The sequence below is a fragment of the Leisingera sp. ANG-Vp genome, from assembly GCF_000813725.1.
GTDB lineage: Bacteria > Pseudomonadota > Alphaproteobacteria > Rhodobacterales > Rhodobacteraceae > Leisingera.
In genome coordinates, this window is the sequence record NZ_JWLD01000063.1 from 1 (window position 1) to 56,460 (window position 56,460).

Annotated in this window: 54 protein-coding genes and 1 tRNA gene (1 of these 55 only partly in view); 23 read left to right on the forward strand and 32 right to left on the reverse strand. The window is 61.8% G+C overall.

Features of this window, described 5'->3' with window-relative positions; translation table 11 throughout:
* From RA20_RS18530 to RA20_RS18555, 5 genes are all read left to right on the forward strand, one after another.
* Window positions 1-621: methyl-accepting chemotaxis protein (locus RA20_RS18530; RefSeq protein WP_039132209.1), on the forward strand; the 621-nt coding region annotated here is incomplete at its 5' end.
* A gap of 307 nt (window positions 622-928) precedes the next feature.
* Window positions 929-2,020, forward strand: coding sequence for a 3-deoxy-7-phosphoheptulonate synthase (locus RA20_RS18535; RefSeq protein ID WP_039132211.1), 1,092 nt, complete (start codon window positions 929-931; stop codon window positions 2,018-2,020).
* A 328-nt stretch (window positions 2,021-2,348) separates the two neighbouring features.
* Entirely contained in the window at window positions 2,349-3,401 is a 1,053-nt protein-coding gene (locus RA20_RS18545) for a TauD/TfdA family dioxygenase (RefSeq protein ID WP_039132215.1), read from the forward strand.
* A 166-nt stretch (window positions 3,402-3,567) separates the two neighbouring features.
* Window positions 3,568-4,956, forward strand: a complete 1,389-nt coding sequence (locus RA20_RS18550) for a trypsin-like peptidase domain-containing protein (RefSeq protein ID WP_039132217.1) — start codon at window positions 3,568-3,570, stop codon at window positions 4,954-4,956.
* Window positions 4,957-5,076: 120 nt separating this feature from the next.
* Window positions 5,077-6,381: a replication-associated recombination protein A gene (locus RA20_RS18555; RefSeq protein WP_039132220.1), complete on the forward strand. Its 1,305-nt coding sequence runs from the start codon at window positions 5,077-5,079 to the stop codon at window positions 6,379-6,381.
* A 78-nt stretch (window positions 6,382-6,459) separates the two neighbouring features.
* On the opposite strand, the gene RA20_RS18560 is transcribed toward RA20_RS18555, so the two are convergent.
* Complete coding sequence (locus RA20_RS18560) at window positions 6,460-6,849, reverse strand: hypothetical protein (RefSeq protein ID WP_039132223.1); 390 nt, start codon at window positions 6,847-6,849, stop codon at window positions 6,460-6,462.
* A gap of 122 nt (window positions 6,850-6,971) precedes the next feature.
* On the opposite strand from RA20_RS18560, the gene crcB reads away from it, so the two are divergent.
* The 8 genes from crcB (at window position 6,972) to RA20_RS18600 (ending at window position 14,480) form a co-directional block, all read left to right on the forward strand.
* Window positions 6,972-7,352: a fluoride efflux transporter CrcB gene (crcB, locus tag RA20_RS18565; RefSeq protein WP_039132225.1), complete on the forward strand. Its 381-nt coding sequence runs from the start codon at window positions 6,972-6,974 to the stop codon at window positions 7,350-7,352.
* The gene (locus RA20_RS18570; protein WP_039132227.1) at window positions 7,349-8,395 is read left to right on the forward strand and encodes an RluA family pseudouridine synthase; all 1,047 of its coding nucleotides are present in this window, start codon (window positions 7,349-7,351) and stop codon (window positions 8,393-8,395) included. Before crcB ends, RA20_RS18570 begins: the two co-directional genes overlap by 4 nt.
* Complete coding sequence (locus RA20_RS18575; protein ID WP_039132230.1) at window positions 8,392-9,060, forward strand: HAD-IA family hydrolase; 669 nt, start codon at window positions 8,392-8,394, stop codon at window positions 9,058-9,060. The genes RA20_RS18570 and RA20_RS18575 overlap by 4 nt, the downstream gene beginning before the upstream one ends.
* Window positions 9,061-9,063: 3 nt before the next feature.
* The gene (locus RA20_RS18580; RefSeq protein ID WP_039132232.1) at window positions 9,064-9,768 is read left to right on the forward strand and encodes an ATP12 family chaperone protein; all 705 of its coding nucleotides are present in this window, start codon (window positions 9,064-9,066) and stop codon (window positions 9,766-9,768) included.
* Between the two features lie 231 nt (window positions 9,769-9,999).
* Complete coding sequence (locus RA20_RS18585; RefSeq protein ID WP_039132386.1) at window positions 10,000-11,016, forward strand: amino acid ABC transporter substrate-binding protein; 1,017 nt, start codon at window positions 10,000-10,002, stop codon at window positions 11,014-11,016.
* A gap of 125 nt (window positions 11,017-11,141) precedes the next feature.
* Window positions 11,142-12,374 (forward strand): amino acid ABC transporter permease, encoded by a 1,233-nt coding sequence (locus RA20_RS18590; protein ID WP_039132234.1) that lies wholly within the window; start codon window positions 11,142-11,144, stop codon window positions 12,372-12,374.
* A 3-nt stretch (window positions 12,375-12,377) separates the two neighbouring features.
* Window positions 12,378-13,676, forward strand: coding sequence for an amino acid ABC transporter permease (locus RA20_RS18595; RefSeq protein WP_039132236.1), 1,299 nt, complete (start codon window positions 12,378-12,380; stop codon window positions 13,674-13,676).
* Window positions 13,677-13,688: 12 nt separating this feature from the next.
* Window positions 13,689-14,480, forward strand: coding sequence for an amino acid ABC transporter ATP-binding protein (locus RA20_RS18600; RefSeq protein WP_039132239.1), 792 nt, complete (start codon window positions 13,689-13,691; stop codon window positions 14,478-14,480).
* A gap of 68 nt (window positions 14,481-14,548) precedes the next feature.
* Here the strand turns inward: RA20_RS18600 and RA20_RS18605 are convergent, their stop codons facing one another.
* From RA20_RS18605 to argB, 4 genes are all read right to left on the reverse strand, one after another.
* Window positions 14,549-15,046: a SixA phosphatase family protein gene (locus RA20_RS18605; protein WP_039132241.1), complete on the reverse strand. Its 498-nt coding sequence runs from the start codon at window positions 15,044-15,046 to the stop codon at window positions 14,549-14,551.
* Window positions 15,043-15,744: a hypothetical protein gene (locus RA20_RS18610; RefSeq protein ID WP_039132243.1), complete on the reverse strand. Its 702-nt coding sequence runs from the start codon at window positions 15,742-15,744 to the stop codon at window positions 15,043-15,045. Before RA20_RS18610 ends, RA20_RS18605 begins: the two co-directional genes overlap by 4 nt.
* A gap of 108 nt (window positions 15,745-15,852) precedes the next feature.
* Window positions 15,853-16,647, reverse strand: a complete 795-nt coding sequence (locus RA20_RS18615) for a sterol desaturase family protein (protein WP_039132388.1) — start codon at window positions 16,645-16,647, stop codon at window positions 15,853-15,855.
* A 131-nt stretch (window positions 16,648-16,778) separates the two neighbouring features.
* Entirely contained in the window at window positions 16,779-17,639 is an 861-nt protein-coding gene (gene argB / locus RA20_RS18620) for an acetylglutamate kinase (RefSeq protein ID WP_039132390.1), read from the reverse strand.
* Between the two features lie 136 nt (window positions 17,640-17,775).
* Here argB and RA20_RS18625 point away from each other — a divergent pair, with 136 nt between their 5' ends.
* Window positions 17,776-18,504, forward strand: a complete 729-nt coding sequence (locus RA20_RS18625; RefSeq protein WP_039132245.1) for an SDR family NAD(P)-dependent oxidoreductase — start codon at window positions 17,776-17,778, stop codon at window positions 18,502-18,504.
* Window positions 18,505-18,715: 211 nt separating this feature from the next.
* On the opposite strand, the gene RA20_RS18630 is transcribed toward RA20_RS18625, so the two are convergent.
* The 12 genes from RA20_RS18630 to rpmH form a co-directional block, all read right to left on the reverse strand.
* Window positions 18,716-20,116, reverse strand: coding sequence for a PepSY-associated TM helix domain-containing protein (locus RA20_RS18630; protein WP_039132247.1), 1,401 nt, complete (start codon window positions 20,114-20,116; stop codon window positions 18,716-18,718).
* 84 nt (window positions 20,117-20,200) lie between these two features.
* A complete protein-coding gene (locus RA20_RS18635) occupies window positions 20,201-20,572 on the reverse strand; it encodes a DUF2946 family protein (RefSeq protein ID WP_039132250.1) in 372 nt (123 codons plus the stop codon).
* Window positions 20,573-20,575: 3 nt separating this feature from the next.
* Entirely contained in the window at window positions 20,576-21,223 is a 648-nt protein-coding gene (yihA, locus tag RA20_RS18640) for a ribosome biogenesis GTP-binding protein YihA/YsxC (RefSeq protein ID WP_039132252.1), read from the reverse strand.
* Window positions 21,223-21,966: an MOSC domain-containing protein gene (locus RA20_RS18645; RefSeq protein ID WP_039132255.1), complete on the reverse strand. Its 744-nt coding sequence runs from the start codon at window positions 21,964-21,966 to the stop codon at window positions 21,223-21,225. Before RA20_RS18645 ends, yihA begins: the two co-directional genes overlap by 1 nt.
* On the reverse strand, window positions 21,966-22,718 hold the full coding sequence (locus RA20_RS18650) for an MOSC domain-containing protein (RefSeq protein WP_039132257.1): 753 nt from the start codon (window positions 22,716-22,718) through the stop codon (window positions 21,966-21,968). Before RA20_RS18650 ends, RA20_RS18645 begins: the two co-directional genes overlap by 1 nt.
* Window positions 22,718-24,520 (reverse strand): membrane protein insertase YidC, encoded by a 1,803-nt coding sequence (yidC, locus tag RA20_RS18655; RefSeq protein WP_039132260.1) that lies wholly within the window; start codon window positions 24,518-24,520, stop codon window positions 22,718-22,720. The genes RA20_RS18650 and yidC overlap by 1 nt, the downstream gene beginning before the upstream one ends.
* 143 nt (window positions 24,521-24,663) lie before the next feature.
* Window positions 24,664-26,208 carry a putative bifunctional diguanylate cyclase/phosphodiesterase gene (locus tag RA20_RS18660; RefSeq protein ID WP_039132262.1) on the reverse strand — a complete coding sequence of 515 codons (1,545 nt, stop codon included), beginning with the start codon at window positions 26,206-26,208 and terminating at the stop codon, window positions 24,664-24,666.
* A 66-nt stretch (window positions 26,209-26,274) separates the two neighbouring features.
* Complete coding sequence (ttcA, locus tag RA20_RS18665) at window positions 26,275-27,162, reverse strand: tRNA 2-thiocytidine(32) synthetase TtcA (RefSeq protein ID WP_039132265.1); 888 nt, start codon at window positions 27,160-27,162, stop codon at window positions 26,275-26,277.
* A 96-nt stretch (window positions 27,163-27,258) separates the two neighbouring features.
* Window positions 27,259-27,492, reverse strand: coding sequence for a hypothetical protein (locus RA20_RS18670; RefSeq protein ID WP_039132266.1), 234 nt, complete (start codon window positions 27,490-27,492; stop codon window positions 27,259-27,261).
* 343 nt (window positions 27,493-27,835) lie between these two features.
* Window positions 27,836-28,081, reverse strand: a complete 246-nt coding sequence (gene yidD, locus RA20_RS18675; protein ID WP_039132268.1) for a membrane protein insertion efficiency factor YidD — start codon at window positions 28,079-28,081, stop codon at window positions 27,836-27,838.
* A gap of 56 nt (window positions 28,082-28,137) precedes the next feature.
* Window positions 28,138-28,566: a ribonuclease P protein component gene (gene rnpA / locus RA20_RS18680; RefSeq protein ID WP_039132270.1), complete on the reverse strand. Its 429-nt coding sequence runs from the start codon at window positions 28,564-28,566 to the stop codon at window positions 28,138-28,140.
* 23 nt (window positions 28,567-28,589) lie between these two features.
* Entirely contained in the window at window positions 28,590-28,724 is a 135-nt protein-coding gene (rpmH, locus tag RA20_RS18685) for a 50S ribosomal protein L34 (RefSeq protein ID WP_008554144.1), read from the reverse strand.
* Window positions 28,725-29,045: 321 nt separating this feature from the next.
* On the opposite strand from rpmH, the gene RA20_RS18690 reads away from it, so the two are divergent.
* From RA20_RS18690 to RA20_RS18705, 4 genes are all read left to right on the forward strand, one after another.
* A complete protein-coding gene (locus tag RA20_RS18690) occupies window positions 29,046-29,801 on the forward strand; it encodes a TVP38/TMEM64 family protein (RefSeq protein WP_039132275.1) in 756 nt (251 codons plus the stop codon).
* A gap of 2 nt (window positions 29,802-29,803) precedes the next feature.
* Window positions 29,804-31,222, forward strand: coding sequence for a dihydrolipoyl dehydrogenase family protein (locus RA20_RS18695; protein ID WP_039132278.1), 1,419 nt, complete (start codon window positions 29,804-29,806; stop codon window positions 31,220-31,222).
* A 15-nt stretch (window positions 31,223-31,237) separates the two neighbouring features.
* On the forward strand, window positions 31,238-32,623 hold the full coding sequence (locus tag RA20_RS18700; protein ID WP_039132280.1) for a sensor histidine kinase: 1,386 nt from the start codon (window positions 31,238-31,240) through the stop codon (window positions 32,621-32,623).
* Window positions 32,624-32,734: 111 nt separating this feature from the next.
* Window positions 32,735-32,811, forward strand: a tRNA-Arg gene (locus tag RA20_RS18705).
* 273 nt (window positions 32,812-33,084) lie between these two features.
* Here RA20_RS18705 and RA20_RS18710 read toward each other — a convergent pair.
* Window positions 33,085-34,485 carry an alpha/beta fold hydrolase gene (locus RA20_RS18710; RefSeq protein ID WP_039132282.1) on the reverse strand — a complete coding sequence of 467 codons (1,401 nt, stop codon included), beginning with the start codon at window positions 34,483-34,485 and terminating at the stop codon, window positions 33,085-33,087.
* An 816-nt stretch (window positions 34,486-35,301) separates the two neighbouring features.
* Here RA20_RS18710 and RA20_RS18715 point away from each other — a divergent pair.
* Window positions 35,302-35,670 (forward strand): response regulator, encoded by a 369-nt coding sequence (locus RA20_RS18715; protein WP_039132284.1) that lies wholly within the window; start codon window positions 35,302-35,304, stop codon window positions 35,668-35,670.
* 11 nt (window positions 35,671-35,681) lie between these two features.
* Here the strand turns inward: RA20_RS18715 and RA20_RS18720 are convergent, their stop codons facing one another.
* The 9 genes from RA20_RS18720 to RA20_RS18760 all read right to left on the reverse strand — a co-directional run bounded on the left by RA20_RS18720 (window position 35,682) and on the right by RA20_RS18760 (window position 47,540).
* Window positions 35,682-37,295, reverse strand: coding sequence for an adenylate/guanylate cyclase domain-containing protein (locus tag RA20_RS18720; RefSeq protein ID WP_039132286.1), 1,614 nt, complete (start codon window positions 37,293-37,295; stop codon window positions 35,682-35,684).
* Between the two features lie 3 nt (window positions 37,296-37,298).
* Window positions 37,299-40,382: a response regulator gene (locus tag RA20_RS24780; RefSeq protein ID WP_082018056.1), complete on the reverse strand. Its 3,084-nt coding sequence runs from the start codon at window positions 40,380-40,382 to the stop codon at window positions 37,299-37,301.
* 262 nt (window positions 40,383-40,644) lie between these two features.
* A complete protein-coding gene (locus RA20_RS18730) occupies window positions 40,645-41,124 on the reverse strand; it encodes a DUF995 domain-containing protein (RefSeq protein ID WP_193748872.1) in 480 nt (159 codons plus the stop codon).
* A gap of 199 nt (window positions 41,125-41,323) precedes the next feature.
* Window positions 41,324-42,169, reverse strand: a complete 846-nt coding sequence (locus tag RA20_RS18735) for a glycosyl hydrolase (protein ID WP_241482286.1) — start codon at window positions 42,167-42,169, stop codon at window positions 41,324-41,326.
* Between the two features lie 63 nt (window positions 42,170-42,232).
* Window positions 42,233-42,484 carry a hypothetical protein gene (locus RA20_RS18740; protein ID WP_039132290.1) on the reverse strand — a complete coding sequence of 84 codons (252 nt, stop codon included), beginning with the start codon at window positions 42,482-42,484 and terminating at the stop codon, window positions 42,233-42,235.
* A 293-nt stretch (window positions 42,485-42,777) separates the two neighbouring features.
* Window positions 42,778-43,650 carry a glycoside hydrolase family 26 protein gene (locus RA20_RS18745; protein ID WP_241482287.1) on the reverse strand — a complete coding sequence of 291 codons (873 nt, stop codon included), beginning with the start codon at window positions 43,648-43,650 and terminating at the stop codon, window positions 42,778-42,780.
* Window positions 43,651-43,703: 53 nt separating this feature from the next.
* Entirely contained in the window at window positions 43,704-45,569 is a 1,866-nt protein-coding gene (locus RA20_RS18750) for a glycosyltransferase family 2 protein (protein ID WP_039132293.1), read from the reverse strand.
* Window positions 45,553-46,551 (reverse strand): UDP-glucose 4-epimerase GalE, encoded by a 999-nt coding sequence (galE, locus tag RA20_RS18755; RefSeq protein ID WP_039132295.1) that lies wholly within the window; start codon window positions 46,549-46,551, stop codon window positions 45,553-45,555. Before galE ends, RA20_RS18750 begins: the two co-directional genes overlap by 17 nt.
* Window positions 46,551-47,540 carry a UDP-glucuronic acid decarboxylase family protein gene (locus RA20_RS18760; protein WP_241482288.1) on the reverse strand — a complete coding sequence of 330 codons (990 nt, stop codon included), beginning with the start codon at window positions 47,538-47,540 and terminating at the stop codon, window positions 46,551-46,553. Before RA20_RS18760 ends, galE begins: the two co-directional genes overlap by 1 nt.
* Window positions 47,541-48,387: 847 nt before the next feature.
* Between RA20_RS18760 and RA20_RS18770 the strand changes: the two genes are divergently transcribed.
* The 3 genes from RA20_RS18770 (at window position 48,388) to RA20_RS18780 (ending at window position 50,998) form a co-directional block, all read left to right on the forward strand.
* Window positions 48,388-49,848 (forward strand): TadE/TadG family type IV pilus assembly protein, encoded by a 1,461-nt coding sequence (locus tag RA20_RS18770; RefSeq protein ID WP_039132300.1) that lies wholly within the window; start codon window positions 48,388-48,390, stop codon window positions 49,846-49,848.
* Window positions 49,849-49,916: 68 nt separating this feature from the next.
* Window positions 49,917-50,357: a TadE family protein gene (locus tag RA20_RS18775; RefSeq protein ID WP_241482289.1), complete on the forward strand. Its 441-nt coding sequence runs from the start codon at window positions 49,917-49,919 to the stop codon at window positions 50,355-50,357.
* Between the two features lie 65 nt (window positions 50,358-50,422).
* Complete coding sequence (locus RA20_RS18780) at window positions 50,423-50,998, forward strand: TadE family protein (RefSeq protein WP_241482290.1); 576 nt, start codon at window positions 50,423-50,425, stop codon at window positions 50,996-50,998.
* Window positions 50,999-51,157: 159 nt separating this feature from the next.
* On the opposite strand, the gene RA20_RS18785 is transcribed toward RA20_RS18780, so the two are convergent.
* Window positions 51,158-51,934, reverse strand: a complete 777-nt coding sequence (locus RA20_RS18785) for a MipA/OmpV family protein (RefSeq protein ID WP_052249068.1) — start codon at window positions 51,932-51,934, stop codon at window positions 51,158-51,160.
* A gap of 264 nt (window positions 51,935-52,198) precedes the next feature.
* Here RA20_RS18785 and RA20_RS18790 point away from each other — a divergent pair, with 264 nt between their 5' ends.
* Complete coding sequence (locus RA20_RS18790; protein WP_039132307.1) at window positions 52,199-53,047, forward strand: LytTR family DNA-binding domain-containing protein; 849 nt, start codon at window positions 52,199-52,201, stop codon at window positions 53,045-53,047.
* Window positions 53,048-53,146: 99 nt separating this feature from the next.
* Here RA20_RS18790 and RA20_RS18795 read toward each other — a convergent pair whose 3' ends face one another.
* From RA20_RS18795 to RA20_RS18810, 4 genes are all read right to left on the reverse strand, one after another.
* Entirely contained in the window at window positions 53,147-54,373 is a 1,227-nt protein-coding gene (locus RA20_RS18795; RefSeq protein ID WP_039132309.1) for an NADH:flavin oxidoreductase/NADH oxidase family protein, read from the reverse strand.
* Between the two features lie 72 nt (window positions 54,374-54,445).
* Window positions 54,446-55,693, reverse strand: coding sequence for an oxidoreductase (locus tag RA20_RS18800; protein WP_342586156.1), 1,248 nt, complete (start codon window positions 55,691-55,693; stop codon window positions 54,446-54,448).
* Window positions 55,694-55,754: 61 nt separating this feature from the next.
* Window positions 55,755-56,069 (reverse strand): ArsR/SmtB family transcription factor, encoded by a 315-nt coding sequence (locus RA20_RS18805; RefSeq protein WP_039132314.1) that lies wholly within the window; start codon window positions 56,067-56,069, stop codon window positions 55,755-55,757.
* Window positions 56,070-56,299: 230 nt separating this feature from the next.
* A protein-coding gene (locus tag RA20_RS18810) for an aminotransferase-like domain-containing protein (RefSeq protein ID WP_039132316.1) crosses the window boundary here: on the reverse strand, window positions 56,300-56,460 show its 3' portion. The gene runs 1,228 nt beyond the window's last position; 161 of the gene's 1,389 nt are visible here — the last part of the coding sequence; its start codon lies off the right edge, out of view; its stop codon occupies window positions 56,300-56,302.

The following is a 56,460-nucleotide window of genomic DNA, read 5'->3' on the forward strand; positions in this document are numbered from 1 at the left end:
ATCGACGACATCGCCTTCCAGACCAACCTGCTGGCGCTCAACGCCGGGGTCGAGGCGGCCCGTGCCGGCGAAGCGGGCCGCGGCTTTGCGGTGGTGGCCTCGGAAGTGCGGGCTCTGGCGCAGCGCTCCTCGGATGCGGCGATGGAGATCAAGACCCTGATCGGCGACAGTTCGCGGCAGGTCGAGCAGGGCGTCGACCTGGTCGGCCGTGCCGGCGATGCGCTGCAGTCCATCGTTGGCCGGGTCAGCCATATCTCGCAGCTGGTGTCGGAGATTGCCGAAGGCGCCGCCGAACAGTCCACTGGCCTCGCCGAGATCAACACCGGCATGACGCAGCTTGATCAGGTGACACAGCAGAACGCAGCCATGGTGGAAGAGGCCACGGCAGCGGGCCATATGCTGAACTCCGATGCGGGCAAGCTGTCGGAGCTTGTTGCCCGGTTCAAGGTTGAAGGAGGCGGCAAGGCGCATCCCGGTCCCGCCGCAGCAGCGGAGCCGGAGGTCAATGCGCAGCCCACTGCCCATGGCGGAGATGACTGGGAAGTTGCGGCCAGCCCGGCGCCTGGCGCGGTGCCGGAGGCCGACGGCAACGCTGCCCGCGAGCTGTGGCAGGACTTCTGATCTGCTGGCAAAGGCGCAAAACGGCAGGCTCTCTCCGGCGGAGGGCCTGCCCAGTGCAATTCCGCTGAAACACAGCGGGATGATTTTCCGGGGTGACAGGCCTGGGAAACTCCGTTAGCGTCCGGCCCATGACCCGTATCGTTGCCGCATTCTGGTATTTCTTCTATCCGCGCCACACGGCGGACGGAGGGGTCATCGCATTCTGAAAACCAGTCAGAAAGCACCAGGACACCAACCAGCCGCCCGCACCCGCAGGCGGCTTTTTTCATGCCTGCCGGCGAAGGGCGCCCGCCAAGAAAGCAAGGACATGACACCGCAAACCGAAAATCTCCGCATCACCGGCATGCAGGAACTGATCTCTCCCGAAGACCTCGCCCTGCAGCTGCCGGCCAACGAGGCCGCGGCTGGCACAGTGCTGGCCAGCCGCGCCGCAATCCAGAGCGTCCTGCACGGGCGCGATGACCGGCTTGCCGCGGTTGTGGGGCCCTGTTCCATCCACGACCCCAAGTCGGCGATGGACTATGCAAAACGGCTGCAGCCGCTGCGCGAACGCCTGGCCGGGCAGCTGGAGATCGTGATGCGGGTCTATTTCGAAAAGCCCCGCACCATCAGCGGCTGGAAAGGCCTGATCAACGATCCAGGGCTTGACGGTTCGTTCCGCATTAACGAGGGCCTGGGCCTGGCCCGCCGGCTGTGCCTGGACATCAACGCGCTGGGCCTGCCTGTGGGCACAGAGTTCCTGGATACAGCGGTGCCGCAGTACATCTCCGATCTGGTTGCCTGGGCCGCCATCGGCGCCCGCACCACCGAAAGCCAGATCCACCGCGAAATGGCCTCAGGGCTTTCCTGCCCGGTAGGGTTCAAGAACGGCACCCGCGGCAATGTGCAGATCGCGGTGGATGCAGTGCGCTCGGCAGCGCATCCGCATCATTTCATGGCACTGGCCAAATCGGGCCGCGCGGCGATTGCTGCCACCAGCGGCAACCCGGACTGCCACCTGATCCTGCGCGGCGGCGGCGGCACCAACTATGACGCGGCTTCGGTGGATGCGGCCTGCAAGCTGGCGGAGAAGGACGGCATCCGCGGCCACGTGATGATCGATGCCAGCCATGCCAACAGCGGCAAGGACCCCCTGAAACAGCCGGCCGTTCTGACCGATGTGGCAGAGCAGATTGCAGGCGGTGACCAGCGTATCACAGGTGTGATGATTGAAAGCCATCTGGTGGCGGGCCGCCAGGATCTGGGCAAAGGAGAGCTGACCTACGGGCAATCGGTCACCGATGGCTGCCTGGGCTGGGAGGACACGGTGGCCGAGCTGGAAAGACTGGCAGATGCGGTAGAGGCCAGGCGTGCGAAAACGGCTGCTGGCAGCCCTGCTGATGCATTGGCCGAAGTCTGAAATTTCGGAACAGGGCACGTACCCGGCGGGGCGTGCCTGCCGCAAGCGCTCTGCCATCACAGCTCTCTTACAGCGCCCGCCCTGCGGCCTTGGAGCTTGGCGGGCGTGTCTGCGGTTCAGAGAAATGGCGTTGCCGGGGCAAAAGATTCCGGCCGTGCCAGACCGGAGCAGTTCAGCCGCACGCTGGCCAGTTTCTGTTCCTGCACCGTCAGCGGGCTGGATAGGCGCGGGCAAGAGGACGGCAAACAGCTGCTTTGCTGCGGGTCCGCTTCAGGCTTTGCGGTGCCTTTGATATACCGGACCGGCATGCGCGACAGAGGACACACCGATGCAGAACCGACAATTGCCGGAACGGATTGATGGCCCTGCCGCCTGGACCGGCAGAAACATGCAGGCGCATCCTGAGCGCTGGCTGGTGCAGCTGGCAGCGGAGGACATCGCCGATCTGGAGCAGGCGGCCCGGCATTTTCTGGGCTTGGGCCGGGATATCGGGGAAATCACCAAGGCGGATTTCCCGCTGACCCGTTTTGCCGGACACCTGGAAGCCTTGAAGGGCAAGCTGCTGAACGGCATCGGGTTCGAGGTGCTGCGCGGTCTGCCGGTGGCAGGCTACAGCCAGGAGATGGCAGCGGCCATCTTTTGCGGGGTGGGGGCGCATCTGGGCTCCGCCCGATCGCAGAATGCAGCAGGCCATATCCTCGGCCATGTGCGCGACATTGGTGCTGATGCCAATGATCCGAACACCCGTATCTACCAGACCCATGAGCGCCAGACCTTCCACACCGACAGCGCTGACGTGGTCGGGCTTTTGTGCCTGCAGGAGGCCAGGGAGGGCGGGGATTCCCTGCTGGTCAGCGCCGAGGCGATCTATAACCGGATGCGTGCAGAACGGCTGGACCTGCTGGAGCGCCTGTTTGACCCGCTGGCCACCGACCGGCGCGGCGAGGTGCCCGAGGGCATGCAGCCTTTTATGACCATTCCGCCGCTCAGCTGGCACCAGGGCAAGCTCACCGTGTTCTATCAGCGCCAGTACATCGGCAGCGCCCAGCGGTTTCCGGACGCGATGCGGCTGACGCCGGAGCATGTTGAGGCTCTGGACATGTTTGACGCCCTGGCCAATGACCCGGAGCTGCATTTGACCATGCGGCTGCAGCCGGGCGACATGCAGTTTGTCTATAACCATTCGCAGCTGCACGACCGCACCGGCTTCACCGACTGGCCGGAGCCCGGCCGCCGCCGCCACCTGTTCCGCCTGTGGCTGTCTCCCGAAGGCGACCGGGAGCTGCCGGAATGCTTCAAGCAGCGCTATGGCAGCATCACCCCTGGCAGCCGCGGCGGAATTATTACCAAGGGCACCAGGCTGCACGCGCCGCTGGACTGATACTCTGTCTCAGCTTCTTTCTGGTTCTAAATATCCCGGGGTGAATTGGCCGCGAGGCCAAGAGGGGCAGGGCCCCCCCCCCCCGCGCCGGCCCCGGCAGCCTCCTGCCTTGCAATCCGGGCGTTCTCTCCGCATATCCTTCGGGCAACATTTTGCTGGAGCCCGCATGATCCGTCCCGCCCTGACCGCCCTCGCCATCATCCTGGCCCTGCCTGCCGCCGCGGAAACCCAAGTGCCGCAGAGCCAGGCCGAAATCGCGCTGGGCTTTGCGCCGCTGGTCAAACAGGCCTCGCCTGCGGTGGTGAATATCTACGCCAAGGTGGTGCGCCAGGTGCAGCAGCGCCGCTCGCCTTTCATGAACGACCCGTTCTTCGATGATTTCTTCCGGGGCTTTGCCAAGCCGCAGCCGCGGGTGGAAAACTCGCTGGGGTCCGGTGTGATCCTGTCGGGGGACGGCATCGTGGTTTCAAATTACCACGTGGTTGGCATGGCCACCGAGATCCGCGTGGTGACGGCGGACCGGCGGGAGTACAACGCGCAGGTGATCCTGGGCGACAAGGCCAGCGACCTGGCCATCCTGCAGCTGGAAGCTGCCGAAGACCTGCCGCATCTGAACCTGCGCGACAGCGATCAGGTCGAGGTTGGCGAGCTGGCGCTGGCAATCGGCAACCCGTTCGGTGTCGGCCAGACCGTCAGCAGCGGCATCATTTCGGGCCTTGCGCGCACCGGCATGGGTGCAGGCGATGGCTTTGGCTATTACATCCAGACCGACGCGCCGATCAATCCGGGCAACTCCGGCGGTGCGCTGATCGACGTGAACGGCGATCTCATCGGCATCAACACCCGCATTCTGTCGCGCTCCGGCGGCTCCAACGGCATCGGCTTTGCGATTCCGGCCAATCTGGTGAAGGAGTTTGTGAGCCAGGCCCGCCGCGGCTCGGAAGAGTTCCAGCGCCCCTGGGCCGGTATGGCCGGGCAGCCGGTGGACGCGGATCTTGCGGCCTCGCTGGGCATGGATTTGCCCGAAGGCATGGTGATCTCGGACCTGCACCGCGAAAGCCCCTTTGCCAAGGCGGGCTTCAAGGTGGGCGATGTGATCACCCATGTGGACGGTGAAGTGGTGAATTCGCCCTCGGAAATGGTGTTCCGGATGTCGGTGGCGGGGCTGGACGGGCTCTCGGCCATCACCCGGCTGCGCGGCGATGCGCGGGAAGAGGTTGCGGTGCCGATGATTGCAGCCCCCGATCAGCCGCCTGCCAATCCGGTGCAGCTGGACGAGAAGACCGCGCTGCCCGGGCTGACCGTGGCACGGATCAATCCGCGGGTGATCGCGCGGCTTGGCCTGCCGCTTGCCTCCGAGGGGGTGGTGGTCACCAACCCGGGCCCTTATGCCGGGCGCGGAGGTGTGCAGCCGGGCGATCAGCTGCTGGCCGTCAATGGCCAGGCGGTCGCCAATCCGGATGACGTGTACGCGATCCTGTCGGACAGCGGGCGTTGGATCCAGATCGACCTGCAGCGCCGCGGCAACCGGATGTCGCTGCGGTTCCGTCTCTGACCGGCAGGCGCGAAGCCTGCAGGCGGATTCTGTGCGGCCTCCGGCAATTGAAACTTGACGCGCGGGGGGTGCGGGACCACCCATCTTGCACAGCAGATCACCGCGAAAGCGAGGTTAACAATGGCGGATCTATTTGATGCAGGCGGCGGACATGGCAGCCAGCCGCTTGCCGCCGCGCTGCGGCCCCGGTCGCTGGATGATGTCATTGGCCAGAAGGCGCTGACCGCTGAAGGTTCGATCCTGCGGCGCCGGATTGCCGCGGGCCAGCTCGGCAGCATTGTGCTCTATGGTCCGCCGGGGATCGGCAAGACCTCGATTGCCCGGGCCACGGGCGAGATGCTCAGCAAGGAATTCCGCCAGCTGCATGCCACCCGCGCAGGCGTCAAGGACATCCGCCAGCTGGCCGATGAGGCGCGGATCCGGCCGCTGCTGATATTTGTGGACGAGGTGCACCGGTTCTCGGCGACTCAGGCTGATGACCTCTTGGCGATCTGCGAGGACGGCACCGCCGATTTCATCGGCGCAACAACGCAGAACCCCTATACCGCGCTGCCAAAGGCGCTTGTGTCGCGCTCCACGATCCTGAAGCTGGAGCCGATCTCGATCGAGGATATGGAAGAGGTGCTCGACCGCGGGCTGCGCCAATTGGCTCAGGCCGGCATTGAGGTGGTTCTGAGTGCCGAGCAAAAGCGGGTGATCGCGGGCCGCTCAGGCGGCGATGCGCGCCGGGCGCTGACGACGCTGGAAAGCCTGGCCATCGGCCACACCGGCGGTGCGGCCAAGGTCACCGATGCTATGCTGGAGGAGGCCTACAGGGCGGCGCCGGTCAACCACGACCGCTCGGGCGATCAGCACTATGATGTGATATCGGCCTTTATCAAGTCGATGAGGGGCGGTGACCCGGATGCGGTGCTGTACTGGCTGGCGCGGCTGATCCATGGCGGCGAGGACCCGCGGTTCATCGCGCGGCGGATCATGATCCAGGCCTCGGAGGACGTGGGGCTCGCCGACAACACCGCACTGCAGACGGCGGTGGCGGCGGCGCAGGCGGTTGAGATGGTGGGGCTGCCAGAAGTGCAGATCATCCTGGCCCATGCGGCGCTGCATGTGGCCCGCGCGCCCAAATCCGGCTCTGCCAACCACGGGATTGCCGCGGCGCTGGCGGCGGTGGCCAAGGAGCCGCCGATGGCGGTGCCGTTGCATCTGCGCGATGCCCATTACCAGGGGGCCGCAGAGCTGGGCCACGAAGGCTACCGCAGCCCGCACAAGGACCCGCGGGGCTGGGTTGACCAGCCTTATGCGCCGGAGGGTGCGCCAGGCCGCTTCTATGTGAGCGATGCGCGCCAGTCGCCGACCTTTGAAAAGCGGGCGGATGAGTACTGGGAGCGGCTGACCGGCAAACCGGTGCCCAAGCGTTTCGGCTGAAGCGGGGCAGTCCGGCTTTCCTGCCGGAAAACCGGGGCCTCCGGCGGGGGTATTTTAGACCAGAAAGAAGCGCGCTGTTCAGCCCGTTTCTGGAAAAGAGTCCCAGTTAAGCTGAGCTGCCAGATAGGCCTTCAAGAGCTCTGCCGCCTCTGTGCCTCCCATGAGTGACGATGCGGTTAGCAATTGCAGAAACTTCAATTCATCTTGCGCCAGGCCGTCGTCTCCGTGGCGATAGAGCCAGGCCAGGTCAAAGATCGCACGTTTGTGGCCGTGCCGCGCCAGGTCTTGGAGGCCTTTGACACGCCTGGCATCAAACTCCTCTCCAGTTTCCGAGAGCGAAAACATGAGATTCAGGTACTGCGCGTCTGGATCTCCCGCTTGCAGAAGAGGGCGAAGGATTTCCTGCAGAGCTTCGAAGGCACCGTTCTGAAGCAGGGTGGTGCAGTGTTTGTAGGTGCCGTTGTCCATGTTTTTTCCAATGGCAGTGTTTTTAAAAAAGCGGCCAGGAAAGCCAGTACATTAGCAGCCTTGATAGCAGCGCATAGCGGCGAAAACTTGACATCCCTGCGTCCCCGCGCGACAGGACAGGAATGATGACTTCGGTTTCCATGGTCGCTTTTGGCGGCGCTGTTGGGGCGGTGTGCCGCTATCTGGCCGGGCTGGGGGTGATCCGGCTGCTGGGCCATCACGACTTCCCGGTGGCGGTGCTGATGGTGAACATCCTTGGCTCCTTCCTGATGGGGGTCTTTGTGGTGGCGGCGGCGATGCGGGACCTGACCTGGGCAAGCCCCCTGGTGATGACCGGGCTTATGGGCGGCTTCACCACGTTTTCGGCGTTTTCGCTGGAGACCGCCAATCTGATCGAGCGCGGTGCCTTCGGGCAGGCGGCGCTGTATGTAATTCTGTCCGTGGGCCTGTCGGTCGGCGGGCTGTTTCTGGGCCTGATGGCAGGCAGAGGAGTGTTCGCATGAGCGGCGTGCAGATGATCACCGTGGGTGAGGACGATGGCGGCCAGCGCATCGACCGCTGGCTGCGCGGGCTGTTTCCGCATCTGAGCCAGGGGCGGATCGAGAAGATGTGCCGCAAGGGCGAGCTGCGGCTGGATGGCGGCCGGGTGAAGGCGAATTCGCGCGTTGAGACCGGCCAGACCGTGCGGGTGCCGCCGCTGCCGGATGCGGATCACAAGCCGGCCGAGCCGCGCGCGGTGCGGATCTCGGCAGCGGATGCCAAGATGATCCAGTCCTGCGTGATTTACCGCGACGACGATGTGATTGTGCTGAACAAGCCTGCGGGGCTGGCGGTGCAGGGCGGCTCCGGCACCACCAAACATGTGGATGGTTTGTCCGAGGCGCTGAAATTCGGGCTGGAGGAAAAGCCCAAGCTGGTGCACCGGCTCGACAAGGATACCTCGGGCGTGCTGGTGCTGGCGCGGAACCGCAAGGCGGCGCAGGCGCTGACCGCTGCCTTCCGCCATAAGAACACCCGCAAGATCTACTGGGCTTTGGTGGCCGGCGTGCCGACGCCCTATCTGGGCGAGATCAAGAATGGCCTGGTGAAGGCGCCGGGCCATGGCAAGTCCGGCGAAGGCGAGAAGATGATCAACGTGCATCCGCGCGATGTCGATGACACGCCGGGCGCCAAGCGGGCGCATACGCTTTATGCTACTCTGTATCGTGTGGCGAGCCGCGCGGCCTGGGTGGCGATGGAGCCGGTCACCGGCCGGACCCACCAGCTGCGGGCGCATATGTCCGGAATGGGCCATCCGATTGCCGGCGACGGCAAATACGGCGGTTCGGGGCAGGAGAACCTGGGCGACGGCTGGGGCGCCTCGATCGGCGGGGTGATCTCGAAGAAGCTGCATCTGCACGCGCGCCGGATGGTGTTTGAACATCCCGTGACCCGCAAGGAGATCGCTGTGGTGGCGCCGCTGCCGGAGCATATGAAGGAAAGCTGGGACACCTTCGGCTGGACCGAGGACCTGGCGGCGGATGATCCGTTCGAGGATCTGAAGTGAGCGCGCCCTTGCGGCTGATCCTGTTTGATGTGGATGGCACCCTGGCCGACAGTCAGGGCGCGATCACCGGCGCGATGACTGAGGCTTTTCAAGGTGTTGGACTGGAGGTTCCGGCGCGGGACGCGATCCTGGCGATTGTCGGCCTGTCGCTGCCCCTGGCAATGAAGGAGCTGGCACCGGGACAGGATGCCGCCACGCTGGACGCGCTGGTTGAAGGCTACAAATCCTCGTACATGCTGTCCCGCCAGGCTGCGGGAGCAGCGCATTCGCCGCTCTATCCCGGTGCGCGCGAAGCGCTTTTGGAGCTCAACGCGGTGCCGGAGTATCTGCTGGGCGTGGCAACCGGCAAGTCGCAGCGCGGGGTCGATGCTCTGATCGCAGCGCATGGGCTGGAGTGTTTCGTGACCCGGCAGGTGGCGGACCATCATCCCTCGAAGCCGCATCCCTCGATGGTGCTGACGGCGATGGCGGAGACCGGGGTGGACCGGAGCAGCACCGTAATGATCGGCGACACCCGGTTTGACATTGAGATGGGCAAGGCGGCAGGGGTCACCACCATTGCCGTGCCCTGGGGATACCATCCGGCAGAGACATTGGGCGCCGATTACCTGATCCGCGACTTCGCGGAGCTGCGGCCGCTGCTGGCAGAGATTTGGAAGGCTTGAGAGATGAGCAACTGGGCACAGAAACGGTTCTGGAAAGAGGTCTCGGTGGCGGAGGCCGAAGGCGGATTTGCAGTGGAGCTGGATGGCCGCCGGGTCAAGACGCCGGCCAAGGCACCGCTGGTGGTGCCCACCCGGGAGATGGCCCAAGCCATCGCTGCGGAATGGGATGCGCAGACCGAATCAGTTGACCCTGGGAGCATGCCTTGCACCCGTTCTGCGAATGCGGCGATTGACAAGGTGACACATCAGCACAGCGAAGTGGCCGCCATGCTGGCTGAATACGGCGATTCCGACCTCTTGTGCTACCGCGCCGACACGCCGGTGGAGTTGACGTTGCGTCAAGCAAGCGAATGGGACCCGGTGCTGGACTGGGCCGCCGATGCGCTGGGCGCCCGTCTGCAGCCCCGCACCGGTGTTTTGCATCAGCCGCAGGACGCGGGTGCCCTGGAGGAACTGTCCCGGCAAGTGCACGCGATGACCCCGTTTCAGCTGGCCGCGTTCCATGATTTGGTAGGGATTTCCGGGTCTTTGGTGCTGGGCTTTGCCGCCGCGCAGGGCTGGCGCGATGCGGAAGAGATCTGGCAGCTGTCGCGTCTGGACGAGCGCTGGCAGGAGGAGCAGTGGGGCGAAGATGAAGAGGCTCAGGCCGCCGCGGAAGTAAAGCGGCAGGAGTTTTTGCACGCCAAACGCTTCTACGATTTTTCCTGAGAGTTCAAAAAATTACCTTTTCGGCCCCTCGAACGGCATAAAATTATACGCCGGAATAGTTTGTGCGCGCTGCGCACATCGAATTTCCTGATCGCGCCCTTGACGTTTGTTGATGAATGCGCCCAGAATTGGGCGCGAATTAGGGGTAAACCCTTCTTCGGTCTCATTTCCGGCGGGGGATCGCCGGAAAATAAGAACCGCCGAATGGCGGGCTATCAGGAAGAGGTAAAAATGAAAAAATCCGTATTTTTGGGCGCAATGGCCTTTGCCGGTCTTGCGGCTGGCGCAGCATCTGCCGGTACGCTGGACGACGTTAAGGCGCGCGGCAAGCTGAACTGCGGCGTGACCACCGGTCTGGTTGGCTTTGCGGCTCCGAATGCGAATGGGGAATGGGAAGGTTTTGACGTTGCCGTGTGCCGTGCTGTGGCTGCAGCCGTGCTGGGCGACTCGACCGCTGTGGAGTTCGTGCCGACCACCGGCAAGACCCGCTTTACCGCGCTGGCGTCGGGTGAAATCGACATGCTGGCCCGTAACACCACCTGGACCTTCTCGCGCGATGTCGACCTGAAGTTTGAATTCGTGGGCGTCAACTACTACGACGGCCAGGGCTTCATGGTCCCGAAAGATCTGGGCGTCAGCTCGGCCAAGGAACTGGACGGCGCAACCGTCTGCATCCAGACCGGCACCACCACCGAGCTGAACCTGGCGGATTTCTTCCGTTCCAACAACATCAGCTATGAGCCGGTTCCGATCGAAACCAACGCTGAAGCCCAGCAGCAGTACCTGGCTGGCTCCTGCGACGTGTACACCACCGACGCCTCCGGCCTGGCAGCAACCCGCGCCACCTTCGACGATCCGTCGGGGCATGCGATTCTGCCGGAAATCATCTCCAAAGAGCCGCTGGGCCCGCTGGTCCGCCATGGCGACCACGAGTGGGGCGATGTTGTCCGCTGGACCCTGAACGCGATGATCGCAGCTGAAGAGCTGGGCGTGACCTCGGCCAACATCAGCGAAATGTCCGCAGGCACCGACAACCCGGAAATCAACCGCCTGCTGGGCACCGAAGGCACCCTGGGCGAAATGCTGGGCCTGTCGGCTGACTGGGCGAAAAACGCAGTTGCCGCCAACGGCAACTACGGCGAAGTGTTTGCCAAGACCATCGGTGAAGACACCCCGGTCGGCCTGGCGCGCGGCCTGAACGCTCAGTGGACCGAAGGCGGCCTGCTGTACGCACCGCCGTTCCGCTAAACACATCTTCGGAAAGGGCGCAGGACACTCCTGCGCCCTTTTCCTATCTGCAAAAAGCTCCGGACCGCTGCGGAGCGGGGACAACCCCGCCGGGACAGACCATCGGAGCCAGGGGATCACAATTCATGTCAACGTTGACTGACCCGCCGAACGAAGGGTTTCGGCTGTCTATGCTCTTCAATGACACCCGCTACCGGTCACTGACCTTTCAGGTAATCGCGGCTGTCGTTCTTGCCCTGTGCATTTGGTATCTTGGAAACAACCTGATCCAGAACCTCCGCGCAGCCGGGCTCAATATTTCCTATTCCTTCCTCGGCAATCCGTCCGGGTATGACATCAACCAGCGCCTGGTGGAGTACGACAACCAGTCCAGCCACGGCCGCGCCGCCCTTGTCGGCCTGCTGAACACGCTGCTGGTGGCCTTCCTGGCCTGTATCACCGCGACGGTGTTCGGCGTGATCGCCGGCGTTCTGCGGCTCTCCAACAACTGGCTCGTCTCCAAGCTGATGGCGGTCTATGTCGAGATCTTCCGCAACATCCCGGTGCTGATCTGGATCATCATCATCTTCACCATCATGACGGCGGTGCTGCCGGGCCCGCGGGCGTTCCGCGGCGATGATGCCACCTCCAGCATGCTGTTTGACGCTTTTGCTTTCACCAACCGCGGCATCTACATCCCGATGCCCTGGTTCGAGAACGGCATCTTTGCCAGCGCCTCGATGAACTGGCTGCTGGTGCTTATCGGCTTCGCAGGTTCCTGGTTTGCGGCGCATCAGATCAATATCTGGGCCAACAACAAGCAGGAAGCTACCGGTGTGCGGCCCAAGACCCTGTCGCTGATCCTCGCGGCATGGCTGGTGCCGTTCCTGGCGCTGATGCTGATCATGGGGCTGACCTGGGAATACCCTGAGCTGAAGGGCTTCAACTTCAAGGGCGGCATCAAGATCGGCGGCCCGCTGATCGCGCTGTGGTTTGCCCTGTCGATCTATACCGGCGCCTTCATTGCCGAGAACGTCCGTGCAGGCATTCAGGCGGTGTCCAAGGGCCAGACCGAGGCCGCGTCGGCCCTGGGCCTGCGTCCGCGCCGGGTGATGAACCTGGTGGTGCTGCCGCAGGCGCTGCGTGTGATCATCCCGCCGCTCATCTCCAACTTCCTCAACATTACCAAGAACTCCTCGCTGGCGATTGCCGTGGGCTATGCGGATATCACCGCAACTCTGGGCGGGATCACCCTGAACCAGACCGGCCGCGCCATTGAATGTGTTCTCTTGCTGATGCTGTTCTATCTGACCGCTTCACTGACGATTTCGATGGTCATGAACGTCTACAACGCATCCGTGAAGTTGAAGGAGCGCTGAGCCATGAGCGATCAGACAACCAATTCCATCGCTTTTGTCGCGGATGGAACCATTCCGCCCTCGCCGCCGCCGGCTGGTGAGACCGGTCCAATCAAATGGCTGCGCGAGAACCTGTTCTCCAATGCCGTCAACTCTGTCCTGACGATCCTGGCGCTGCTGGCGATCTATATGATCCTTGCAAAGACACTGCCTTGGATTCTGAACGGCGTCTGGACCACCAGCTCGCTGGCGGAATGCCGTGAAGTTCTGAACGGTAAAGTGGGCGCCTGTTTCTCGGTTCTGACCGAGCGCTGGAACCAGCTGCTTTACGGCTTCAAGTATCCGGTGGATCAGTACTGGCGTCCGAACCTGGCCCTGGTGCTGCTGCTGGTTGCGATTGCGCCGGTGCTGTTCTTTGACCTGCCGCGCAAGCTGCTGGCCTTTACCGCTGTCTACCCCTTCCTGGCCTTCTGGCTGATCTGGGGCGGCACCATCCTGGCGCCGATCGTGGCGCTGCTGGGCTTTGCCGCGGGCGCCTTTGTGTTCCAGACCTACGGCAAGAGCAGCTTTGCCATCGGCTTCTTCGGGGCGATTGCCGCAGCCTTTGCTGTGTGGCTCATTGGCGGGGCGCTGATCCCGGACGGGGCGTCGGACAACGCCATGCTGCAGGCAGTGCCGTCGCGCGATCTGGGCGGCTTCATGCTGAACCTGATGCTGGGTGTGACCTGTGTGTCGCTGTCGCTGCCGCTGGGCATTGCACTGGCTCTGGGCCGTCAGTCGGATATGCCGCTGATCAAGTGGATCTGTGTGGTCTTCATTGAATTTGTGCGCGGCGTGCCGCTGATCACCCTGCTGTTCGTGGCATCGGTGATGCTGGCCTACTTCTTCCCGCCGGAAAGCACCGTCGACCTGTTCCTGCGCGTGGTGATCATGATCACCATGTTCTCGGCAGCCTATATCGCCGAGGTGATCCGCGGCGGCCTGGCCGCGCTTCCCAAGGGGCAGTACGAAGCGGCTGACAGCCTTGGCCTGGACTACCCCCAGGCGATGCGGCTGATCATCCTGCCGCAGGCGCTGAAGATCTCCATCCCGGGCATCGTGAACGTGGCCGTCGGCCTGTTCAAGGACACCACCTTGGTTTCGGTCATTTCGATGTTCGACCTGGTGGGCATGATCCGCGGCCCGATCCTCGCCTCCACTGAGTGGAACGGGGTCTACTGGGAGCTTCTGGGCTTTGCGGCCGCGCTGTTCTTCGTCGTCTGCTACGGCATTTCTCAATACTCACAGTGGCTCGAGCGCCGTCTCGCCACCGACCACCGTTAAGGAGTTCAACATATGTCTGAACTTATGTCCGACCGCCAAATCGACCGCTCCAAGATGCAGGTGAGCGACGAGGTCGCTATCGAAATCAATGGCATGAACAAGTGGTACGGCTCGTTCCACGTGCTGCGCGACATCAATCTGACCGTCAATCAGGGCGAGCGGATCGTCATCGCGGGCCCCTCGGGCTCCGGCAAGTCGACCCTGATCCGCTGCCTCAACGCGCTGGAAGAGCACCAGCAGGGCAAGATCGTCGTCGACGGCACCGAACTGTCCAACGACTTGAAAAACATCGACAAGATCCGCTCGGAAGTGGGCATGGTGTTCCAGCACTTCAACCTGTTCCCGCATCTGACGATCCTGGAGAACTGCACCCTGGCGCCGATCTGGGTCCGCAAGACGCCCAAGAAAGAGGCCGAGGAGCGGGCGATGCATTTCCTGGAGAAGGTGAAGATCCCGGAGCAGGCCAACAAGTACCCCGGCATGCTGTCGGGCGGCCAGCAGCAGCGGGTGGCGATTGCGCGCTCGCTTTGCATGATGCCGCGGATCATGCTGTTCGACGAACCCACATCGGCGCTGGACCCGGAGATGATCAAGGAGGTCTTGGACACCATGATCGAGCTGGCGGAAGAGGGCATGACCATGCTCTGCGTGACCCACGAGATGGGCTTTGCCCGCCAGGTGGCGAACCGGGTGATCTTCATGGATGCCGGCCAGATCGTCGAGCAGAACGAGCCGGAAGAGTTCTTCAACAACCCCAAGAGCGACCGCACCAAGCTGTTCCTCAGCCAGATCCTGGGGCACTGAAAGCAGGGTGCTCTTGCTTGCCAAAAGAAAGGCCGGGCAGTTGCCCGGCCTTTTTCGTTGAGGTGCCGTTACTCTCCCAGCAGCTCCCGCGGGACGGTAAAGTCGATCACCCTGCCGCTGCTCCAGGTCAGATCGCGCCAGCTGGAAATGGCAAATTCCGCCACCAGGGTTGCGCCCGTGGGGTAATCGTCAAAACGTGAGTGCTCCGGCGGGGTGGCCACGATGGAATGGGCAAAAGCAGCGATGCCGGGATTATGCCCGATCAGCATGACCCGCGGCTGCTCGGCCTCCTGCAGCACCTTGAGCATGATATCCGAGTTGGCGTGATAGAGCCGTTCAGTAAAAGCTGCCGGGGCATCCATCCCCATCAGCTCCCAGGTCTCTCGGGTGCGCTGGGAAGAAGAGGAAATCACCTGATCCGGCAGATAGCCGTTTTCGCGCAGCCAGGCGGAAATTGCCGGGGCCGAGCGCCGGCCCCGTTTGTTCAGCGGGCGGGCGTGGTCGCTGGGCACATTGGTGTCCCAGGCGGATTTTGCGTGGCGGGTCAGGATAAGGGTGCAAGTCATCGCGAGTGAAAATGCCTCATGTGGTGTGCAGTTTGGTCAGGGTCCCGGCCGGCGGAGCGGCTCAGCGGGCAGGCCCGCCGGGCAAGGCAGCCGCCGGACATGCAGCCGGCGCCTGCGCTGGTATCAAGATAATCATGGCAGGCCGCCAGATCGTAAGGGCCTCCGTCTGCCAGCGCCGACACTGGGCAGCTGCTGAGGCAGGGACGGGAGGGGCAGCTTTCGCAGGGGGACTCTGCCAAAGGCGGAGGGGGAATGTCAAATTCCTGTTTGAAATGAAGGGCCCCCCGCAAGGATATCAGCATTCCAACGCGATCATGCACCATCATCTGTGACGGTGATGTGAAAAACCGGCCCGAGGCCAGCGCCCAGTTGATGAATGGCGTGTAGGGCGGGCCGCCAAAGGGAAAATAGGGGTTGGCGCCGGTCTCTTCCGCCAGGGCGCCAATCACCCTCTGGGACCAGCGGTCCACGGGATGCGGCGCGCCGTCCCGGTGCTCGGGACTGCTGGTGAAGATGTTCCAGAACTCTGAGGTGGTGCCCAGCAGGATCAGAGTGCCGCCCTCCAGCGCCTTCACCGGCTTTTGCTGCGGGTGCAGCGCGGCATGGACCGCTAGCCCGGTCTGAGCGGCGGCTGCTTCGATTTCGGCGTAGGTGTTCCTGTCCCGGGCCGGGGAGGCGGGCAGATCGGTCAGAGTCATGGCTGGCGTCCGGTAAGGTGGCTTTGGGGCGAGCCTAGCAGCGCGGTTCTCTGCCGCAGAGTGCAAAAACGCCCCGCCGGGGTCTGCCGGCGTCTTCCTGCCGGCCCCTCAGCGGCGGCGGAACGGCAGCAGCAGGCTCCAGCCCAGTCTGGCGGGCCGGTTGTCCTGCCATTGCAAGCCAATGGTCATTTCGGCATGGCCTTGACCGGGCTGCGCTGTGTAAGTGCCGAACAGCCGGTCCCAGATGGAAAGCGCGAACCCAAAATTGCTGTCGTGCTCCTCGCGCCGGGCCGAGTGGTGCACCCGGTGCATATCCGGCGTCACCAGGAGCAGCCTCAGTGCGGCATCAGCGGCGCGCGGCAGCCGCAGATTGGCATGGTTGAACAGCGCTGTGCCATTCAGCAGTACTTCAAAGACCACCACAGCCGCAGCTGAAGGCCCCAGCAGATAAACCAGCCCGATCTTCAGCAGCATCGACAGGGCGATCTCGATGGGGTGGAACCGCACCGCTGTGGTCACATCCATATCGCGGTCGGCGTGATGCACCCGGTGCAGCCGCCACAAGAGCGGCACCTTATGGGTGATCAGATGCTGCAGCCAGATGGCAAAATCCAGCACCAGCACTGCCAGCAGGACTTCCGCCCAGGCAGGCCAGGACAATGCGTTCAGCAGCCCCCAGCCGTTCTCCGCCGCATCCAGTGCCGCGCCAGCTGCCAGCAGCGGCAGGCCCAGGGCCATGGCACGCAATGTCACAGCGTTCAGCAGCGTGATCGACAAATTGGTGACCCAGCGCTGTCCCTGCGGCAGCCGCCGCGCCCGCTTTGGCGCCCTGGCCTCGGCCACAGCAAACAATGCAAACAGGCCCAGGAAAACACCCAGGCGGATCAGGCTTTCATGCTCCATGGAAGCAGCGATGCGCATAGCCAGGCAAAAAGCAAGCCCCGCCACGCCACTGCTGCTTCTTTCTGGTTGAAAATACCCCGGGGTGAATTGGCCCGAATGGGCCAAGAGGGGCAGCGCCCCTCCCGCAGGCTTCAGGCGCGGATCATCGAGCCGGCGCCGTGATCGGTGAACAGTTCCAGCAGCACCGAATTCTGCACCCGCCCGTCAACAATGGTGCAGGCGCGCACGCCGTTGCGGACCGCATCCAGCGCGGTTTCGGTTTTGGGAATCATGCCGCCGGCAATCACGCCGCTGGCAGTCATCGCCTCGACATCGGCGGCACTCAGCTCGGTTACCACCTCGCCTTCGCCGTTCTTGACGCCGGCCACATCGGTGAGCAGCAGCAGCCGGTCGGCCTCCAGCGCTTTGGCGATGGCACCCGCGGCGGTGTCGCCGTTGATGTTGAAGGTTTCGCCAGCGCGGCCTGCGCCGATCGGGGCAATCACCGGGATCATGTCTTTCTCGAACAGGCCGTAGAGCACTTTGGGGTCCATCGCGGCCGGCGCGCCGACAAAGCCCAGGTCCGGGTTGGCCTGATCGCAGGTGATGAGATTCGCATCCTTGCCCGACAGCCCCACCGCGCGGCCGCCCTGGCGGTTGATCGCCTGCACGATGCGCTTGTTGACGACGCCGGACAGAACCATCTCCACCACTTCCATGGTGGCAGCATCAGTCACCCGCTTGCCGTTCACGAATTCGGACTGGATCTGCAGCTTTTCCAGCATTGCATTGATCATCGGCCCGCCGCCGTGCACGATCACCGGGTTGACCCCGACCTGGCGCATCAGAACGATGTCGCGCGCGAAAGTATCCATCGCCTCGTCGCTGCCCATGGCGTGGCCGCCGAGCTTGATGACGACAATGGCCCCGTCATAGCGCTGCAGGTACGGCAGGGCGCTGGAGAGGGTCTCGGCAGTGGCAATCCAATCGCGGTTCATGTTCTGTGTCTTCATCGCTGTCATCATCCCTTTGGGCGACTGGTTTAGGCGGTTCTTGGGCTGGTGCCAAGACTTGTGTGCCCTTGCCCATTGCAGGCGGCGATGCGGGTGATAGGCTTTGCCGGGAAACCCAAAGCGAGGATCCTTGCCCATGCGCCGTAAAACCCTGCTCCTGACCGGCGCCAGCCGCGGTATCGGCCATGCCACCGTGCGCCGCTTCAACGCCGAGGGCTGGCGGGTGATCACCTGCTCGCGCCAGCCCTTCCCCGAAGAATGCCCCTGGGGCGGCGGCGAGGAGAACCATGTGCAGCTGGACCTGTCGGACCCGTCCGACACCATCAACGCGGTGGGACAGATTCAGGAGCGGCTGGACGGGCAATTGGATGCATTGGTCAACAACGCAGGCATTTCTCCCAAGGGGCCCAATGGTGAGCGGCTGAGCACGCTGGACACCGATCTGATGGATTGGGGCAAAGTGTTCCACGTGAACTTCTTTGCCTCCGTGGTCTTGGCGCGGGGCCTGAAGGATGAGCTGGCAGCGGCCAAGGGCTCGGTGGTCAATGTGACCTCGATTGCCGGCAGCCGGGTGCATCCCTTTGCGGGCGCCGCCTATGCCACCTCCAAGGCGGCGCTGGCAGCGCTGACGCGGGAGATGGCGCATGATTTCGGCCCGCTCGGGGTGCGGGTCAATGCGATTGCTCCGGGCGAGGTGGAGACTTCGATCCTGTCGCCCGGCACAGAGAAGATTGTCGAGAAACTGCCGATGCAGCGGCTGGGGCAGCCTGAGGAGGTGGCCTCGGCGATCTATTTCCTGTGCTCGGAGGGCAGTTCCTACATCTCCGGCGCCGAGATCGAGGTGAACGGGGCGCAGCACGTTTGAATTGAACCGTCCTGCCCGGCTGATAGGCCGGGCCGCGCCCGACCCTCTCCGTCAAACTGAAGGTTTGCTTCCAGCAAAACGGGAGGGCGCTTGTGCGCCCACCTAGGCTCGGGCGCGGCCCTCAACTCCATTGATGCGCGGCGCCCTGGGGACGCAATGGCGCCGCGCATCCTGTCCCTGCCGGTGAGGGTTTGGCAGGGGCAAACCGCAATCAGGTCAATGCGCGTTTCATCGCAGGGATGTTGCTGACCAGCAGCACGTCGAAGGCCAGCACAGCCAGCAGCGTGATGCCGACCAGCGGGAAGGCCAGCGAGGTGAAGAGGCCAATCAGCAGTGCGCCTTTCCAGAACGGCAGATCTGCGGGCACCGGCGGCGCAGCCAGACGGGCGGCACCGGCCGGGCGGCGTTTTAGCCACATCACCACACCGGAGACCGACACAAAGATCACCGCGAGGCAGAACACCACGTTCAGCACAAAGTTCCAGGTGCCCATCAGTCCCATGTGGAAGGGAATTCCGACTGCCATGGATTTGCCGGCCCAGGAATAGTCCTCGAACTTCACGTCGGCGAGGATCTTGCCGCTGTGCTGGTCGATATGGATGGTGCGGTCGATGAAGGGATCATCCGAGTCGCTGCTCATGCTGTCGCGGTTGATGGTCCAGACGCCGTTCTCTCCGCCGGGGTAGGCGAGGCGGAAGCGGCCTTCCATGCCCAGCATCCGGCCCAGGATGACCAGGCTGCCGCTGTTCACTGCGGTGCCTGCCGGGATGCCATCGATGCCGGCATCAGAGCCGGAGGCGGGCATCGGGGTCTGCTCCAGCGCCCAGGGCACATCGTTGGTGTGGCCGTGGTTCATATGCTCGGCGTGGGTGGTGTCCGACAGGGGCACGTTGTCCCATTTCTCGGCCGGGAAGGTGGACCAGGCCTGCACGAACTTGCCGCCCCAGATTCCGGTCCACGACAGGCCCGAGATCAGGAAGACGATCAGCAGCGCCGACATCCAGAAGCCGGTGACCGCGTGCAGCGACTTCCACAGGGCGCGGCCGCGGGCGCGGAAATTGGGGATGAAGGCCGCGGCGGCATTGCCGCGCGGCCACCAGATGTAGAGGCCGGTGAAGACCAGCAAGAGGCCCAGGCCCGCAGCGATCTCAATCAGCCGGTCGCCGGTGTCGCCGATCAGCAGGGAGCCATGCATATTGTCGGCCCAGTCGTACCAGCCCGCGCGGCGGTCCCAGCTGGAGAGCACCTCGCCGGTGTATTGGTCGATGGCGACCAGGCGCTGGCCTGCTTCGGTTTTCACCCGGAACACGGTGGCCAGGTCCGGCGCCTTGGGGCCGATCCACTCGGCGATGGTGCCGGGCTGAGCAGTTAGGACGCTTTTTTCAAGCTGGGCGAGGGGCAGGGCGGCCTCGCCCTGGGTGATCTGGATGGTTTCGCCGTCGCGGCCGTCGAATTGGGTGATGAACATCATCATCAGGCCGGTCACCGCCAGCATGATCATGAACGGCACCACATAGAGGCCGGCATAGAAGTGCCAGCGCCAGGCAGCGAAGTAGAATTTTTCAGAAAGCGGGCGCGATTGGCCCGCGGATTGCGGTTGGCTGGTCGCCATTGTTCTCTCCATGTCAGAACAGGGCCGGGCACAGGAGGTGCCGACGGATAAGTCAAAGATTGTTCAGGGACAGGCCGTCAGGCCTTAGGAGAGCGCGGGCGGGCCGCGGGCGTCATAGCGCCAGTGGAAGCCGGCGGTATGGTGGGTGAAGGCCTCGCGCGACCAGCGGTCTGAGAGAAGCGCTTCGAGGTTCAGGTCAATCAGGTTGTCCGGCAGCAGGGCCACGGTGCCAAGGGCGGCAAAGGGGCAGCTGCGGTCTTCCATCTGTTCGGTGGGGGCATGGCCGCCGCTGTCGCCGCCATCCAGGTCGACCCAGGTTTCGACAGCGCCCTCGGTGGTGCAGATCACCAGAAGCACTTTGCCGTCCGACCCGGTGCCCGGCATCCAGCCGGCAGGGATCAGCCCGGCCACGGCCAGGGCGATCACAACCAGATAAGAGGCGAGCCGGCTAAACATCGGTCAGAGACTAGCGATAATCGATCTAAGCGTCGAGATTCCATCGCCTTTTTCTGACGAGGTCAGGACGATTTCCGGATAGGCGGCAGGGTGTTTTGCCAAGGCGCCGCGGACCTGGTCCAGCACCTTGGCGCGGTCCTTTTCCTTGACCTTGTCGGCCTTGGTCATCACGCATTGGAAGGTCACCGCAGAGCTGTCCAAGAGCTTCATGATGTCGTCATCGACCTTCTTGACGCCATGGCGGCTGTCGATCAGCACAAAGGCGCGGCGCAGGGAAACACGGCCGGAGAGATACTGCTTCAAGAGCTTCTGCCATTTCTCCACCACCGCCAGCGGCGCGTTGGCATAGCCATAGCCGGGCAGGTCGACGAGATAGAGCTCGGGACCTTGGGTGAAGAAGTTGATTTCCTGCGTGCGGCCCGGGGTGTTGGAGGCGCGGGCAATGCCCTTGGTGCCGGTCAGCGCGTTGATCAGGCTCGACTTGCCGACGTTGGAGCGGCCGGCAAAGCAGACCTCTACCCGGTCGGCAGGGGGCAGGCCGTTCATTGCCACGACGCCCTTCAAGAAGCCGGTTTCGCCCGCAAACAGCTTGCGGCCCTTTTCGGCGGAAATATCGTCCGGCGCTTCGGCCAGGGAAAATTGCATTTGCATTACAGCACCTCAAGCCTGTCGCCGCGTTTCAGTTCACCGGTATCCAGCACTTCAGCCAGGATGCCGAAATCGGTGTGGCCCCACTGGCTGCGCAGCGCTTTCAGCGTGTCTGCGTCGCGCTCGCCGGTGTCCGGGTTGGCCTCGGTCGCGCGGCAGCGGGCGATCCGGTCCAGCACCTTCAGGCGCAGCGCACCGAGTTTCAGTGTTTGCCCGATCCAGCTGAATTCCTCGAACGGGGTGCCGCCGTCCAGCCACAGGTTGCCGCGGAAGCGGCGCACGTCCAGCGGCTGCCCCAGTTCTTCGGACAGCGCCTGGAGAGAGCTGAGCGACATGATGGAGACAGCAGGCGTCTCAGCATCTGCCATGCCGCCCGCCGGAGCTTGGATCAGGCTGTGAGGCTGGGGGCGTTCAGCCGGATAAAGCGGGCTAAGCCAATCGATCAGCCGGGCGCCGTCCTGGCGGGGATCGATGGTCAGGTCCTCGCGTTTCGGATGGCGGAGCGTCAGGGTTTCCCCTTGGGTTTCCGCAGTGACCGCCATCAGCTCCGGGCCAAAGCAGCCGCGGGCGAAGTTGCGGCAGTGCTGCCAGGCGCCGGTGTCCTGCGAGGTGCCGGTCAGCACCGCCCAGGCCCGGTCCAGCGGCATCGGCGCGCCGGCAGTCAGGCCCACCTGCTCCAGCGGCTCGGCCCCGATGCCCTTGATCGGGTGGCGCCAGATTTCTGCCAGGCTGACGGGTGATTGCATCAGAGCACCTGAACCTTATCGCCGAGGCGGATCCGGCCGCCGCGGACAACTTCGGCATAGACCGAAAAATCCTGGTGGCCCCAGTTGTCATTCAAGGTTTTCAGGGTGTCAGCATCGCGTTCGCCGGTTTCCGGGCTGGCGGCGGTTGCCAGGCAGCGCACGGCGCGCTCACGCACCGCTAGCACGGTTTCACCGATCTGCACTTCGCGGCCCAGCCAGGTGTTTTCAACCCAGGCCTCGCCCAGATCAAACCAGATGTTGCTGCGCCAGCGCTTGGCCGACAGCTCATGGCCGATGGCGTGTTCCACCGCCCGGTGCGAGGCCCAGTTGGCCAGCGAAATGGACGGGAATTCAGTATCGGTCATGCCGCGGCCGGGGACACGCACGATATGGGAAGACCCGGCCCGGTTTTCCGGCAAAAGCGGTTTTTCCCACTCGAGGAAACGGGGGTGATCCGCAGGATCGTCCGGGTTGAAAGTCAGATCCGGCCTGTCAGGGTGGGTCAGTGTCAAAAGGCCTGCGGCCTCATCATAAGCCGAGTTGATGGCCATCAGCCGGGGCGCCTTGGCGCCCCGGGTGAAATTGGCCCAGGACACCCATTGGCTGCCGTCGGCGCTTGATGCCTCATGCGCAACCGCCCAAACGCGGTCGCCGGGCATGGTCTGCCCGGCGCTCACACTCACGTCTTCCAGTGCCTCCCGCCCATGGGATTTGAGCGGGTGGCGCCAGATTTGGGTGACCTCAGCGGTCATCAGCTGTCAGCCTTGGGCTTCTTCTTGAAGCCCGACTTGATGTTGCCGAACACGTCCGGCGTATAGCCGTGGCTGCGCATGATCAGATACTGCTGGGTGAAGGTGATCGTGTTGTTGGCAATCCAGTAGACCACCAGGCCGGAGGCAAAGCCGCCGAGCATGAACATGAACACCCAGGGCATCCAGGCAAAGATCATCTGCTGGGTCGGGTCGGTGGGCGCCGGGTTCAGTTTCTGCTGCAGCCACATCGAGACGCCCAGCAGGATCGGCAGGATGCCGATGAAGACCAGGGCCAGGATGCTCTCGGGCGCCGGAGCCGCAAAGGGCAGCAGGCCGAAGAGGTTCATGATCGAGGTCGGGTCCGGCGCGCTGAGATCCTGGAAGGGGCCGAAGAACGGTGCGTGGCGCAGTTCCAGGGTGACGAAGATCACCTTGTAGAGCGAGAAGAAGATCGGGATCTGGATCAGGATCGGCAGGCAGCCCGCGGCGGGGTTCACCTTCTCCTTCTTGTAGAGCTCCATCATCTCCTTTTGCATCTTCTGGCGGTCGTCGCCGGCGCGCTCCTTGAGCTTTTCCATCTCCGGCTGCAGTTCCTTCATCTTCGCCATCGACGCATAGGACTTATACGCCAGCGGGAAGACCAGGATCTTGATCAGCACGGTGAGGCCGATGATCGCCCAGCCCATGTTGCCGATCATCACGTTCAGCCAGTGCAGAACCGCGAACATCGGTTTGGTCAGGAAGAAGAACCAGCCCCAGTCGATCGAGTCGAGGAAGCCCTGGATGCCGTCTTTCTGGTAGCCGCGGATGGTGGCCCATTCCTTGGCGCCGGCGAACAGCTCAGTGGTGACCTCGGACGACTGGCCGTCCGCCAGGGTCACGGTCGGCAGCACGATGTCGGTCTGGTAGATCTCGCGGCGCTCGTCGTATTTGGCAATCGAGCGGAAGGACTGGCCAGGGGCGGGCACCAGGGTCGACATCCAGTAGTGATCGGTGAAGCCGGTCCAGCCATTGGCCTCGATCTGCTTGACCTCGGACTTGGAGCCGTCACGGGGGTCGGGCTCGAAATCGGCCATGTCGTCATAATCGATCTCGGCCAGCTCACCGTCGGCCATCGCCACCAGGCCCTCATGCAGAATGAAGAAGTTCTTCAGGTCCTGAGGCTCGCCATGGCGGGCCAGGGTGCCGTAGGGAGCGAGCGACACGGTTCCGCCGGAGGCGTTGGCAACGGATTGGGTGACCGAGAACATGTAGTTCTCATCCACAGAAATAGTGCGGGAGAAGGTCAGGCCTTTGCCGTTGTCCCAGGTGAGGGTCACCGGGCTGTCTTCGGACAGGGCGGCATCTGCGGGGGCGGTCCAGAGGGTGTTGGCGCCAGGCACGTCGCTGGGGCCGAGGCCGGAGCCCGGGGCCCAGCCGTAAAGCGCATAGTAGGCCTGGGCTTCGCCGACGGGCTTCAGCAATTTGACGATCGGAGAATCTTCGTCCAGCGTCTCGCGGTAGTCTTTCAGCGACAGGTCGTCGATCCGGCCGCCCTGCAGCGAGATGCTGCCGGTGACCCGCGGCGTGTTGATGGCCACGCGCGGCGCCTCGGCGGCCTCGGCGTCTTCCGCGGCTGTCTCTGCCACTGCATCGGCAGAAGCGCTGGGAGCCCCGGCAGTGTCGCCTGCCGGAGCGGTTTCGCTGATCGCGGTTTCAGGGGCCTGCTCCGGTTCCGGCGGCGGGAAAAGGGTGTACCACCCGAGGATCACCAGAAAGCTGAGTACGGTTGCGAGAATTAGATTTTTGTTCTGATCGTCCATTGGGGACAGGCGCCTCGTGCATGGAATGACAGGAGGGGTTCAACAGAGGTGGACCGCAAAGGTCAAGCAGAATCGCGGCGCGCCGGGGCGGCATAGGGCCCCGGCGCGGCATAAAATCTAAGGAATTGGGAGGATTCGGGCGGTCAGGGCGTCTGACGGCCGATTACCGGTGTATCCTGCAGCTTGGCCTCGTGGGCGGTGATCCAGTCCAGAGTCTGGTCAAAGGGCATCGGGCGGCCGATGCCGAACCCCTGCACGTGGCCGCAGCCCAGCTGCGCCAGCAATGCGTGTTCGCCTGCGGTCTCGACGCCCTCGGCCAGGGTTTCCAGCTCCAGCCGCTCGGCCATCGTCAGGATGGCAGAGATCAGCTTTTGCTGGTCCGGGTCCTGATCGGCCTTCATCACAAAGGACCGGTCGATCTTGATGCGGGAGATGCTGAAGCGGCGCACCGCGGCAATCGAGGCATGACCGGTTCCGAAATCATCCAGATCAATCTGGCAGCCCAGATCACTGAGAGCCAGGATGTTGCGGGTGACCACATCGTCGGGCTGATCGGTCATCACGGTTTCCAGAATCTCCACGCAAAGGCGGCTGGGATCCAGTTCGAACCGTTCAAGCTCCCACTTCACCCGGTTGGCGAGCCCGGGGTTGCGCAGCTCCTGGGTGGCGAAATTCACGCCGACCGCGGGCACTTGCACGCCCGCTGCGTCCCAGGCCTTGATGGCCACCAAAGCATTGTAGAGCATCACCTGGCTGAGGCGGTCCATCAGCCCGGCCTCTTCCAGCGCGGGCAGGAAGGTAGAGGGCGGAATCAGCCCCTGTACCGGATGCGACCAGCGGGCCAGCGCCTCAAACCCCGATACCCGGCCGGTGTCGGTGCAGATCTGCGGCTGGAACCAGGCCTGGATCTGGCCTGTTTCCAGGGCCGTTGCAGCTTCTTCGCGCAGATTGGTGCGGGTGCCGCCGCGGCCGGACATGTCGGTTGAATATGCCCGGATGCCGCCAGGCCCGTTGCTTTGCGCCTCGGACAAGGCGGCGGTTGCGGCGGTTATCCATTCCGCATCGGTTGTCCCCGGCGCCCGGTTGCGCTGGCAGAAGCCGATGGAGGAGGTCATGTAAACGGTGGTGCCGTCCAGCGGCACCGGTTCTTCGGCGGCTGTCTGCATCCGGCCGGCCAGCTGAATGCAAAGCTCCAGGTCAAGCTGCAGGGTCGGAGCAAGGCAGATGGCAAAACGGCTGTCCCCGATCCGGGCCACCGTGTCGCTTTGGCGCAGGATCGAGGCGATCTGCGCCCCGCATTGCTGCATGATCCGGTCGCCGGCTTCCTGGCCATGGCGGTCCGCCAGTTCCCGGTAATCGTCGAGTTCGAGGACAAACACCGCCGAGCGCAAGTCGGATTCGGCGCACTCGCTGTAGATGCGGGCTGTCTCCTGCTCGAAGCCTTCGCGCAGCATCATGCCAGTCACGCTGTCGCGCGGCAGGCTGGTGCCGCCGATCTTGCCGAAACCGCCGGCGGCTGCGATCAGCACGGGCAAACCCAGCGCCACCGACAGCAGCGCCGCTTCGCCGCCGAGCCAGTAGGTGGCCAGGGTCAAGGCAGGCAGGAAGGCCAGAACAGGCGGCCCGAACAGAGCCGGGGCAAGCGTTTGCCGGAGGCGCGCCAGGAGACCTGAACCCGTGTTTGTCATTCTCAGACCTTTCGTCTGCAGCCAGTCGTTCCGGCATCAGACTAAGGCGCTGTTCTAACCCGGGAGTTAACGCAGCTTGGGAATTCCATCTATTTCCGGCTCGGAAACGGGATTCTTCAGTTCCAGACCGGCGAAATCGAACAGTTTCGGGTCCAGAAGATGCGACGGGCGGGCATTCATCAGCGCCCGGAACATAACCTGGCGGCGGCCCGGGCTGTTTGATTCCCACTGATCGAGGATCTGTTTCACCTGCTGGCGCTGCAGCCCGTCCTGGCTGCCGCAAAGGTCGCAGGGGATGATCGGGTAGTTCATCGACCGTGCGAACTTCTCGCAGTCGGCCTCGGCCACATGGGCCAGCGGGCGGAATACAAAGAGGTCGCCTTCCTCGTTGACCAGTTTGGGCGGCATGGTTGCCAGGCGCCCGCCGTGGAACAGGTTCATGAAGAAGGTTTCCAGGATGTCGTCGCGGTGGTGGCCAAGGACCACTGCCGAGCAGCCTTCCTCGCGGGCGATCCGGTAGAGGTTGCCGCGGCGCAGGCGAGAGCAGAGCGCGCAGTAGGTCCGCCCCTGCGGCACCTTGTCGACGACGATGCTGTAGGTGTCCTGATATTCAATCCGGTGCGGCACACCCATCCTTTCCAGGAACTCCGGCAGGACTGTGGCCGGAAAGCCCGGCTGGCCCTGGTCGAGGTTGCAGGCCAGGAGATCCACCGGCAAGAGGCCGCGCCACTTCAGCTCGTAAAGAACCGCCAGCAGGGTGTAACTATCCTTGCCGCCGGAAAGGCAAACCAGCCATTTGGGCGTGCTGCCGTCCTCGCGGCGCTCCACCATGCCGTATTGCTCGATCGCTTCACGCGCGTAGCGCACGATGCGTTTCCTGAGCTTCTTAAACTCAGTCGTCGAGGGTGCGCCTGCAAACAGCGGGTGGATTTCGTCCAGATCATCATCAAGCATGGGCGCGCCCTAGCCGAGGCTGGCGCTTTTGCCAAGGAAAAAAGGCCCAATCCGCAAGGGCCGGACGGTTTCCGGCCCTTGCGGCTGCGCTTGCGGTTACAGGTAGCCGCGCGAAGAGGGCAGCTCCTCCGGCAGCGGGGGAAGGCCGATGTCCCGGCGCATGTGATTGTTGAGCGGGGACGTCCGCCCGGCATCCCGCGGGGGGCTGTGTGCGGCAATGATCTGGCGCAGGATCGCCATCAGCGTGCGGCGGAGGCCGAGGCTGGCGAGGATCTGGGCCAAAGCGGCATGAGGGTCCCGGATGGGGGCGTGCAAGTCAGTGCGTGTCATGGTTTCCGCCGGCTGCGTGCAGCCGGTTCCTAAAAGGTTGAGGGTGAAAGGTGATGCCAAGGCCGGCCGCATAAAAAGCGCGGGTTCAGGTCTTTAGCAGTCTGGGGAAGTAACGATCAGGCCGGAAGTGGATCAGCCGCGAGTGCCGGAGCCTTGTGCGCCGGAACCTCGGAGTGCAGTTCCTGCCCAGGCTGACGGAGCGCGCATGACTTGAAACATGGTGTTCATTTCCTGCCTCCTGCAGCTGGGGGTTGATCGTTCCGGGTGCGTAGCACGCCGGATGCGGCATGCTTATGCCGGGTTTCCCTACTGTGTCAGAAAGGGCACAGCGCGCGGAGGCGGGTCACTTGCAGCATGTGCTGTCTTTGCGCTCCGGCACCGGGTCATAGCCGTCACCGCCCAAGGGGTGGCAGCGGCCGATCCGCTTGGCCGTCAGCCAGGCGCCTTTGACGGCCCCGTGTTTCTCCAGCGCTTCCAGCGCATAGGCCGAGCAGGTGGGCTGGTAGCGGCAGTTGAAGCCGACCCAGGGGCTGAACAGCAGCCGGTAGGCACGCACGGGCAGGGCTAAGAGATGGGCCAGCGGGGTCATGGCAGTTAGATAGGGGCAGGGCGGCCGGGTGGCAATGAGGCCGATGGCCCGGCAGCTTACAGGCCGTGGATCCTTTTCAGCGCGTAGATCAGGTCGCGCTTTAGCTCCTCGAAGGGGCGCTGGGCGGTTTCCGCGGCGCGGCCGATCAGCACGTAATCCCATCCCGGGCGGCCATGGAGGGGCAGAATCATCCGCGCGGCCTCGCGCAGGCGGCGCTTGGCACGGTTGCGGGCAACGGCGTTGCCGACTTTCTTGGAGCAGGTGAAACCGACCCGGATACCGCCATCATCGGTGCGGTTGCGGCCCTGCACCATCATGCCCTTGGTGCCCTGCTTGCTTGCGGGCGGGCGGGCGCAGGCGAGGAAATCACGGCGCTTGGCCATGATCTCTGGCTTGGGCGCAGCAGCATCTGCGCAAACGGACACCGCCGGAGGCGTATCCCCTCGGGCAGCGTTGCCGTCCTTGGGGGCCTCCGGCGGTGTCATGTCCGTCAGAACGGGAACTGAGCTTATGCGCTCAGTTCTTTGCGGCCGCGTGCACGGCGAGCGTTCAGGATCTTGCGGCCTGCCTTGGTGGCCATGCGCGCACGGAAGCCGTGGCGGCGTTTGCGAACCAGGTTCGAAGGCTGATAGGTGCGTTTCATCGCTCCGGTCTCCACATTGTCTCTTCGGGCACAGCGGAATCGCCCGCCCGGGGTCTATCTCGAAGCCCGGTCTTTAGGAGGGAATGGCGGGTAAGTCAAACCCTGCCAGGCGCCTTTTCCGGGCAATATGCAACATTTCTGCCGAAAACTGCGCTGTGGCGGCTTGCCGGGCAGGGCGGATGTAACATGCGCCCGCCGATTCTGCCACAAAGCTCACGAATCCGGGGGCAGGCGATCAAGCGGCCGTGAGCCGGGCTGCCGTGCTCTCGCATGCGGGCCATTTAACACGTAGCAACAAAGGGCACCTATAGAGACGGACCTATGACCGATATGAGCGAAGCACCGAAAACCGAATCCCAGCCAAAGCCTGGACTGGCCCGCCATTTGCCGCTGATTGCCGTGGTGGCGGTGGCGCTGATCGGGGCGGTGACGCTGAAGGACTACCTGACCTTTGACACGCTGCGTGACAACCGCGAGGCGCTGATGGCCTTCCGCGACCAGAACTACCTGGGTCTCGCGGCGCTGTTCATTGGCATCTACATTGTGATCGTGGTGTTCTCGCTGCCCGGTGCGGCAGTGGCCTCGGTCACCGGCGGCTTCCTGTTTGGCCTCGTCACCGGGACTGCGTTCAACGTGATTTCGGCGACCATTGGTGCTGCGGGGATCTTCCTGGCGGCACGCTGGGGCCTGGGTGCCACGCTGACTGCCAAGATGGAATCGGCTGAGGGCCGGGTGCAGATGCTGAAACAGGCGCTGCGTCAGAATGAGATCGAGGTGCTGCTGCTGCTGCGGCTGGTGCCGGCGGTGCCGTTCTTTGTCGCCAACCTGCTGCCCGCGCTGGTGGGGGTGAAGTTCCGCAACTTCCTGTGGACCACTGCCGTGGGAATCATTCCCGGCGGCATCGTCTTCACGTGGATCGGTGTTGGCCTGGGTGAAGTATTCGACCGCGGCGAAAGCCCGGACCTGAGCCTGTTGTGGGAGCCGCATGTGATCGGGCCGATCCTGGGTCTCTGCGTGCTGGCCGCCATGCCGATCATCGTGAAATCCATCCGCGGCAAGAAAAACAAGGACGTCTGAACATGAGCAGCATTGAATGCGATCTCCTGGTCATTGGAGCCGGGTCGGGCGGGCTGTCGGTGGCGGCCGGGGCCAGCCAGATGGGCGCGTCGGTGGTCCTGCTGGAAGGCCACAAGATGGGCGGCGACTGCCTGAACTATGGCTGTGTGCCCTCCAAGGCGCTGCTGGCCAGCGGCAAGGCGGCGCATGCCCAGGCGCATGCCGGGGCCTTTGGCGTGGCGGATCAGGTGCCGCATGCGGATTATGCGGCGGCCAAGGACCATGTGCAGGCGGTGATTGATACGATCGCGCCGGTGGACAGCCAGGAGCGGTTCGAAGGCTTCGGCGTGCGGGTGATCCGCGAGTTCGGGCATTTTGTGTCGCCCGCCGAGGTTGAGGCCGGCCCGCACCGCATCACCGCGCGGCGGGTGGTGATTGCCACTGGTTCCTCGCCGCTGGTGCCGCCGATCCCGGGGCTGGACACAGTGCCGTATGAAACCAACGAAACTCTGTTCGAGCTGCGCGAGAAACCGGAGCATCTGCTGATCATCGGCGGCGGACCGATCGGCATGGAGATGGCGCAGGCGCATGTGCGCCTTGGCAGCAAAGTCACTGTGATCGAGGGCTTCAAGGCGCTGGGCAAGGATGATCCCGAAGCGGCGGCACTGGTGCTGGACAGTCTGCGCGAAGAAGGCGTGGACATCGTTGAGGGCGCCATGGTCTCCCGCATCGGCGGGCAGGCCGGGGCAATCGAGGTCGAAACCAGGGACGGCAGCACGTTCCGGGGCACCCATCTGCTGATGGCGGTGGGGCGCAAGGCCAATATGGAGCGCTTGAACCTGGCGGCCGCCGGGATTGAAACCCAGGGCAACGGCATCAAGGTGGATGAGAGCCTGCTGACCACCAACAAGAAAGTATACGCCATCGGCGACGTGGCAGGCGGGCTGCAGTTCACCCATGTGGCGGGCTACCACGCGGGCATCATTATCCGCTCCGCCCTGTTCGGCCTGCCCTCCAAAACCAGGACCAGCCATATCCCTTGGGCCACTTATACCGATCCGGAGCTGGCCCAGGTGGGGCTGACCGAACGCCAGGCGCGCGATATCTACGGCGCAAAGCTGGAGGTGGCCCGGTTTGATTACCACCATAACGACCGCGCCATTGCCGAACGCAGGACCAAGGGCTTCATCAAGGTGATGGTGTTCAAGGGCCGTCCCGTCGGCGTCACCATCGCCGGCCATCAGGCGGGCGAGCTGATCACCTTGTGGTCGATGGCCATCGCCAATAATCTGAAAATGAGCCAGGTGGCGGCAATGGTTGCGCCGTATCCCAGTATCGGCGAGATTAACAAACGGGCGGCGGGAGCCTATTTTTCCCCGAGACTGTTTGAGAGTGGCTTTGTTAAACGCGCAGTGCGCTTTGTTCAGCGCTGGATTCCTTGAGGCAAAGGCGGCGGAATGCTCAACACGCTTTCGGGCAGATTCCTGATCCTGACAACGGTCTTCGTGATGCTGGCCGAAGTCCTGATCTTTGTGCCTTCGATTGCGCGGTTCCGGGAGGACTACCTGTCGGACCGGCTGCAGCGGGCGCAGATCGCCTCATTGGCGCTTTTGGCCGACGACATGCTGGAGACCGAGCTGGAAGCGGAGCTTCTGGAAAACGCAGGCGTCTACAACGTGGTGCTGCGGCGCGATGAGATCCGCCAGCTGATGCTGGCCTCGCCGATCCCGAAAGAGATCACCGGTACATACGATCTGCGCATGGCGGGCGCCATGACGCTGATCATGGATGCCATGAACCGGCTGCTGCGCCCGGAGAATGAGATCATCCGGGTGATCGGGGCGCCGGTGCGGGATGCAGGGCTGCTGATCGAGGTCACCATGGAAACCGCGCCCTTGCGTGCGGCGATGGTGGACTACGGGGTGCGGATCCTGATCCTGTCGGCGGTGATCTCGGTCTTTACCGCGCTGCTTTTGTTTGTTGCGGTGCGGATCGTGCTGGTGAAGCCGATCAAGGGGGTGATCGGCTACATGCAGCGCTATGCGGCGGCCCCGGAAGACGGGCGCGGCATCATCAACCCGAGTTCCGGCGTGGTGGAGCTGCGCGAAGCGGAAGAGGCGCTGATGCAGCTGCAGACTGAGCTGACCCATGCGCTGAAACAGCGCGAACGGCTGGCGCAGCTGGGCGGCGCGGTGGCCAAGGTGAGCCACGATCTGCGCAACATCCTGACTTCGGCGCAGCTGTTCACCGACCGTATCGAGATGAGCGAGGACCCCCTGGTGCGCCGCCTGGCGCCAAAACTGGTGAATTCGATCACCCGGGCGGTGTCCTTATGCGAGGGCACCTTGGCCTTTGGACGGGCAGAGGAACCGGCGCCTGCCTTTGCGCATGTGGCGCTGGGCGAGCTGGCTGCGGACATCGCCGAAAGCGAGACCCTGGCTGCGGGCGAGGCCGGGGTTGAGATTGCCAGCGAGGTGCCGCCGGGGCTGATGCTGCGCGCGGATCCCGAGCAGCTGTTCCGCATCATCATGAATCTGGTGCGCAACGCCCGCCAGGCGATTGCCGCCACCGGCAAACAGGGCCGGGTGTCCATTTCGGCCCGCGAGGAAGATGAGGCCTGGCTGGTCACCGTGGCCGACACTGGCCCGGGCCTGCCCAAAAAGGCGCAGGACAATCTGTTCACCCCCTTCCAGGGCGGCGCCCGCAAGGGCGGCACAGGCCTGGGCCTGGCGATTGCCGGCGAGCTGGCCCGCGGCCACGGCGGCTCGGTGATGCTGAAAGAGACCGGGCCGGAGGGCACGGTGTTCGAGATCTGCCTGCCCAAAGGCGACGGTGCGCTGTAATTTGCAGGTCTGCCGGCAGCCCGGAGCGGGTGGAACCACGACAGACGGATGAAACTATTTTTGTTTTTGGGGTTGCGACTCTGCAGTGCTATGATTAAACCCCGCCGCAGTGGACCGATAGCTCAGCTGGATAGAGTACTTGACTACGAATCAAGGGGTCGGGGGTTCGAATCCTCCTCGGTCCGCCACTTCCAAATTGCCGGATGCTAAGAAAAACTGACCTTATTGCCAGTTTTCTGACCCAATCTCAGAAAAACGGACGTTCATGCGGCAGGCAGCGAAGGTGCCCAAAAGAGCCCTTTGCGGTCATCAACCACCGCGCGGCCCTTTGCGCGTGCAGCAGGCCGCGAACGACGCTTAGCGGTCATTGCAAGGTCTGGCAGGGAAAGACGGACAAGCCGAACGTTGCCGCCATTTGCGTTTCAAACTCGGTGTCTGAATCAAGGCAAGTCCACCGGCCATTAATCAGTGGCGCACTGCCCCAAAAAACGCTCAATCTCTGACTTCATAAGAGGCCAGCACGGATCGTTCACAGAAGGTATGTGGCTGGAACTCTCGTATGTCACAAACCGAGCGTCGGGCAGGAGAGACGCCATCAGCCTCCCCTGTTCAGCGGGATGCATTCGATCGCCATCGCAATGCAAAACAAGGCACGGGATTTTAATACCGGGGAGAATATCGGTAACATCGATTTCATCCAGAGCTTTGCGATAACTGCCGATCATTTCGGGCGTAATCATGTCGCGCATAGCTTCCGCGAAATCACGACGGTCTTCGACGCTCGCCAGCGGCACGATCATGTCCGCCATCATGTCTCGAAGCGAAGGGTACTCGTCATCCCAACCTACTTTCAACATCGTCTGCATGGCGCTTGCTTTCTCCTGATCCTTTTTCACAGGACGTTTGGATCGGCCAAGCGGAAAACCTCCGACCATCACAATGCCCGAGACCCTCTCCGGATACCGGGCTGCGAAAGCGGCCGCCACCGCGCACCCTTGAGACATACCGAGGATGGTCGCTCTCTCAACTTCAGCAGCGTCAAAGACAGCCCGTAAATCCTCAATCATTGCTTCGAAGCTGATTTCAGGTACTTCGCGATCAGACAGACCGTTCCCGCGCGCGTCGAAATGAATGAACTTATTTGAGCGGGAAAAAGCCCTGATAAAGTGACCCAAGAGCGGAAGACGCCAGTCCATGTCGAGACGGCTGATCCACGCTGGCGCCCGGACTAACGGCGGACCGTCGCCAACGGCGGTCCAAGCTAACCTGACACCATCGGCGCTCTTGGCGAAACGAATGTCCTGCCCCTTTTCAAGGCCCGCCGCTTCCGGAGCGGTGTCATCTCCGCTTACATCTACAGACATGACCTGCAGCGGTTCCTCGATATTCTTGAAACGATGGGTTCCCTCATTCCGAAAGCGAACTGGAAGACAGCCCCCTGCCAGGTCAGTCACAAGCTTCGAAACGAAAATCCCGCCCTCTGGCGCAGCTGCTTCTAGTCTTGCCGCAACATTGACGGCTTCGCCAAAGATATCACCCTCCGAAACGGTGACGTCACCGGCATGAACACCCATCCGAAGCGACAACCGCTCCGGATAATCATACGGAGCAGGCGCCGAACACATGCGTTCCTGGATTTCTGCGGCACAGAGAACAGCATCCCTTGCTGACCCAAACTCAACGATGGCGCCATCCCCCATCAGTTTGACGACGCGCCCGCTGTACGCCTTGACTTTGGGTCTGACTGTCGAACGGAATACCTCGTCAAGTGCGTGTAGCAGCTCGTCTCTTCCGGTATGCATCATGCGGCTGTAACCGGCCACGTCCATTGCCAAAACGCTGGAAAGTCTGCGCTGCGCCATTGGTCGCCTCCTGGAACGATCCCCAAGAGCGTATGATCTTTTCTGCTGACTGTGCAAACGGCTTGTATGGGTCCCGATCCCGCCATCCTCCGCAGTAGGCATCTGCGGCTGGTTCGAGTCCGACCTGTACCTTTTGTTTTTTCGCTGCGCGCGCCCGCAGCAGCTAAATCGCCGCGACTGCATCTTTTTCGGCGCGGCTGCACGGCGTGAAAACCGGCCGTTCAAGAATGCTGCAGCGAAATCTGTCATCCGAATTCACAAGGCCTCAGGAGGAAGTGTATCCAGGGGCAGGAGATTTCGCTTCAGCCTGTGTCCGCTTACTCTTCAAGCATTCGCGATAAGTACCGCTGAAATTCCCAAACTGTCATTTCCTTTGGTGACAGCCGTCCTGGCTCTGCCGCCAACACCACCGCTAAGTCCAAAGAGACAGTTGCACGGGTCGTGACTGCAAATGAGGCGGCAGGCATCTACAAGTGCCGCATGTTTGGTGCCTTCACGCAATCTGGCTTTAACGAAAGCTCGGTCGTCCTGTATTCAGCGTCCGCTTTGTTTCTACTCAACCGGCCTTGAACGACCGCTTAACGCCTTTCACACCCTGCCGCACAACGCCTCACTGGGCGGGCCCGGCTTTAGCCACAATGAAACTTTGGCGGCTTTGCTCAACCAAATATTCTTTGCGTAAAACCAAAATGATGAAAGAATGCACCAACCAAAAAGGTTTCCACGGCCCGGCAACGGTGGGGCGCCTGGAACAATAGCCCCGATCCGGTCTGAACCATTCAGCGGCCAAAACGCGCGGAGGGGCAAGGGGGGATCTTGACTAAAGTTCTGTTGGTAGAAGACAACGAAATGAACCGCGATATGCTTTCGCGCAGATTGGCGCGCAAAGGGTTCCATGTCATTGCCGCGACGGACGGGTTGGAAGGCGTCTCTATGGCAGGCAGCGAAACCCCGGACATCATTCTGATGGATATGAGCTTGCCGGAGATCGATGGCTGGGAGGCTACGCGGCGTATTAAGGCAGAGCCCGGGACCGCTTCGATCCCAGTGATTGCCTTGACTGCGCATGCGATGGCCAGTGACCGGGAGAAGGCGCTGGAAGCAGGCTGTGATGACTTCGACACCAAGCCTGTCGAGTTTAGCCGTTTGCTGGAGAAAATGGGAAAACTGCTATCTGAGTCCTGACCTGGAAACGCTTAGCCGGCAGCAGTTTTGCGTTGGGTGACATAGTAGGTTCTGACCTGGCCTTTGCCTTTCACCCTTGTGTCGATGGGGGCAGAAATTTCGAATTGGTGCTCGACGAGCATGGCGGTGGCCTCTGATATCTGTACCCCTCCCGGGGCACCGGTTGTTTCAAGGCGGCTGGCAAGATTTACGGTGTCCCCCCAGACGTCATACAGAAAACGGTGCGACCCGATTATCCCAGCGACCACCGGCCCGCTGTGCACCCCAATCCTTATCTGCATCGGATGATCCATTTCGAGGGTCAGTTCCTCGATCAGAGCAAGCATACGAAGCGCCATCTCGACGGTCACTTGGGCGTGGTCATCACGGCTGTCCGGTACTCCGGCGGCAACCATGTATGCGTCACCGATCGTCTTTATTTTTTCCACGCCGAGTTCTGCCGCGATCTCATCGAAACCTGAAAAAATCCGGTTGAGGTAGTAAACCACCTGTGCCGGGGGCAGTTTGGCAGACATCTCTGTGAAGCCGACAATATCCGAGAACAGGACGCTGACATCGCTGTGGCGGTCGGCAATTGTAGTCTCGCCTCCGTTCAAACGGGTTACGATCTGCTGCGGCAGAATGCTGTGCAGAAGGTCTTTGTACTTTTGCTTTTCCAACTGCACCTGCGCCAGGTAATGGCGTTCGCGCTCCCGCCAGCGGTTTTTCTCCAGCGCTGCGCTGATCCTAGCTTGCAGCAGGATAGGATTGAAGGGTTTGGGCAGGTAATCGTCTGCACCAGCCTCGATGCAGCGTGCGACGCTTTCGATCTCATCCAGGGCAGAAATCATGATGACGGGGATGTCGTGAAGGAGGATGTCCTCCTTCAAACGTGCTAAAACGTCAAAACCATTGATATCGGGCATCATGAGATCAAGCAGGATCAGGTCGAACGATTGGCGGGACAACACGTCCAAGGCGGAGAGCCCTCCGTCCGCGGTCCAGACTTGGTGCCCATCGCGTTTCAACCGGCGGGCCAGCAGTCTTCGATTGGCTTCTACATCGTCGACGACAAGGATGTTTCCGGATAACGGATGGGAGTCGGAGAATTGGCCGTCCGGCCGCATGCTCTGCGCCAGGTTTGCAAACATTGCTGCAGTGTGCTGCGGAGTTTCGAAAACCTTGAGATCATTGTCTGCCGGTGCGTCGGTCAAAGCCGCAAGCTTGTCGATGTGTTGCAGAAGGGTGCCGGTATGTTCCAGAATCCCAAGCAAATCCGCCTCCAGACTGCCCGCATTCAGATCATCCAAGTCCTCCAGCAGCATCTCGCTGTAGCCTTTGATCGCATTCATTGGCGTACGCAGATCGTGCCGCAGCCGCCGCACGCCTTCGTCACCGCTGGTTGTCAGCTTCAGGGCCATATCCGGGTGCAAAAGCTGATCGACCAACGCGCTCAATTCGGATGCGGCCTGGCAAATGCGATCCAGATCCGAAGCTGCTTCATACAGTGCCGTTTCCCCGACTTCGCCCCGAAGCAACTCGCAAAAGTCCACGATGGCACTGACCGGAGAAATCAGGTCTTGGCGCAGATTTGCCAGCCACACGGCCTTTGCACGTTGTGATTCATTGTCTGCGCCGTCATCCACAGCTTACGTCTCCAATGCAGACGCAGGCCGGGACGCGGTCAGGACTTCGTTCAATTGCTTGAGGATCGTTTCGATTTCATCCCCGTCCTTGCTGATCAGCGTCTCGGCCAAGCCATTCAATCGCGTGCGGTCATCGTTTGACAGTGTTTTCGCGGTTACTACGATGACAGCTATGTCCTTCCAGTCCGGATTCTTCCTCATCCCGGCCAGAAACTCAAAACCGTCCATCTCAGGCATCATGAGATCCAGCAGAATGACATCCGGCACAGATTTAGAAAGGTGCTGGAGCGCGTCCAGTCCGTTGACGGCCTGTTCAATCTGCCAGCCTTCTTTGCGAAGCACACGGCAGATCATTTCGCGGGTTGCGGCCTCGTCCTCTACGACCAGGGCCTTAGGGGTCGGCAAGGCCGGGCAATGCTCCTTCAGCGCGTTCAGGAGCTCGGCCGTGTCGATGGGTTTTCCCAGGTATTCGCTGGCGCCCAGCGACAGGCCCCGGGTGCGGTCTTCTGCGAATGTCAGCATGATTACCGGCGTGTCGGCCAGGTCCGGGTCTTCTTTCAACTTGGACAGCACAGCCCAGCCATCAATTTCTGGCATGAAAACATCCAGCGTGATGGCGTCAGGCTTGGTTCTTCGGGCCAGCTCCAATGCTTCTTCCCCCTTGGTCGAAGAAAGAATCCGGTAACCCTCTTTGCGCAGCCGCCGTCCCAAAAGGTCATGCACCGTTGGGTCGTCATCGATCAGCAGTACAAGCGGCGCGTTTGGATCACTTTGCAGATTTCCCTCAGAATTCTCCACGTTCCGCTGCAGGTCATTTGACGGGTCGCGACAAACCGCCGGAAGACGAATGGTGAAGGTCGACCCTTCGCCAGGTGTACTGGAACAGCGAATGCCGCCGCCCAGCTGCTCACAGAACACTTTGGTGATTGAGAGCCCCAGGCCGGTCCCGCCATAATTACGTGTGGTGGAGGAGTCCGCCTGAGTGAATGCGTCAAAAACCTTGGCGACCTGTTCAGGCGTCATGCCGATGCCTTGATCGGCGACTGAAAACTCCAGATGATCCGGGTCATTCGACCGTAGAACTGACAGTGTGATTGAAGCGTCTTCGGTGAATTTGCAGGCATTGGATAACAGGTTGAGCAATGCCTGGCGCACTTTGGTCAGATCGCAGACCATTTCGCCAATGTCCGCCGGGCACAGAACCTCGAGCGTATTGCCGTTCTTCTCGGCCAGTGGCTGTACCGTGGCACAGGCGTCTTCGATCATCCGGTAAACGTCAAAGGACTCCAGGGTGAACTCCATTTTACCGGCTTCGATTTTGGAGAGGTCCAGAATGTCGTTTATCAGTGCAAGCAAGTGCTTCCCGGCAGATTGAATCTTCCGCAGATCGCTCAGATTTGCTTCATCGTTCTGGTCGATGGCTTCTTCCAGCATCAGCTCGCTGTATCCGATAATCGCATTCAACGGGGTGCGAAGCTCGTGACTCATATTGGCGAGGAAGGTGCTTTTGGTTTTGTTGGCAGCTTCAGCGATCTCCTTTGCAACACGCAACTCGCTTTCCACCTGTTTTTGGGTGGTAATATCCCGGCCGTAGATATTTGCATAACCGCCTTCCGGAACCGGCCACAGCAAAAGGGCATAAATCAGGCCGCCGGCCTCATACTCGAAGTCTTGCCTTTGATCCTCTTGCAAACCTTTGGCAACGCGTTTGCACCAGCCGCTTCCTACTTGACCGCCGACTTTCAGCTGCAGAGCTTCGATTAATGGAGTGCTGGCCTTATTGGCGAAAATCAGTTTGCCCTGATCCGTGATGCGCAAGACCGGATTGGGGTTTTCTTCCGGAATACGTGCCAGCTCACGCATCCGCTTCTCTGCCTGCTTCAGTTGCGTGACATCCCGCCCGTATAAATTGACGTGCTTGGCGTCCGGCACCGGCCAGAGCAGCAAGGCGTAGACCATACCGCCCGCGTGACACTCGAAATCCAGCCGTTTCTTTTCCTGCAGCCCTTTCTTGACACGAGCCAGCCATTCCCCGGTGACGCCCTTGCCAACCTTGAACCCCAATGCGTCGAGCATTGGATCGCTGGCTTTGTTCGCAAAAAGCAGCTTGCCGTCGCAGCCGATACACATCACCGGGTTCGGGTTTTCTTCCGGGATCTGGGCAAGCTCGGCATTGCGTGCTTCAACCTTTTTCAGGTCAGTGACATCGCTGTAGACCGCGACAGTTCCGCTGTCGCGGGTCTTGCGCTCGCTGATCTTGATCCACCCGCCAGATGCCCGGCTTTGCATCTGAGTGCCTTCCGGATTGCCATGGCGTTTCAGCCGTTGCGCCAGCCATTCTTCCTCACGCCCGATTGCATCTGAAATCACATTGAGCGACAGCGCCTTTCGAACAACCTGCTCGAATGTCATTCCCGGTTTGACGAGGTCTTCATGGCCCGGGTACAGCATTTTTCGATATGTTTCGTTTGCCAAAACCAAACGATCATCGGAATCGTATAAAGCAAAGCCCTCCGGGATTGTGTTTATTGCATCAACGATCCGGTCCAGCGCCCGTTCCGGCGGTGCATGCTGCATCTGCATTTCACGTACGGCGACAGCACAATAGCCCATTGCGTGTTGCGCGAAGTCTATGTCGTTCTGAGTGAAACCCGCAGTGTGGCTGGTACGGAAGCTAACAGCGCCCAATACCTGTCCGAGGGCTTTTATGGGCAGCGCAAACGATGCGGCTGGAGAACAGGTTTCACCGGTAACTTCATCAATCGGCGCGTCAGGAAACAGCCTCGGGTTTCCGCTCTGCAAGACCTCGCCAACATGGCCGTGCGGCATCTGGCTTTGTGCATCACTCCAAACAATCCGGTCGTTGCGCCCGTCCGAAACGATGCCTTCTCGGTAGAAGCTCCCGTCCGGGCTGAGCAGTGCCAAAGTGCATTCATCGAACTTCAGCACAGCCTTTATTCTTTTCATGATTTCGAAAAGCAGGCTGTCCCAGTCCGTGGCATCAGCCGTTAATGAGGCCATCTCATCAAGCAGGGTCCATTTAACACTATCCGGGTTTGACCCGCTTTGACTGCCGGATTGGTTCATTTATGCGCTCTCCAGTTTGTGAGATCAGCACATCAGCGAAACACCGTTGAAAGGTGTCCTGACCTTTAAGCAGTTGAAAGGAAATGCAGGAGCAAAACAAGGTTGTTTCAGCCCGTCTGCCTGTAGCAATGGATTGATGCCGACGCTGCCCCGCTGCCCCGAACACCCGGCTCTTGCGCAGGCCAAGGGTTCAAACTGGCGCCAGGCTGAGGACAGCGGGTCCCGAGCCTAAGGGCAGCACACAGCCAAAAGTTCTGCCATGCTATTCACGGAGCCGCAGTTCCGAAATGCCAAGGGTTGCCAGCAATGCAGCGTATCTTTCAGCAACAGAATTGCCGCTGCTCAGGCTTGTGCCGGAGAACGGAAACCAAGGACCTGCCATCCTTTCGGTTGTAGACCACAGCTCGCCGGCCCCGTCCCGGCGGTAGAAGGAGCAGCTGCGGGCGCGGCGGGTCTCAACTCCGAAATCCTGGCGCCAGGCCCAGGTGCCTTCGTAGCACATGCGGCTTTGCGTGGTGACATGCCAGTGGCCGCGGCCAACGCTTTGGTCCGCTTCATTTACCGCCCAAAAGGTGCCGTCCGGGGCCCAATAGGCATAAGAGCCGCCGCCCCAGTTCTCGGTCCGCCCTGCAAACATCCGGTACAGATCCGCCGGGTGCGGCGTCGTCGCATCTTTGGGGACGTGTGAGCCGAAAAGGGTATCTGCCTTGGCCGGATCCGTGCCAGCAGGAAGAAAAAACACAGCTGCTGCCAGCACAGGTGCTATACCAAACCGAAACCTCATATCCTTCACCTCGCCTCTGTTTACTCCGGTTTGAAATAGGGCGAAGTCTTCGTGGTTCCACGATTTTTTCCTCCTCAGCCTGGCGGGCTTCGGAACGGGGGAATTGCAGGCCGCTTCTGACGGTTTCCAGCTTGCCAGTCAGTGGGAGCGCGGCAGCCTACCGGTCGAGATCCGCAGAGCGATAGGATGCAGCTTCTGCTACTGCGCGGCTGAAAGCTGTGCCTGCGGGCGTCTGCTTCAGCCGGTCCGTAACCAGGTTGATCCGCGGTGCGCGGCCATTCCAGGGGTAGGGGTTTGCGGAAAACCAGGCATAGCGTTCGACAAATGGAAGCTGCTCCAGCATCGGGATGGCTGATTTGATGAAACGGGCATTGTCCCGGTGAGTGGCACGTCCAGGGCGGCCCCAGTCAATATACGCGAACTCGGTTACCCAGATGGGGCGCTGATACTCACGATGCACCGCGATCAGCCAGTCTCGGAACGCCGCTGTATCCCCGTCAGTTGTATAATAATGCACCGCCATGAAATCGACGCGCAGGCCGCGCCGCTCTGCTTCGGTCATGAACCGGCGCTGCCAGGAGCCGGCGCCCAAAGTGTTTTCCCGCGTGACTGCCGGGCTGCCCAAGCGAAGCCCGCGTGCCTCAAGCTTGGGCCACAGGGCAATGGCCTCTGCCACGCTCATGCCGGCCTGGTGGCTGCCGCCGGCACCGTCAGGCTCATTGAAGCCAAGCAGGGCACGCACTGGGCGGCTGGAGACAATCGGGTCATCGACATTGCGGGCGCTGTGGATCATCGGGACAAATTCCACCGAACGGCGCAGCTGTCCCTTGTGCTCGATCTGGTCGGTTCGCCAGTCGTAGTACCAGCCCAGCCCGGGCAGATCTTCGATCCAGCCAAGCATCGTGTAGCTGGGGTTTTCCCAAGCGCCGACACCAGCGCGCTGGGCCTGTCCCATTTGCGCAAATACCATCAGGGCGCAAAGCGCCAATACCAGCCGGGCCATGTCTGCTCTGCCTCAGTCCGCCAGAGACACCTGCGGCCTGTACGGCAGCAGGCGCCGTGTGTTTCAGTTCTTGTAGCAGCGCGAGCGCTTGCCAAAACCTGCGGGCGAGCAGATATAGCTGCCGCTGCCAACGGCAGCGGCGCGGCCCAGCCTGACCGGGCGGCGGGTTTCCGCGCCGCGCAAAAGGTTCAGTTTTCCGGAGGTTTGCGCCACGGCGGTTGCCGAAGGGGACGCACTGGCCTCAGCGGCAAACAATCCAATTGCCGCAAATGCCAGAGCCGGCACGCAAACTGCGCGTGCAAATTGACACAACATTCACTGTCTCCTGCCTGTATATCCAGCATGATCCGGCGGCAGTTGTCTCACTCCGTTCCGGTATCATGATGCCGGTATTTAGCAAGATCCGCCGCCACATTCCAAGATTTTGCGCAGAAAGATGTTGAGATTTGGAAAACTGCGGCGGATTGGCCAGTGCCCGCCGCGAAAAAGCCGCCTCCCTGCGGGAGGCAGCTTGGCTTTAAGGTGTTGAGAACAAACGGCCGCAGGGCAGCGGATTCCGGCTGCCGCGACCAGCGGCCCAGGCGGCGGAATTCCGCCGTTCTGCCGGTTCAGCGATTCAGTTCGGCGGCTTGCGATCCAAGAGCATTGTTGGGGAAACGCCAGTCCGGAAGCCCGTAGCCGTCCGGCCAGGGGTGAACTTCCTGCTGATTGAAATAGACCACCGCCTGAAGTTCCGGAAAGTCTTCAAGATCCTGACGGACATCCTGGTTCCAGCGTTCGACATATTCATCAGTGCCGACATAACCGAGTTCAGCCACCACAATCGGCCGCTCGAACTGCAGGGCCCGCTGGTAGCGCGGAGTGAGTATGTCGCGGAAAGTCTGCTCTTGCCCGAGCACCTCCCGCTCCCATTGCTGCAGGCCGAAGACCGACAGGCCGATCACGTCGGCATAGTCATCCCCGGGGTAATAATCGGCTAAGTCTTCATGGCCCAGCGGCGACCACATGTAGTCGAAGTCATCTGACACCTGGCGGCAGACATCGACCACGCGCCGGTAGGCCTTGATATAGGTGTCGGGGTTCCAGTTGGCCCAGATGAACTGGCCGCTTTCGTCCTCCATCTCCTGCGCCCAGCGAATGGTGACCGGGCTTTGGAACTGGCCGAGCGCTGAGCAGATGGCCCGCATATTGCCGTCATACTGGCCATTTGCGATCCCCTCGATCAGGTGAGCGGGAGTGTTGCGTTCATCCCGGGTCCAGGTCCAGGGCTCGATGGTGACCAGGATCGCCCGATTTCTTTCCGCAGCATAAGTGTCGGCGTCCTGCAGCGAAGGCAGATAGACATCCTCCCAGGGCAGAAACAGGTGTTCGATCTGGACATCCGGATCTTCGGAAAACCGGCCGTCCGGATCGTAAACACCAAACGGCAATTCACCCGGCGGGGCGGCGGAGACCATGGAAAAAGTCCCGGCTACAACCATGGCCAGCGCTGCTGTGGATAATGTTTTGTGCAAGCTAATTCCGTGCTGCCGTGTCATTGTTCATACTCCCGGTCTTGCCCGGGGCCGGTGTCAATCCGGCCCGGGTCGTAAATGAGAATGACTGTCCCTGGTCCGCCCAGCCCGGCGCCTGCTACGGCATATTCCTCGCGAATGATCCGGTAGGGTTCGAGCCCTTTAGATAAGGCGTAAAGGCTTTCAAGCCCGCGCTCGCTGATAGAAACGGCTGCGGTGCAGAAAAGCAGGGGCGGCACCGCCAGCTTTGCCAGCTCTGGAAGCCGCAGCGCCTGCCGTATCCCGCCAGCCGTCCGGTAGTGCTGACCCACGATAACGGCGGCGATAACCGCGTAATAGATACCATTGATCGACGCCAAAAGATAGAAGCCGTGCGCTTCGCGGACGCCTTCTACCAGCAGAACCGGCAGGAAGCAGCCAAGCGCCAGCGCCGCATAGACCGCAACGATGCGGCCCGGCAGGGTAGCCTTTGCCGCATCGCCTTTGGGGGTGATACGGAAGTCAACGAACCCCCCCGCGATCCGGTCCCGCACCGCCATGACGCAGCCCCAGAATACCCAAGGCCATTGAATGCCAAGGAACAGGGTTTTCTCCCAGCTGATCACCTTGCAATCGGCGGGCCGGAAGAAGCCGTCCGCCTTTAGCCGGTATGCCAGCAGGGTCAGGATCAAAACCTGCGGTGCCGCGTGCAGGATAAAGGCAGGATAGGTGACCTCGGCAAAACGGAAGTCAAACAGCAGTGCCAGAACCGGCAGGGCATATAGCAACGCCATGAAACCCGCGAACATCGGATAGAACAGCTGGCAGAACAGAAACAGGAACTTAAGCCTTGGCGTCAGCCGGGCGAAATAGCCGGAGGTGAACTGCAGAAAGATGGTCAGCAGGCTGCGCGACCATTGGAACTCCTGGGTGCAGAGATCGGCAATATTGGCGGGTCCATCGCCCTCGGCAATGGCATTGAAGGCATGCACGCCGCGCCAGCCGCCCGCATTCATCAGCATCGTGGTGGAATGGTCCTCGGCCAGCTCCGGTCCGAGGCCTCCCACGCTGCGCAGCGCTTTGGTGCGCACTGCGTAGTGCGAGCCGATGCACATCGGTGCAAGCAGCGCTGAGTAACCCGCCTGAAATACCCCGTGAAAGGCAGCTTCGGTATGCAGCCGGGTCCGGGCGGCCCAGCTTTGCCCAGCGTTGCGGGCGCAGATGCTTGGCGCGCTGACGTAACCGACCTTCGGGTTGGAAAAGCCGCGCATGATCTCAACAAGATAATTTGGCGACGGCACATGGTCGGCATCCAGCTGCGACACGAAATCATAGTTTTCATAGCCGTAGGTGTCGTAAAAATACGCAAGGTTGCCTTCCTTGCAGCGGGTGCGCCGCGGCCACTCCTTGCGATGATAATCCGCCTGCCCGCGGCGGGTGGATATCCGCACCCCATTGGCCTTGCACCAGGCGATCGTTTCAGGTTCCGGGTCCTCATCTGCCAGCCATGTGTCGTGCGGGTAACTTTGCGCCAGCATCGCCGAAAGCGTGGTTTTCAAGACGGACAGCGGTTCCGAAGGGGTTTTTGTTACGATCATCGCGACACGCGTGGAAGCGGGGTCCGGCGGCTCTCCGGCAGGCACCATGGCCCGGCGGAAAATGGTCACGAACAGCACCTGCAAAAAGAACAGCCAGCCCAGGCCAATGGAGGCGACCCAGTATTGTATACCGCTGATGCGGTGTTCCGGCAGAAACCACCACCCCCAGAACCAAAGGGCAGCAACCACCCAGGCTGCAATCAGAACATGGTACCTCCAGGCCGTCCCTGCATGCAGCAACGGCACAAGCGGTGCCTGCTGCGGCTCAGGGCGGGGCCGATCCGGGACAAGATCAGAGGCAGGCGTCATAACGCACCTCCAGTCCGAATCCGGGTGCGGCGTGGCGGATGATGTCCGGCAGCGCCGAATGCCGGGGGCGGAACCCCAAAAGCCTGGCCGCCAGCGCCGTATCCGCGACCAGTTCGGGCGGATCTCCTGGGCGGCGCGCCCTGGCTTTCCAGGGCACCTGCCGCCCGGTCACGGTCTCGGCAGCCTGGATAATCTGCCGGATCGAATGGCCGGTTCCGGTACCCAGGTTGACGGCAAAGCCGTCGCTGCCGTCAATCAGGCGGCGCAGCGCCAGCACATGCGCCCGCGCCAGATCCGACACGTGGATGTAGTCGCGGATACAGGTGCCGTCGGGCGTATTGTAATCGGTGCCAAACACTTGCAGCGGCGGCGCTATCCCGGCTGCGGCCATCAAAACCAGCGGGATCAGGTGGGTTTCCGGCTCATGGCGCTCGAACAGGCGTCCTTCCGGGTCCGCGCCGCAGGCGTTGAAGTAACGCAGCATGGCAAATTGCAGGCCTGCGGCGGCGGCCTGATCGCGGATCATCTGTTCGCACATCAGCTTGCTGCGGCCGTAGGGGTTTACCGGGCTTTGGCAGCTGGTCTCGGTGATCGGCAGCCTGTCTGGTACCCCGTAGGTGGCGCAGCTGGAGGAAAACACCAGCGTGGAAACGCCGGTCTCCTGCATCGCCTTAAGCAGTGAGATCATGCCGCCGCAATTGAGGTCGTAATACAGGCCGGGTTCTGCAACAGATTCCCCGACATAGGCGGCAGCGGCAAAATGCATCACCGCTATGCAGCGGTGTTTGCGTATCACGGCTGCCACCGCTTCGGGCGCGCGGACATCAAGCTGTTCGAAAGGCCCCCATTTCACCGCGTCCCGGTTGCCGGTGCGCAGATTGTCGAGCACAACCGGCTGATAGCCCGCTTCAGCCAGCTGCAGGCAGGCGTGGCTGCCTATGAAGCCGGCACCGCCGGTCACCAGCACCGCGGGGCGGGTCATCACATGGCCCCCGGAACAATCTTGCCGGAAGCGGCAAGCTCGTTCCTGAAATACCCGATGGTGCGGTCCAGCCCGTCGCTCAGATTGACCCTGGGCTCCCAGCCCAGCCGCGTTCTGGCCCGGGTGATGTCAGGGCGCCGCCGTTTCGGGTCATCTTGCGGCAGGTCGAGATAAGATACCCGGGAGGTGCTGCTGATCTTCTCCAGCACCAGCTCAGCCAGTTTCCCAACCGGCGTCTCTTTTGGGTTGCCGATATTGACAGGCTCAAACTCGCTTGGCGGGCTGTGCATCAGGGCAATGAGCCCGTCGACGGTATCATCCAGATAGCAGAACGAGCGGGTTTGCGAACCATCGCCGAACACTGTGATCCTTTCACCCTGCAGCGCCTGGGTGATGAAGTTGGACACCACCCGGCCATCCTGCGGGTCCATGCCCGGTCCGTAGGAATTGAAGATCCGTGCCACCCGCAGATCGACGCCATGGCATTCGTGATAGTCGTGAAAGATGGTCTCCGCCGCCCGCTTGCCTTCGTCATAGCAGGACCGGGGACCGTAAGTATTCACATTGCCCGCATAGCTTTCCTTCTGCGGGCTTACATGCGGGTCGCCGTAGACTTCAGAAGTGGAGGCTTGCAGGATCCGTGCGCCCGTCGCCCGGGCCAGATCAAGCAGGTTGAAGGCCCCGAACAGGCAGGTTTTCATCGTTTGCAGCGGATCCGCCTGGTACTTCGGCGGCGAAGCCGGACAGGCCAGGTTGAAGATGTACTCGAAAGAACCTTCCAGATTTAGAGGCTTGGAGACATCCTGCCGGAGAAAGGTGAACTTCGGATGGTTCAGATGACCCTCGAGATTGACGAGGCGGCCGCTGGACAAGTCGTCCAGACAGGTCACGTCATAGCCTTTCTGCAAATAGCGCTTGCACAGTTCAGATCCGAGAAATCCAGCGCCGCCGGCCACTAGAACGGATCTGGCGCCGCCCCTCCCGGCCACGGATGAAATGTTTTTGCATGAACCAAGCCGCTTGGTTCCCCGACGTTCCCAGCGATTCATTCGCAGTCCCCTTGCAGAGGCGCGACCCGTCATACTGTGCTCGATCTTTGGCGGACTATCCCTAATTCTTACCCGTCCGCTATGGCCTCTCCGTATGCCGTGGAGTCTTAGTATAACTCTTTTGTAACGCGCATTCCTGCGGACCCCCCATAGGTCCGCCCCCATCCCGCATTAATCTTGGTTGGCCGGAGCAAATGTCAAATTTCCTTGCTGTTAGCCGGCTGGCAGGGGAGCAAAACTTCTACTTAGAGGCGTTCATTTGGCCGATTGCCATGAGGCTGCCCTGCCTGCAGCCCGCTTTATCTTGAGACCGGCTGGGCATAGCCGCCGCAGCTGTCAGGCGTGTTGCCGCGCCATGGCTTCAGTCAACAGCCCGAAGCCGTTTTCAGCCACAGGCTGCGGCGCCGTGGTGGCCGCCAGAGAACTGAGTTTTGCAGGGCCGCCGGAATTTTGACAGCGGTGACTGCATGCTGAGCGGGCATGCCGACTGAACGCTGCCCTTTTATTCTGAGCTTTCAGGCAACTGCACTGCGGCATTGGCCAGCACCGCCGGCACCGCGGATCCAGGGGCGGCAGCGCCGTTTCTATCCACCCGCGTTTCACTTCCGGCCGTTGTTTTGAAGCAAGCGCTGTGACCTTCTTCCTGTGAAGTGCCAAACCAATAAATACAATCCTGAGGTGATTTTTTGACTGCTTGAGATGATGCAGGACGGTTTTCAAACCGCATAACCTGATGAAAGGCCAGGTCCTTAGCATATGGCCCTGCCTATTGGAGCGTAGCGGATTGATGAAGCTGACTAATAAAGCCGGGCAGTTTTCTGCCGAAGACAGCGGCACCATGCTGGTAACCTGGGGGCTGAGTTTTGTGGTGCTGCTCGGGATTGCGGCCCTGTCTTTTGACCTTGGGCGCGCCGGTATCACCCGCAGCGAACTGCAAGCTTTCACGGATAATGTGGCGCTGGCGGCTGCCGGGGAATTGGACGGGAAACAGGATTCAATAACACGTGCCCGTTCGGCAGCCAGGAACCTGATCAGCGACAGCAAGACCTTTGGCAGCGGCGGCAGCCTGCTGAGCGGGGATGCCGACTACACCCTGACATTCTTTTCCGAGCTGCCGGAAGACGACACCGCCGCGGCAACCGCAGTCACAACCGATCCGGAGGAGGCCATTTTCGTGCAGGCGCAAGCAACGCCTAGCACCGTGGAGGCAACCTTCGGAGCGGCCTTTTCCGCGCTCACCGGCAATGCCGGCCCGAACGGGCTGGCGCGCGCGTCTTCCGTGGCGGGATTTACGCAATATGCCTGCGATATCACCCCGCTGATGTTCTGCGTCCCGCCGGGGTTTTCCGCGGATGCCAGTGTTGGGGACATGATCCTTCTGCGCTCCGGCGGCAATGGGGCGGCCTGGGGGCCGGGCGATTTCGGCTTTCTCGATCCGAACAAGATCCGGGTGGATGAGGACGGCCCCTGCGCCGGTCTGAACGGGGCGCAGCTGGATGCCTGCCTGCTGGGAGCCGAGGGCAGCATCACCCAGTGCTTCAGCCAGCGCGGCGTGGACATCGAGCCGGGCCAGAAGGTCGGGATCCGGGATGCCGTCTTCAATGTCCGTTTCGACATCTACACGGCAATCATGAACGGCAAGCGCAACAACCCGGATTACCCGCCAGCGCCAAACGTCATCAAGGGGATAGTCCCTAAGGGTAAGAACGGCAGCTGCATCGGCAACCAGGATGTACAATCGCCGGATACCTTGGGCCTGCCGCGCGACGATTGCTTTGAAAGCGGCGCATGCGCGCGAATTGGCGATGGCAACTGGTCTGCGGGGCGGACCGCTTATGTCGATGCCAACTACGGCGGTGTGGATCCGCACCCCGGCGCGGTCACCCGTTACGACTATTATCTGGCCGAGATAAATGCCGCAGGCGGCCCAGGGGGCAATGGCAGCATCCTGTCGGGCCTGTCCGAAACCGGCCGCCCGGTCTGTTCACCCCACCAGAGCCTGGATGTGAACCGGCGCGTGGTGATCGCCGCCGGAATCGACTGCTCAGCCAACCCGGTGAGCGGCTCCGCCACAGGCGTCCCGGTGGAGGAATTTGTGCGCGTGTTCCTGACCGAGCCCGTGGGAGATGACGGCGCATCGCCGCCGACGCTGGACATCTGGGGCGAGGTGCTTGGCAGTGCGGGCGGTGGCGTGGGCGGTACGGGCGATGCGGGCATTTTCCGCGACGTCGTCCAGCTGTACCGGTGAACTGGATGCGCGGCCTGCAGGATACCCTAGCCAGACTGGCAGCTTTTCGACGGCAGGAGAACGGGGCTGTGCTCGTTGAATTTGCGCTGATGCTTCCGGTGATGCTGCTGGTTTTTGCAGTTATCATAGAGGGCGGCCGGATGATGTGGTCTTATCAGGCAGCCATCTCGGGGGTACGGGATGCGGCCCGCTACCTGGCCCGGGTTGCACCTCAGGATATTTGCACGTCCGGCGGATCGGTCGCCGGCTACACGCCGCAGCTGACTGCGATTGTGCGGGAAAGCATTCAGGGAGATACGCTGTTTCCCTCGAATTTGACCGTTACCTCCGTGGCGCCCAGCCTGACCTGCCAAGCCGGCACCTACCGGGTGTCGCCTTCACCTGTTGTGGAAGTCCGGGCCGGTTTAACGATGACCTTCCCGTTTGCCGGCGTCTTTACCCTCAACGGCGGAAGCCGGCCTGCAATTAATACAGTCATCGCAGATCAAAGCAGGGTGTTCGGCACATGAGGATGCGGGATGGAATACTTGCAATTCTCGACCGGTACCGCAGAGATCAAAGCGGGGCTGCGCTGGTGGAACTGGCCATTGCTCTGCCACTCTTTCTTCTGCTGTTTATGTCGATAATCGATTACGGGCGCATGGCTTTCCACTACGTGGTGGCTGAGCGCGCAATGAATGTCGCTGCCCGCGTGGCCGCCGTGCGCCCGCCTGCCTGCGAAGGAGTCCCGGAGTTTCACGAACGTGACCCAAACAGCAGCGGCACGCTGGCCGGTTTCGGGACGTCCTGCCGGGCAGGCCCGGGTATCTGCCTGGATGCCGGCACCGTGACATGCAGCGGTTCGCCCGAAAACGCGACAGCAAATGAAATCTGGGCATTGATCAGGGGATCAATGCCCAGGGATGCATCAGTCGCAACACTTGCCTTCAGCTACAGCTATGATCAGAACCTTGGGTTCCTAGGGGGGCCGTACACGCCTGTGGTCACAGTCGAACTGCAGAACCAGTCGTTTCAATTCGTGTCGCCGCTGGGAAGGCTCGCAACACTCGCAGGCGCTGCCGGAAATCCGGATCTTGGCGCTGCTGTGCCATTCCCATCCATGAGTGTATCACTGCCGGCTGAAGACCTGGCACTGGGCCAAAACGGCTGACGGGACTGAGATCTTGCGCTTGATTAAGAGCTCCACCCGGCTGGATCCTGGCGGCCTCTTACGCTCCAAAACCATTTGACCCCTCTTTTTGCATGCACAGCGAAAGGCAGCCTAGCTCCGAAGCGCCGCCGCCTTCCGGAAGCCAAGGGGCAGCACATCTCAGAAGCGGAAGAAAACACCGGTTGATATCGAGGTCTGCGTGTCGTCGAAAGCGACCGGGCTGTCCTTTGCGTCGCCCATCAGCTGGGCGTGAGACACACCGAGGTAGAGGCCGGTTCTGTCAGTAAGCGCATAGGCTGCCTGGAGTTCGATGCCGACCCGTTCAAGGCCGGATCCTGTGTCATACTGCGAGAAGCCTGAAGCAGCCGCCTCAGATACTGAAATGCCGTAGAAGGCTTCTGTGTAGGAGCCGTCTGCCCAAGTCATGAAGGGGCGGGCTGACAGCTGCAGGCGCGGGCCGGCCATGGTGGAAAATTCGGCGCCTAAGGTTGCGCGGGTCCCTTCGTGGCCGCCGCTGCTCAGGCCGCGGCTCACTTCGAACTGGAGATCGGCAACCCCAAGCTCGTATTCGGCGAAGGCTGTGAACATGGCGCCGGCCTCGATGTCGTTCAGACCGGTCAGGCGCGTATCATCCGCCGCAATGCGTTCGTCGAAATCGTAGCCCAGTGCGAAGCCAAGGGAGAGGCCGCCGGTATCCTGGCCGCGCAGCGCGTAGACGCCGAGCCCGCGCTGATTGAGGAAGAAGCGGTCCCGCCAGGTCAGGTCGACAATTGGCATGGGAGTCGCGGATGAATTGTCGGAGCCCGGGTAGTCGGGGCTGAAAACGGCGCCGATGCCGACCATGCCTGTGAGGTTCTTATCTTGTGCTGCTGCCTGGCAGGGAGCCAGGAAAATTGCGCCTGCGGCGGCCAGGGTAGGGCCGGAAATCTTGATCATCTGCAATGCCTCTTTGCTCAGCGTCCGTTCGGAGGGAAAGACTGCAGTGCTGCTGCGTCTTTGCCGGTCAGCGCCCCGATAGAGCGCACAACCTGGCCCGCGCAGCCTTAAGTTCGCGGAAGATAAGGAAAAGTACGTGAGTGGTTCGAAGTGATCGCCAGTGGTAGGACCGCGACCGTTCGCGACTTCTCCTGTTTGCCTTCGTTGGCAGTGGCAAGTACGCTCGGGGAACTCGGCAGGCGCTTTTAAACTGAGGCAGAATCTATGTTCCGACCCAATTCGTCACTGTCTGGGCTGGATGACATCATTCGACTGGTGACTGGTTTGGAGAACTTTACCTGGCGGCAGCTGCTGAACTACTGCCTGTGGATATCTGTCGGCATCAGCCTGATGATGGCTCAGTTCGAGCCGGCGGCAACCGCAGGTTTGCCGGTTGGGAGCGTTTTCGCAAACTGGTTTGTTACTTTCTTTTCGGCCAGTTTGTTTATGGCGGCCTGCATTGGCGCAGCGGTTTACCTTGGCCTGCGTCAGCCGTGGCCAGTTGTTGTTGCCATACTGCTGTTGCCGTTTCTGCTGGCTCCGGTTTCCCTGTTTGTTGACATTTCGCAAGGGGTCGATCCGCCTCTGGGCACCTCGGGTTTGGGGTTGGGCGAACGCTTGCTGCAGGAAACCTATGAGCTTGCCCTGCCGTCGGTATCCCTTGCCGCTGCGATTTGTTTGCTTAGCTGGCAAGTGATCAGGGGGCTGCGCCAGAAAGCGGTCACAACAGCGGAACCTGAACCGGAAATTGAGACCTCGGGTCCAATGCTTATGAAGGCCATTTCCGGGGTGCCGCACACGCTTGGCAATGATCTCGTGCGGGTAGAAGCTCAGGATCACTATGTCCGGGTCGTGACCGCCAAAGGCAGTGTGACCCTGAAAATGTCGTTTGCGGATTGCCTTGAAGCTCTTGAGGAGTTTGAAGGAGCCCAGTGCCACCGTTCTCATTGGGTAAGCTTCAGGCACGTAACTTCCATTCAGCGTTCCGGGAGTGCGTATATCTGTGTTCTGGATGACGGTGCGGAAATCCCGCTCAGCCGGCGGCGTCAATCCGAATTCAGGCAGTTTCTTTGAGCCCGCGGCAACAGCAGCGCAGCAGCGCTAGCCGTTTGAAACACCTGGCCGGCCCGTGTTGGACCGGCTCAGGTTGCGGCACCGGCAAGCAGATACAGATCACAGCTTCTGGGCTGCTGCCCATTTCTGTGTCACCCGTTCGATTGCGGCCAAGTATTGCTCATGGCCTTCCACGACAGGCAGAGCAAGGTCGGCTTGTCCTTTCCTGCCGACACGCGCGATCTGAGTGCAGAACCAGCTAAGCACGGCGCCGCGGGGCAGTTCATCTGCCGGCGGAAAGGTTTCTTCGACTGCCGGCGCCCTGCCGATCTCGCCGGAAAGCAGCTTCGCAGCAAAGCCTGGCTCGGTGATGAACGGCCTCCCCATGCCGATCAGGTCGGTCTTGCCGTTTTCAAGTGCGGCGTTCATGACGCTGGCAGAGCGGAAGCCGCCGGTGACCATCAGGGGAATGCTGAGTGCGTCCTTGATTGCGGCCGCATATTCCAGAAAATATGCTTCCCGCATCTGGGTGGAACCGCTTTTCTTTGCGTGGGAATAGGCTTTGGGCTCTTCAAAATTGCCGCCGGATATTTCGATGAAGTCCACACCTTCTGCTTCCAGCATCACTGCCACCTGAACAGATTCTTCGTGATCAAAACCGCCTTTCTGGAAGTCGGACGAGTTCAGCTTGACCGCGACGATGAAGCCCGGCTCAACGGCCGCACGGACTGCCCGCACAACCTCCAGCAGCAGTCGCGCGCGGTTTTCCAGCGCCGCGCCGCCCCAGCGGTCAGTGCGGGTATTGATCCGCGGCGACAAAGAGGAGCTGAGCAGGTAGCCATGCGCCGCGTGGATTTCGACCCCGTCAAACCCGGCATCCTGCGCGATCTTTGCAGAAGCAGCATACTTGCGGAGAAGCTCCGGGATTTGCTCTTCGGTCAGCGGCGCCGGTTTGCCGTAGCCGGGCAGATCAAGGCGGACATCTGAAATCGAGGTTGGATGCGGGTTGACGATTTCCGGTGTTTGCCGTCCTGCATGGGCAAGCTGGACCAGAAAGGCCGCGCCGCCGCTTTTGCCAGCGGCTACAAGCGCGTCAACTTTCCGCATGTCTGTATGTTCATCCAGCACGAAGTTTCCAGCGTGTTCCAGATGCTTCCGGTCGACCGGAGTGTTGCCAGTGATGATGACGCCCGCACCGCCGGCCCCCCATTGCGCAAAGAGGCTGATAAGCGCCTGAGACGGATTGTTGTACGCGTCAGCCAGCGCCTCTGACATGGCGGACTTTACGATGCGGTTCCGGAGCGTGACGCCGTTGGGCAGCGTGAGCGGGTCATTGATGCTGGTCATTTCAGATCCTCCTTGAGGTCAATTAGGAAATTCAGGGCTGCGCCGTAGGCGGCTGGCCTGGCCGGTTACGGGTTACAGGGGAGGGGAAAGCGGGAACTTCTTGCGCCATCTGATGGCGCGCTCATCGTCGCGCGCGTTGTAGAGGCGCATGGCTTCATGCGCGTCCATCGAGAACGCCTTGTCGGTGTCGGTTCCCAGTGCATTGATCCGCATCGTGTACCAGGCCGTGACCCCGCCGTGCGGCGGTGCCTCGAAGCGCGGAAACTGCGGATTGCTGCCGTCGCCATACAGCCAGGTGTTCGCCAGATCCGGCATCAGCACATTGGCACGGGCCAGCCCGCACATGTCCGCCGCGCCGCTGGCCACTGCCTCTGCCGCGTGGTCGCGGGTTTCAAATCCGCCGGTCAGCTGCAGCGGCTTTTTCGTTGCCCCGCGGGCGCGGCGCGCGAACTCGATGAAATAGGGGCCTCCGGAGGAGGGGGCGTCCGAGCTTGCCTTGGCACCCGGGAAATAGGTGCCGCCACTGATGTCGATCAGATCGATCGAGGTGTCATCAAGCATGCGCACAACTTCATAGGCGTCATCTTCGGTCAGGCCGCCCTCCAGTTTGTCGGTCGAGTTGAATTTGATGCTGACCGGATACGCGGGTCCGACGGCCGCGCGGATCGCATCGATAATCATCACGAAGATCTGCGCGCGCGCTTCGATAGAGCCGCCAAACCTGTCGGTGCGCTTGTTGAACAGCGGCGAGATGAACTGGCTTAGCAGGAAGCCGTGGCCGGCATGGATCTGAACGCCGGGGAAGCCGGTTTCCTTGGCAAAGACCGCCGCCTGCGCATAGATCGCAGGCAATGCCTCGATTTCCTCAACCGAAAGCCCGCCGCAGGAAAAACCGGGCAGTTCAAGCGCCGACGGGCCTTTGGGGCGGCTGATCGGCGGATGGGCAAGGGCACCGCAATGGCTGAGCTGCGGCCACAGTTGCGCCCCATGCGCAAGGGTGCGGTCTATCAGGGACTTCAGTGCGTTGCGGTTGCTTTGGGGGCCAAACACCAGATTGCCGGGCTTTTCCGGGTAGTCCGGAAAAATCTGCACTTCGCCAATGATCGCCAAGGCCACGCCGCCTTCAGCCCATCTTTCGTAAAGGCGGGCCTGTGCTCCGGTGGAGTCGCCTTCGCCATCCGCAAGCGAATCCGACATGGCAGTCTTTGTGATGCGGTTTTTCAGCACGATTCCGCAGGGCAGTTCCAGCGGGCTTCTCAAAACGTGGTGACGCGGGGGCGCTTCAGTTGCGGACGTGTGAGTTCCCATTTCTCTCTCCATTCTGAATATCTCGAATTCTCGATATTGAAGCCCGGATGCGGGCCGCTGCTATGCCGGCTGCTCAGTTGCCGGCCTGGGACAGCTCGCTGCCCATCAGAGCCAGGAATTGCTGGATAGCCTCTTCGTCGCGGCGGTAGAATGTCCACTGCCCATGCCGCTCGGACTTTACCAGGCCGGCCGCCTTCAGGTGCCCCATGTAGGTTGAGATCGTCGACTGCGACAGGTTCGCCTTCTCCTGGATGTAGCCTACGCAAACGCCGTCCAGATCCGCATGTTCCGGCAGGGCGGGCGGGAAGTTGGAACGATCCTTGAGCCAGGCCAGAATCTGGCGCCGCACAGGGTTGTTCAGGGCTGCTATCGCTTTTTCAATCTCCATATATCGAGATATCGCGATAAACGTTAGATTCGTCAACCCTGTCTTTTGCGGCTGCAGTAAAAATCTCAGGCGGGGAAGCTATGGGTTCGAAATGCCCGTTCAGGTCATCACAGCGGATGCTTGGATCTCAGGACCCATTGACCTGCGTGTGACTGAACAAGTTGATGACAGGTCCAAGTAGACACTCATCTCGAATAGCCGAGTTTCCCGTTCTCTTGCGGCAAGCAGAGCTATTGGGCAGCACTCATCAGTTCGCGCAGTATCGTTACATGAGTGTTTTCGGTCATCTGGCTGACGTTGAACCGTAGAAATGAGTTCTTGGATTGAGTGGGGCTGAAGACATTCCCGGGAGCGAAGACAACGTTATGCTGGAGGCCTGCCCGAGCGACCT

Bases quoted from the DNA above. Each gene is read 5' to 3' on its own strand.
- RA20_RS18535 (WP_039132211.1), top strand. From the start codon at position 929: ATGACACCGCAAACCGAAAATCTCCGCATCACCGGCATGCAGGAACTG.
- RA20_RS18545 (WP_039132215.1), top strand. From the start codon at position 2,349: ATGCAGAACCGACAATTGCCGGAACGGATTGATGGCCCTGCCGCCTGG.
- RA20_RS18550 (WP_039132217.1), top strand. From the start codon at position 3,568: ATGATCCGTCCCGCCCTGACCGCCCTCGCCATCATCCTGGCCCTGCCT.
- RA20_RS18555 (WP_039132220.1), top strand. From the start codon at position 5,077: ATGGCGGATCTATTTGATGCAGGCGGCGGACATGGCAGCCAGCCGCTT.
- RA20_RS18560 (WP_039132223.1), bottom strand. From the start codon at position 6,849: ATGGACAACGGCACCTACAAACACTGCACCACCCTGCTTCAGAACGGT.
- crcB (WP_039132225.1), top strand. From the start codon at position 6,972: ATGATGACTTCGGTTTCCATGGTCGCTTTTGGCGGCGCTGTTGGGGCG.
- RA20_RS18570 (WP_039132227.1), top strand. From the start codon at position 7,349: ATGAGCGGCGTGCAGATGATCACCGTGGGTGAGGACGATGGCGGCCAG.
- RA20_RS18580 (WP_039132232.1), top strand. From the start codon at position 9,064: ATGAGCAACTGGGCACAGAAACGGTTCTGGAAAGAGGTCTCGGTGGCG.
- RA20_RS18585 (WP_039132386.1), top strand. From the start codon at position 10,000: ATGAAAAAATCCGTATTTTTGGGCGCAATGGCCTTTGCCGGTCTTGCG.
- RA20_RS18590 (WP_039132234.1), top strand. From the start codon at position 11,142: ATGTCAACGTTGACTGACCCGCCGAACGAAGGGTTTCGGCTGTCTATG.
- RA20_RS18595 (WP_039132236.1), top strand. From the start codon at position 12,378: ATGAGCGATCAGACAACCAATTCCATCGCTTTTGTCGCGGATGGAACC.
- RA20_RS18600 (WP_039132239.1), top strand. From the start codon at position 13,689: ATGTCTGAACTTATGTCCGACCGCCAAATCGACCGCTCCAAGATGCAG.
- RA20_RS18605 (WP_039132241.1), bottom strand. From the start codon at position 15,046: ATGACTTGCACCCTTATCCTGACCCGCCACGCAAAATCCGCCTGGGAC.
- RA20_RS18610 (WP_039132243.1), bottom strand. From the start codon at position 15,744: ATGACTCTGACCGATCTGCCCGCCTCCCCGGCCCGGGACAGGAACACC.
- RA20_RS18615 (WP_039132388.1), bottom strand. From the start codon at position 16,647: ATGGAGCATGAAAGCCTGATCCGCCTGGGTGTTTTCCTGGGCCTGTTT.
- argB (WP_039132390.1), bottom strand. From the start codon at position 17,639: ATGAAGACACAGAACATGAACCGCGATTGGATTGCCACTGCCGAGACC.
- RA20_RS18625 (WP_039132245.1), top strand. From the start codon at position 17,776: ATGCGCCGTAAAACCCTGCTCCTGACCGGCGCCAGCCGCGGTATCGGC.
- RA20_RS18630 (WP_039132247.1), bottom strand. From the start codon at position 20,116: ATGGCGACCAGCCAACCGCAATCCGCGGGCCAATCGCGCCCGCTTTCT.
- RA20_RS18635 (WP_039132250.1), bottom strand. From the start codon at position 20,572: ATGTTTAGCCGGCTCGCCTCTTATCTGGTTGTGATCGCCCTGGCCGTG.
- yihA (WP_039132252.1), bottom strand. From the start codon at position 21,223: ATGCAAATGCAATTTTCCCTGGCCGAAGCGCCGGACGATATTTCCGCC.
- RA20_RS18645 (WP_039132255.1), bottom strand. From the start codon at position 21,966: ATGCAATCACCCGTCAGCCTGGCAGAAATCTGGCGCCACCCGATCAAG.
- RA20_RS18650 (WP_039132257.1), bottom strand. From the start codon at position 22,718: ATGACCGCTGAGGTCACCCAAATCTGGCGCCACCCGCTCAAATCCCAT.
- yidC (WP_039132260.1), bottom strand. From the start codon at position 24,520: ATGGACGATCAGAACAAAAATCTAATTCTCGCAACCGTACTCAGCTTT.
- RA20_RS18660 (WP_039132262.1), bottom strand. From the start codon at position 26,208: ATGACAAACACGGGTTCAGGTCTCCTGGCGCGCCTCCGGCAAACGCTT.
- ttcA (WP_039132265.1), bottom strand. From the start codon at position 27,162: ATGCTTGATGATGATCTGGACGAAATCCACCCGCTGTTTGCAGGCGCA.
- RA20_RS18670 (WP_039132266.1), bottom strand. From the start codon at position 27,492: ATGACACGCACTGACTTGCACGCCCCCATCCGGGACCCTCATGCCGCT.
- yidD (WP_039132268.1), bottom strand. From the start codon at position 28,081: ATGACCCCGCTGGCCCATCTCTTAGCCCTGCCCGTGCGTGCCTACCGG.
- rnpA (WP_039132270.1), bottom strand. From the start codon at position 28,566: ATGACACCGCCGGAGGCCCCCAAGGACGGCAACGCTGCCCGAGGGGAT.
- rpmH (WP_008554144.1), bottom strand. From the start codon at position 28,724: ATGAAACGCACCTATCAGCCTTCGAACCTGGTTCGCAAACGCCGCCAC.
- RA20_RS18690 (WP_039132275.1), top strand. From the start codon at position 29,046: ATGACCGATATGAGCGAAGCACCGAAAACCGAATCCCAGCCAAAGCCT.
- RA20_RS18695 (WP_039132278.1), top strand. From the start codon at position 29,804: ATGAGCAGCATTGAATGCGATCTCCTGGTCATTGGAGCCGGGTCGGGC.
- RA20_RS18700 (WP_039132280.1), top strand. From the start codon at position 31,238: ATGCTCAACACGCTTTCGGGCAGATTCCTGATCCTGACAACGGTCTTC.
- RA20_RS18710 (WP_039132282.1), bottom strand. From the start codon at position 34,485: ATGGCGCAGCGCAGACTTTCCAGCGTTTTGGCAATGGACGTGGCCGGT.
- RA20_RS24780 (WP_082018056.1), bottom strand. From the start codon at position 40,382: ATGAACCAATCCGGCAGTCAAAGCGGGTCAAACCCGGATAGTGTTAAA.
- RA20_RS18735 (WP_241482286.1), bottom strand. From the start codon at position 42,169: ATGGCCCGGCTGGTATTGGCGCTTTGCGCCCTGATGGTATTTGCGCAA.
- RA20_RS18740 (WP_039132290.1), bottom strand. From the start codon at position 42,484: ATGTTGTGTCAATTTGCACGCGCAGTTTGCGTGCCGGCTCTGGCATTT.
- RA20_RS18745 (WP_241482287.1), bottom strand. From the start codon at position 43,650: ATGGTTGTAGCCGGGACTTTTTCCATGGTCTCCGCCGCCCCGCCGGGT.
- RA20_RS18750 (WP_039132293.1), bottom strand. From the start codon at position 45,569: ATGACGCCTGCCTCTGATCTTGTCCCGGATCGGCCCCGCCCTGAGCCG.
- galE (WP_039132295.1), bottom strand. From the start codon at position 46,551: ATGACCCGCCCCGCGGTGCTGGTGACCGGCGGTGCCGGCTTCATAGGC.
- RA20_RS18770 (WP_039132300.1), top strand. From the start codon at position 48,388: ATGAAGCTGACTAATAAAGCCGGGCAGTTTTCTGCCGAAGACAGCGGC.
- RA20_RS18785 (WP_052249068.1), bottom strand. From the start codon at position 51,934: ATGATCAAGATTTCCGGCCCTACCCTGGCCGCCGCAGGCGCAATTTTC.
- RA20_RS18790 (WP_039132307.1), top strand. From the start codon at position 52,199: ATGTTCCGACCCAATTCGTCACTGTCTGGGCTGGATGACATCATTCGA.
- RA20_RS18795 (WP_039132309.1), bottom strand. From the start codon at position 54,373: ATGACCAGCATCAATGACCCGCTCACGCTGCCCAACGGCGTCACGCTC.
- RA20_RS18800 (WP_342586156.1), bottom strand. From the start codon at position 55,693: ATGGAGAGAGAAATGGGAACTCACACGTCCGCAACTGAAGCGCCCCCG.
- RA20_RS18805 (WP_039132314.1), bottom strand. From the start codon at position 56,069: ATGGAGATTGAAAAAGCGATAGCAGCCCTGAACAACCCTGTGCGGCGC.